Origin of the sequence: Allobosea sp. OAE752, assembly GCF_050433265.1 — a bacterium.
In the GTDB taxonomy this organism is placed as follows: domain Bacteria; phylum Pseudomonadota; class Alphaproteobacteria; order Rhizobiales; family Beijerinckiaceae; genus Allobosea; species Allobosea spartocytisi.
The window spans coordinates 844,423-900,963 of record NZ_JBNPXO010000001.1; the positions used below are offsets into that span (position 1 = coordinate 844,423).

The window sequence follows — 56,541 nt, forward strand, 5'->3', positions numbered from 1 at the left end:
CGCCGGCGCGAGCGGCATGGGCAGTTCTTCGATTTCCTCGGTGACGACCTCGAAGCGCTGCACCGTATGCGTGCCGAAGGAACTGATCATCGCCACATCCGTCGCGTCCCGGCCGCGCGCGATCACGATGCGGCCGATGCGCGGCTCATTGTGACGGGCGTCGAAAGTGTGCCAGCGACCGCCGAGGAAGACCTCGAACCAGGCGTTGAAATCCATCGGCGCCGGATTCGCCGGCACGCCGATATCGCCGAGATAGCCGTTGCAGTAGCGGGCTGGGATGTTCATGCAGCGGCACAGGGCGACCGCCAGATGGGCGAAGTCGCGGCAAACCCCGACCCGCTCCTCGAAAGCCTCGGCAGCGGTACGGGTGCTGCGCGCGAAATCGTAGCCGAAGGTCAGGTGGTTGTGGACGAAATCGGTGATCGCCTGCACCCGGGCCCAGCCTGGAGGAACCTGGCCGAACAGGCGCCAGGCCTGATCGCAGAGCCTGTCGGTCTCGCAGTAGCGGCTGCCCAGCAGATAGACGAGAGCCTCGTCCGGCAGCCGCGCCGGCGGCGTCTCCTGCACCGAGGGACTCTGACGGTCGGGCTCGCCGGAATCATGGATGACGCCCTCCGACTCGAGCCGGATGCCACCAGCCGGCGCAACCAGCCGCCGGCAGATGTTTCCGAAGGCGTCCCGATGCTGGCTGACAGCGATCTCGACGGACGGATCGCGCAAGGCCGTCGCCCGCATCTCATCGGGTCGCATCAGGTCATGGCGGCGGGAAGGATGGACATCGAGCAGCGTCATCAGTGGCATGTCGTGCTCGCAGACAAGTTCTATCCGATACCCGTAACGGATCTGCATATCGCTCTCCCGATTGAAGGGCGGCCTGTTGCGGGCCATGCACCGCTGCGGCTCTGCTGACTGAACCCTCTCTGATCAGACGCGGAGCGGGGGTGCCTGGTTCCGGCCCGGCCGGAAAAATACGGTCCCAAAAAAGGAAGATGCGGGCCTTTCGGCCCGCATCCCGCCGCCACGGCGGTTCGGCTGGGGGGATAGCAACCGCCGCGACCTGCGCCTGGGCTGCCTCTACATCATCCAGTAGGGCATCGTGCCGTAGTAATCATGGACACGCTTGCCGTAAGCCTTGTCCTCCCAGTCGGGCTCGCCCTCGCTGTCATACATCGGGGCGGCCTCGAGCTTTTCCTTGGTCAGAGGCACGACATAGCCGCCACGCTGGGGGTCGTAGTCGAGAACGCTCCACGGGATGGGGTGGTACTTCTCGCCGAGCCCCAGAAAGCCGCCGAACGACATGATGGCGTAGGCGACCTTGCCGGTCTGCTTGTCCAGCATGATGTCGTAGATCTCGCCCAGATGATCGCCCGACGTGTTGTAGACATCCGTCCCGGCGACGCGGGCTCCGGCGATCAGCGGATTCGAGCTGGCAGAAACATGGGTCATGGTCATTGTTCACTCCATCCGGTTAGGCCGCACCGCCTGCATTGAAGCGGGGCACGGCTCTCAAGCTCGTTGGGTCAACTCGTCTCCGGGATGAAGGTTCCGCCGATTCCGGGCTCTCCGCGATCGCCTTGGGCGGCCGGCTCGCGGGCACGGGGGCGTTCCTGAAACGGTCTTATTTTGCGCGCCTTTCTCGTGCCGTCTCCCGGTCGATGCCACCAGCGCCGGAACATTTTCGATGCCGGGCCGTTGGGGCTGCGAGCGACAAGCGAACTCGACAATGGGACTCGAGAGGAGGGACTCGAATGAAAAAGCTGATACTGATCGTCGCAATGGGCGCGGCCATTGGAGCGGGCGCCTGCACGCCCCGTGAGCAGAATGCCGGCACGGGCGCGCTGATCGGCGCCGGGGCCGGCGCCATCATCGGCGGCGCGGCGACAGGTCGTGCGGGCGGTGCTCTGGCGGGCGCGGCGATCGGCGGCGCGAGCGGCGCCATCATCGGCGGCGCCGCGACTCCGCAACGCTGCTACGGCCGTGACGAGTGGGGCCGGCGCGTGGTCTACGACTGCTGATTTCGGTCCATCCCGGGACGGATACCCGTCTCATGAGACAAGGCCCGCCGGTCATGGCGGGCCTTTTTTATGACCGATGGCACCGACAAGGCCGCAGCGAATTCAACGCGTCCTAAACCTGGCCATAGGGGCCGAAACGCCCGATGAAGCGGTGCCTTGGACCGGGATAGAGCAGGCGTACCGCCGTCACCGGCCGGTCCTGGTTCCAGGTCCGGCGCTCGACGAGCAGGCAGGGCTCGCCGACCGCGATCTCGAGCAGGACGGCCTCGTCGCCCTGCGCGCCAACGGCGCTGATCGCATGCTCGGCCTGCGACCAGAGGCTGTGCTTGAGCAGCCAGTCGCCCGGCGGCGTCTGCCCGAAATCCTCCTCCGCCAGCCCCGCCACGGAAGCCGCGTGGATGACGCGCTCCTCCAGCACATGCGGCTTGCCGCCGGCACGATGCAGCACCACGAGATGGGTGACCTTGTCCGAGCGCTTCAAGCCGAAACGCTCGGCGACTTCGGGGGCGGGCCGGCCATCGCTGCGCGAAAGAACGTCATGGGCATAGGCCTGTCCAAGCTGCTCCACCTCCTCCGGGATCGAGAGGATGTCGAGCATGGCGTGGCTGGCGGGCGGGCTCGCGACGACGGTGCCCGAGCGGCGCCGGCGGATGATCAAACCCTCGCGGGCGAGTTGCACGAGCGCGCGGTGCACCGTCATCCGCGAGGCGCCGAGCTGTTCCATCAGGGCGTGCTCCGGCGGCACGCCGGTGCCCGGCGGCCATTCGCCACTGACCACCAGATCGCGGATCGCGCGCCGGATCTGATCGTAGACCGGCCCGGTGCCGTCCAGCTTCACCGCATCGAGCCGGGTTTCCGTCATCCTGTCCCCTATGCGGCTGCGAGCAGGCGCCGCATCACGCCGGCAAAGCGCACGCGCACCGAATCGCGGGCGATGTGCCGCCCCTCGGCGACGACACTCCTGCCACCGACGACGACATCGCGCAAAGGCAGTGCGTTGGCCGCGAAGATCGCGCTGTCGACCGCCTCCGCGCCTGCCCGGCCGACAAGCGCCGGATGATCGGTGTCGAGCGTGATGAAATCGGCGCGGTGTCCGGGCGCGATCCGCCCGATGGCCCGGCCGCAGGCCTGAGCCCCTCCGGCGCAGGCCGCCTGCCAGAGCGCCAGGCCCGTCGAAGCCTCCTCCTCCGCGAACAGCGCACGGCGGCGATCGCGCAGGCGCTGCGAATATTCGAGCTGGCGCAATTCGGAGCCGGCATCGATCTGGATGTTGGAATCGCTGCCGACGCCATAGGCGCCACCGGCCTGCGCGTAGCGGATGCCGTCGAAAATGCCGTCGCCGAGGCTGGATTCGGTGATCGGGCACAGGCCGGCCACCGCGCCGCTCAAGGCAATGCCGTCACGCTCGGCATCGCTCAGATGCGTCGCATGGACCAGGCACCAGCGCTGGTCGAGCGGGACCGTGTCCGTCAGCAATTCGACCGGGCGCCTGCCGGTGATCTTCAAGCTGGCCTCGACCTCGGGCACCTGCTCGGCGACATGGATATGGACGGGATCGTTCGGGCGCAGCGACGACACCCAGCCGAGATCGTCGAGCGCGACCGCGCGCAGCGAATGCGGGGCGACGCCGAGCCGCGCGTCCGGCAGGTCGCGGATCGCCACGGCACTGCCTTCCAGCAGGCGCTGATAGGCGTCGCGGTCATTGACGAAGCGGCGCTGGCCATGGACCGCGGGCGCCTGCCCGAAATTGCCGAAGCGATAGAGCACCGGCAGCAGGGTCAGGCCGAGGCCGGTTTCCGCCGCGGCTGAGGCAATCGCCTGCCCCATCGCCGCGATATTCGCATAGGGGCGGCCGTCCTTGTCGTGGTGCAGGTAGTGGAATTCCGCGAGCGCGGTGAAGCCGCCCTCCAGCATCTCGACGAAGGCCTGCGCCGCGATGGCCTGCACATCCTCGGGGTCGAGCCGGTCGAGGAAGCGATACATCACCTCGCGCCAGGTCCAGAAGGAATCCTCCGGCGCGCCGCGCCGCTCGGACAGTCCGGCCATGCCGCGCTGGAAGGCGTGGCTGTGCAGGTTCGGCATGCCCGGCAGCGCGATGCCGCGGAAATTCCGGCCGCCCGGCTCCGGCGGCGCCCCGGCCTCGACAGCCGTGATCACGCCCTGCTCCAGTGTCAATTTCACTTGGCTGGCAAAGCCTTCAGGCAAAAGAGCCTCGGCCAGATGCAGGGTCTCGGTCACCGCTTCGCTCCATCGGTCATTTGCATATGCAATTACACACTTGCCATTTGCATATGCAATTAGATAGCATACTCGCAGCCAAAGGATAGCGGGAGGACGCGACGTGGCGAAGGCGCCGGGCGAAACGCTGGCTTGCGACAAGCTCTGGACGAATGTGCGGCTGGCGACGATGTCGCTCAAGGTCGGCACACCCTACGGCGCCATCGAGGATGGCGTGATCGCGGCCCGCGACGGGCGCATCGTCTACGCAGGTTCGCGCAGAGAAGCTCCCGCCTTCCAGGCCATTGAGACCATCGATTGCGCGGGCCGCTGGATCACGCCGGGCCTGATCGATTGCCACACCCACCTCGTCTACGGCGGCGACCGGGCGCATGAATTCGAGCTTCGCCTGCAAGGCGCGACCTATGAGGAGATCGCGCGGGCCGGCGGCGGCATCCTCTCCACCGTCAAGGCGACGCGCGAGGCGAGCGAGGACACGCTCCTCGCCTCTGCCGATAAGCGCCTCGCCTCGCTGATGGCCGAGGGCGTCACCACCGTCGAGATCAAGTCCGGCTACGGGCTGGAGCAGCAGGCGGAGCTGAAGCAGTTACGCGTCGCGCGCCGGATCGGCCGCGAGCGGCCGGTCACCGTGCGCACCACCTTCCTCGGGGCGCATGCCGTGCCGCCGGAATATAAGGGCCGCTCGGGCGACTATGCCGCGCTCGTCGCAGGTCCCATGCTCGATGCCGTCGCGGCGGAAGGGCTGGCCGACGCCGTCGACGCCTTCTGCGAGGGCATCGCCTTCTCGCCGGAAGAGACCAGGACCGTGTTCGAGGCCGCCAAGGCCAAGGGCCTCGCGATCAAGGTGCATGCCGAGCAGTTGTCCAACCTGCATGGCGCCAAGCTCGCCGCCGAGATGGGTGCGCTCTCCGCCGACCATCTCGAATATCTCGACGAGGACGGCGTGATCGCCATGGCCAAGGCCGGCACGGTCGCGGTCGTGCTGCCCGGCGCCTTCTATTTCCTGCGCGAGACGCAGAAGCCGCCGATCGAGCTGATGCGCAAGCATGGCGCGGCAATCGCGCTCGCGACCGATGCCAATCCCGGCTCTTCGCCGCTGACCTCGCCTTTGCTCGTGCTCAACATGGCCTGCACGCTCTTCCGGATGACGCCGGAGGAGGCGCTGGCCGGCCTCACCCGAAATGCCGCGACCGCGCTCGGACTTCAGGACGAAATCGGCACGCTCGAAGCCGGCAAACGCTGCGATCTCGCGATCTGGGACATCGAACGCCCGGCCGAGCTCGCCTATCGCATCGGCTTCAACCCGCTTCACACCCGCATCTGGAACGGACAATGACCACGGTTTCGCTGAACCCGGGCGCAGCCCGCCTCACCGACTGGCGCGCCGTCCTCGACGGCGCCACGGCCGGCCTCGCCGGCGACAGCGCCAGCTCCATCGCGTCGGGGCAGAAGATCGTCGAGGAGATCGTCGCCGCCGGCACGGTGACCTATGGCGTCAACACCGGCTTCGGCAAGCTCGCCAGCGTGCGCATCGCCGATGCCGACCTCGCCAAGCTGCAGAGCAACCTGATCCTCTCCCATGCGGTCGGCACCGGCCCTGCCCTGCCCGACGGCGTGGTGCGGTTGCTGCTGGCGATGAAGGCGGCAAGCCTGGCACGCGGCGCCTCCGGCGTGCGGCCGGTGGTGATCGCGGCGCTGACCGGCGCGCTCAAGGCCGACGCCATGCCCGTCATCCCGGCCAAGGGTTCGGTCGGCGCCTCAGGCGACCTCGCCCCGCTCGCCCATATGACCGCGGCCCTGATGGGCTTCGGCGAGATCCGCCTGAAGGGCGAGACCCTGCCGGCGGCCGAGGCGCTGAAGCGCATCGGCCAGGCCCCGCTCGCGCTCGGCGCCAAGGAGGGCCTCGCGCTGATCAACGGCACGCAGGTCTCGACCACGCTCGCCATGACCGGCCTTGCGGCCATCGCCCGCGTCTTCGACGCCGCGCTCGTCGCCGGCGCGCTCTCGGTCGATGCGCTGAAGGGCTCCGACACGCCCTTCGACCCGCGCATCCAGACCCTGCGCGGGCAGCCCGGCCAGATCCGCGTCGCCAGAATCCTGCTCGAGCTGATCGCCGGCAGCGCGATCCGCGAGAGCCATCGCCATGGCGACAGCAAGGTGCAGGACCCGTATTCGCTGCGCTGCCAGCCGCAGGTCATGGGCGCGGTGCACGGCCTGCTCGGCAGCGTCGCGGCGACGCTCGGCATCGAGGCCAATGCCGTCACCGACAACCCGCTGGTGCTGGGGCCGGGCGAGATCGTCTCGGGCGGCAATTTCCACGCCGAGCCCGTCGCCTTCGCCGCCGACATGCTGGCGATGGGCGTCTGCGAGATCGGCAACCTCTCCGAGCGGCGCATGGCGCTGCTGGTCGACCCCGTCATGAGCGGGCTGCCGCCCTTCCTCGCCCGCGATGCCGGCTTGAACTCCGGTTTCATGATCGCGCAGGTGACGGCCGCGGCGCTTGCCTCCGAGAACAAGCAGAAGGCCTACCCCGCTTCGGTCGACACCATCCCCACCTCCGCCAACCAGGAGGACCATGTCTCGATGGCGACGCATGGTGCCTTCCGCCTGCTCGACATGGCCCGCAACGCCGCCAGCATCATCGGCGTCGAATTGATGGCGGCGGCGGAAGCGATCGAGCATCATCGCCCGCTCAAGACCAGCGCGCGGCTGGAACCGGTGCTCGCCCTGCTCCGCGACAAGATCGCGCCGCTGACCGAGGACCGTTACCTCGCCCCCGATCTCGCGGCAGCGACCGAGCTCGTGCTCTCAGGCGCCATCGGCAAGGCCGCCGGCCTCGACAGCTTTGCGGAGTTCGAGGCGTGACCACCAACATCGTCACCGTCACGCGGGGTTCCTCCCCGCTCATCCTCTCGATGCCGCATCCCGGGACCGCCCTGCCGCCGGAAATCGCGGAGGCGCTGAACCCGCGCGGCCGGCTGGTCGAGGATACCGACTGGCATATGCGCCGGCTCTACGGCTTCGCCGCGCCCTTCCAGCCCACCATCGTCGAGGCGCAGCTCTCGCGCTTCGTCATCGACCTCAACCGCGACCCGGCCGGCGTCTCGCTCTATCCGGGTCAGGCGACGACCGAGCTCGTGCCGAGCACGACCTTCGACGGCGCGCCGATCTGGCAGAATGCGCCGGATGCGAACGAGATCGAGCGGCGCAAGGTGGCCTATTTCCAGCCCTATCATCAGGCGCTGGCTGCCGAGATCGCGCGGGTGAAGGCCGAGCACGGCTATTGCGTGCTCTGGGACTGCCACTCGATCAAATCGGAGATCCCGCGCCTGTTCGAAGGCACACTGCCGACGCTGAATCTCGGCACGAATTCCGGCGAAAGCTGCGCACCCGGTGTCGAGCGGGCGGCCGTCGCCGCCATGGCCGGCCAGCCCTTCACGCAAATCCTCAACGGCCGCTTCAAGGGCGGCTGGATCACCCGCCATTACGGACGCCCCTTCGCGGGCGTCCATGCGCTGCAGATGGAGATCGCGCTCTCGGCCTATCTCACCGAGGAAGCCGCGCCCTGGGCCTTCGACGCGACGAAGGCCGCGAGCCTGCAGATTGCCTTGTTCGCCATCATCGAAGCCGCCCTCGGCGCGGCCGCTGCCCTCGAACGGAGCCGCTCATGACCCGCCTCGACAACACCCGCACCATCCGCGCCGCGACCGGCACCGAGCTCACCGCCAAGAGCTGGCTGACCGAGTCGCCTTTGCGCATGTTGATGAACAATCTCGACCCGGACGTCGCCGAGAATCCGCATGAGCTGGTCGTCTATGGCGGCATCGGCCGGGCCGCCCGCTCCTGGGAGGATTTCGACCGCATCGTCGCGGCGCTGCGCCAGCTCGAAGCCGACGAGACCCTGCTCGTCCAGTCCGGCAAGCCGGTCGGCGTGTTCCGCACGCATAAGGACGCGCCGCGCGTGCTGATCGCCAATTCCAACCTCGTGCCACACTGGGCGAACTGGGACCATTTCAACGAGCTCGATAAGAAGGGGCTCGCGATGTACGGCCAGATGACGGCCGGCTCCTGGATCTATATCGGCACACAGGGCATCGTGCAGGGCACCTACGAGACCTTCGTCGAGGCCGGTCGCCAGCACTATGGCGGCAACCTCAAGGGCAAATGGGTGCTGACCGGCGGCCTCGGCGGCATGGGCGGCGCGCAGCCGCTCGCCGCGGTGATGGCCGGCGCCTCCTGCCTTGCCGTCGAGTGCAACCCGGACTCGATCGATTTCCGCCTGCGCACCCGCTATCTCGACGAGAAGGCCGAGACGCTCGACGAGGCGCTGGAGATGATCGCCCGCTGGACCAAGAACGGCGAGGCGAAGTCGGTCGGCCTGCTCGGCAACTGCGCCGAGATCCTGCCCGAGATGGTCCGCCGCGGCATCCGCCCGGACATGATCACCGACCAGACCTCGGCCCATGACCCGATCAATGGCTACCTGCCCAAGGGCTGGACCATGGGCCAGTGGAAGCAGGCGCGCGAAGCCAATCCGAAATCCGTCGAGAAAGCGGCGCGCGCCTCGATGCGCGAGCATGTCGAGGCGATGATCGCCTTCCAGGAGATGGGCTTGCCCGTCTTCGACTACGGCAACAACATCCGCCAGGTCGCCAAGGATGAGGGGCTGGAGAACGCCTTCGCCTTCCCGGGCTTCGTGCCGGCCTATATCCGCCCGCTGTTCTGCCGTGGCATCGGCCCGTTCCGCTGGGCCGCCCTCTCGGGCGATCCGGAAGATATCTACAAGACCGACGCCAAGGTGAAGGAGCTGCTGCCCGACAACAAGCACCTGCATAACTGGCTCGACATGGCGCGCGAGCGCATCGCGTTCCAGGGCGTGCCGGCGCGCATCTGCTGGGTCGGCCTCGGCGACCGCCACCGACTCGGCCTCGCCTTCAACGAGATGGTCAAGAACGGTGAACTGAAGGCGCCGGTTGTGATCGGCCGCGACCATCTCGATTCCGGCTCGGTCGCCTCGCCGAACCGCGAGACCGAGGCGATGAAGGACGGCTCGGACGCGGTTTCCGACTGGCCGCTGCTCAACGCCCTGCTCAACACGGCGTCCGGCGCGACCTGGGTCTCGCTGCACCATGGCGGCGGCGTTGGCATGGGCTTCTCGCAGCATGCGGGCGTGGTGATCTGCGCGGATGGCACCGACGACGCGGCCGCCCGCCTCTCGCGCGTGCTCTGGAACGACCCGGCCACCGGCGTGATGCGCCATGCCGATGCCGGCTACGACATCGCGCTGGACTGCGCCCGCGAGAAGGGGCTCAATCTGCCGGGTATCCTGGGCTGAGCCCACCCGTCATTGCGAGCGCAGCGAAGCAATCCAAGGGCGGCAGCGCTCTACGTCCCCCTGGATTGCTTCGTCGCTTCGCTCCTCGCAATGACGGCGGTTGCGACGCGCTCACCTGTCAAGGATCACCTCATGCGCATCATCCGCGCCACCAATTGCAAGGTCATGCCGTGGAAGAACGGCGGCGGGACCACGACCGAAATCGCGGTCGCGCCTGAAGGCGCCTCGCTCGGTGATTTCGACTGGCGGATATCGATGGCGCATGTGGGCGCAGATGGTCCGTTCTCGTCCTTTCCCGGTATCGACCGGACGCTCTCGGTGCTGACCGGCAACGGCATCCGGCTGGCCTTCGGCGACGGCGAGACGGTTTCGCTCGACCGCGCGACGGCGCCGTTCTTTTTCGCCGCCGACCGGGCGGTGGATGGCGTTCTGGTCGACGGGGCGATCGACGATCTCAACGTGATGAGCCGGCGCGGCCGCTGGCGGCACCGGGTCGAGCGCTTGTCGGGTGAAGGTTCGCTCCTCGCGAGCGAAGGCCTGCTGGTGCTGGTCGCCCGCAAGGGCGACTGGCTGGTGAACGGCATGAGCTTAGCAGCCGGCGACAGCGCGATCCTCGACGCGCCGGGGCATGTCGAACTTGAGGTGAGCGGCAGTGAGGCAGAACTCTACGCCGTGTGGCTGACCGCATCATAGATAAGCGCGGGATCCCCTCTCCCGGATGGGAGAGGGGTAGGGGTGAGGGACCGCCGCTCATTATCGGAAGGCAACGGCACCGCTGCGGCTTTATCCGCAAGGGCAGGCCCTCATCCCTGCCCTTCTCCCACACGGGAGAAGGGTTCCCCGCGCCCTACCTGAACCTACGCCGCCTGGCGCGGCTGCGGGCCGACATAGACCGATTGCGGGCGGATCAGACGGCCTCCGGCGATCTGCTCCTTGGCATGGGCGAGCCAGCCCGTCGTCCGCCCCAGCGCGAAGACGCAGGTGAAGGAATCCGGCGTGAAGCCGAGCGCCTCCAGCAGGAGCGCGGTGTAGAACTCGACATTGGTCTCCAGCGTGCGGTTGGGCTTGCGCTCGCGCAGGATGGCGAGCGCCGCCTGCTCGACCGCCTCGGCCAGCGCGAGGCGCCCGCTATCGGCGCCGAGCCGGCGGATCGCGCCCTTCAACGCGTCAGCGCGCGGATCGCGGACGCGGTAGATCCGGTGGCCGAAGCCCATCAGCCGGTCGCCGCGGTCGAGCGCGGATTCCAGCCAGGTGCGGGCATTGGCGGGCGTGCCGATCGCATCGAGCATCTCGATGACCGGGCCAGGCGCGCCGCCATGGAGCGGCCCCTTCAACGCCCCGATGCCGGCCAGCACCGCCGAGACCAGCCCGGCGCGTGTCGAGGCGACGACGCGGGAGGCGAAGGTCGAGGCGTTGAGGCCGTGATCGGCGACCGTGACGAGGTAGGTGTCGAGCGCGGCCGCCTGCTGCTTGGTCGGCGCCTTGCCGGTCAGCATGCGCAGTGTGTCTGCGGCCTGCGACAGCGCCGGATCGGGTGCGACCGGCGCGAGCCCTTGCCGCAGACGCAGCGAGGCGGCCGTGAACACGGCCGGCGCCGCCAGCAGCCGCAGGACCGTGCCGGCGTCCTCACCATCGGGGATCAGCGCCGTCATCGCCCGGATCATCTCTACCGGTCCGAGCGTCACTGGGACGGCTGCCTTCTGAACGACCGTCTCGAACAAGTCCTGACGCGCCGCGCCGAGCGCCGCCGGCAGATCCTTCATCGCAGGCAGGTCCGGCACGAAGCCGTCAAGCATCAGCGCGGCCATTTCCTCGAAGGAGGTATGGCCGGCGAGTTCATCGAGGCTGTGGCCGCGCATCACCAGCCGGCCCGCCGCTCCATCGACTTCCGAGAGCACGGTATGGGCGGCAACGACATCTTCAAGGCCATCGGACATGGCGGTTCCCCTCAACATCTGAGGCCTTGAAGATTGATAGCTTCACCAGTAGAATCAATCTTGAACAATATAATCAATGTATTTTTCGATGACCGACTGGCTGACGGCGCAACAGGTGATGCAGCGGCTCGGGCTGAAGCCGCAGACGCTCTATGCCTATGTCAGCCGCGGGCTGATCGAGGCGCGCGGCGATGCGGGCGACTCGCGCCGTCGGCTCTACCGAGCCGAGGATGTGGCGCGGTTGGAGCATCGCAAGGCGCGGGGGCGGAAACCGGCGGCCATCGCAGAGGATGCGATCGCCTTCGGCGAGCCGATCCTGGCCTCGGGCATCGCCACGATCCAGCGCGGCAAGCTCTGGTATCGCGGGCAGGATGCGGAAAAGCTGGCCGAGATGGCGAAGCTGGAGGATGTCGCGCGGCTGCTCTGGGATTGCGGCTCGCAGCGCTTTCCGCCGCTGTTCACGATCGTGCCGGAGGCGCCGGCCCGGCAGCGCATGTTCGCGGTGATCGCCGCCCGCGCCGCCAGCGACCCGGCCATGGCCGGCCGGACGAAGAAGGCGCTTTATCTCGAGGCTGCCTCCGTCATCGACTCGCTCGTCGACGCCATCGCCGGGCGGCCGGGACAGGGGCCGATCCATCACCGGCTGGCGCTGGCCTGGGGCTGCGACGAACGCGGCGCCGATCTGATCCGCCGCGCACTCGTGCTGCTGGCCGACCACGAGCTCAACGCCTCGACCTTCTCCGTCCGGGTCGCGGCCTCGACGCGCGCTTCGCTGGCCGCCTGCATCTTGGCGGGGCTCGCGACGCTGTCCGGGCCGCTGCATGGCGGGATGACGCCGCGCGTCCTCGGACTGATGCGCGAGATCGCAAGCGAAGGCGTGGAAATGGCGGTCTCGGCGCGGCTGGCGACCGGCATGCCCCTGCCCGGCTTCGGCCATCCTCTTTACCCCGATGGCGATGCGCGGGCGCGGGCGCTGCTCACGGCCTTCTCGCTACCACCGGCCTATGAGGAGACGCGCCGGGCCGTCACGGCGCTGACCGGCGAGGAGCCGAATATCGATTTCGTACTGACGGCGATTGCGAGCGAACTCGGACTCGCCCCGGATGTATCCTTCCAGATCTTCGCCGCCGCGCGCTGCGCCGGCTGGATCGCGCATGCGCTGGAACAGGGCGAGACCGGACGATTGATCCGGCCTCGCGCCCGCTATGTCGGGCCGGAGCCGGGCTAGGCCGGCTCGGCAACCTTCGCCTGCGCAGGCTTGCGCCCAAGCTCGCCCTCGCGCTCTTCGATATAGCCGCGCGTGATCGGCAGGCCGTCGAGCTTTTTCGCGAGCTGGAACTGGAACACCACCAGATCGTCGTGCCGGAAGCTCGCTTCGGAGGCGGCGAGATAGAACTCCCACATCCGGGCGAAGCGCTCGTCATACATCGCCACCGCCTCGTCGCGCCGGGCGAGGAAGTTCTCGCGCCACACCTTCAGCGTCTCGGCATAATGCAGGCGCAGCACCTCGACATCGGTGATGACGAGCCCTTCCTTCTCGACTGCGGCCGAAACCTCCGACATGGCGGGGATATAGCCGCCCGGAAAGATGTATTTGGCGATGAAGGGGTTGGTCGCGCCCGGCGGCGAGCTGCGGCCGATCGTGTGGATCAGCGCGACACCATCATCGGTCAGCAATTCGCGGACCTTGCGGAAATAGTCGCGGTAATAGCCGACGCCGACATGCTCGAACATGCCGACCGAAACGATGCGGTCGAAGCTCTCGGTCAGGTGACGATAGTCCTGCAAGCGGAACTCGACGGGCAGGCCGGATTCTGCGCCCCGATGCTTCGCGATGGCGAGCTGCTCCTCCGAGAGCGTGATGCCGGTGACGGAGGCGCCGGTTTCGCCGGCGATCGAGAGCGCCATGCCGCCCCAGCCGCAACCGATATCGAGCACGCGCTGGCCCGGCTGCAGATCGAGCTTGCCCATGATGTGGCGCTTCTTGGCAAGCTGCGCCTCGGCAAGCGTCATCTCCGGCCGCGCGAAATAGGCGCAGGAGTACTGCATGTCCGGATCGAGGAAGAGCTTGAAGAAATCGCTCTTCAGATCGTAGTGGTGCGCGACATTCCGCTTCGCCAGTGTCGGCGTATTGTGCTGGTGGAAGCGGCGCACTGCCGTCCGCAGGCCGTCGAGCGTCTTGCCCCAGCCTTGCGGGCGCGCCTTGTGCACCGCGGTCACCAGCGCATCGAGCAGATCGTAGAGCGAGCCCTGCTCGACGACGACGCGCCCGTCCATCACCGCCTCGCCCAAAGCGAGCTCGGGATTGAGCGCGAGCTTGAGTTCCGTAGGCGTGTCAACAATCCGCATCCGCAATCGCGGTGCGCAACCTCGCCCGACGGATTGCAACGTTCCATCGGGGAAAACCACATCGATCCGCGGCTCGATCGCCAGCCGCGACAGCATTCTTGCAACCAGTGAACGCATTGGCCCCACCATTGGCAGTGCCCCCTTGTTGTTCAAAAGATGGCAAGCGAAATTGTCGCCGTAACTCCATTTGCGCGCAAGGCTGCCCCTCGCCTGCGTCATGACAGCGCAGGCAAAGCACACACATCACGCAAGGAAAGCATAGCCACCTCAACCGCTGGTAGTGCTCTCGCTCAGGGATCGGCCGCGATGACCTCAGCCCGGATCTCCTCGACGAGTCGCTCCTTCAGCGCGACGAATTCCGGCGTCGTCTTGATGGTGTACGGCCTTGGATGCGGCAGATCGACCGCGATATCGGCCTTGATCCGCCCTGGCCGCGCGCTCATCACCACGACGCGCGAGCCGACGAAGATCGCCTCCTCGATGTCGTGGGTGACGAAGAGCACCGTCTTCCGCTCGCGCTCCCAGATGCCGAGCAGCATTTCCTGCATCAGGGCGCGGGTCTGGTTGTCGAGCGCGCCGAAGGGCTCGTCGAGCAGGAGGATTTTCGGATCGTTGGCGAGCGCGCGGGCAATCGCCGTGCGCTGCTGCATGCCGCCCGAGAGCTGCTTCGGGAAGTGGTCCACGAAACTAGAAAGCCCGACGCGCACCGCCCAGTCGCGCGCGATCTTCATGCGCTCCGCGACCGGCACGCCCTTCTCGCGCAGGCCGAAGGCGATGTTCTGCTGCACCGTCAGCCAGGGGAAGAGCGTGTAACTCTGGAAGACGAAGCCGCGATCGGCGCCCGGCCCCGCGACGGGCGCGCCATCGAGCAGGATGCGGCCCTCGCTCGCCGTCTCCAGCCCGCCGATGATGCGCAGCAAGGTCGACTTGCCGCAGCCGGAGGGGCCGAGGATGGTGATGAAGTCATTGTCGGCCACATTGAGCGAGGTGGGCATCAGCGCCCGCGTCGGCTCGCCTCCGCGCTGCGCGGGGAAGACCTTGCCGACCTTGTCGATGACGAGCTTGCTCACAGCTTGGCCCACGGAAACAGGCGCTGGTTGACCGCCTTGAACAGGAAATCCGAGATCAGGCCGATCAACCCGATGACGATGATGCCGAAGATGATCTGCCCGGTGTTGAGCAGTGCCTGGCTGTCGGTGATCATGTGGCCGATGCCGGAGGACGAGCCGATCAATTCGGCGACGATGACATAGGTCCAGGCCCAGCCGAGAACGAGGCGGAAGATCTCGGCGATCTGCGGCGCCGCGTTCGGCAGCAGCACGCGGCGCACCACCGAGCGGTCGCTGGCGCCGAGCGTATAGGCGGCATCGACCAGATCGCGCCGGACCCCGCCGACCGCCACCGCGATCATCAGGATGAGCTGGAAGACCGAGCCGAGGAAGATGACGAGGAGCTTCTGCGTTTCGCCGATGCCGGCCCAGAGGATGAGCAGCGGAATGAAGGCCGAGGCCGGCAGATAGCGCGCGAAGGAGACGAAGGGTTCGAGGAACGCCTCGATCGGCTTGTAGGCGCCCATCAGGATGCCGAGCGGCAGCGCCACCACCGCCGCGATGACGAAGCCACCGACGACGCGCCAGATCGTCATCATGATGTCGAAGCTGAAGCCGTAGCGCGTCATCAGGCTCCAGCCCTCGCCGACCATGGTCAGCGGATCGGCCAGGAAGAGCCGCTGGACATAGCCGCCGAAGGTCGCGACCGACCAGAGCGCGACGAAGAGCGCGAAGAAGGCGAGGCCGTAGCCGACGCGCGCGCCGCCTGAGACGGGTCTGAGCGGTTTCATGGGGTTTCGGTTCCGGTCATGGCGCGCGCCAGATCTTTCCAGGGTTCGATCGACCAGAAGCCGGCGGCCGCGCCGGAGGTCGAGGGCAGGATGAAAATGCCCGAACCGGCGAAGGTGCCGGGCTGCAGGCCATAGGCAATTGAACCGGCAGCCGCTCCCAGCGCCGCCTGCGCCGCACGCTTTCCGTTGAAGGCGACATAACGCGGGCGATGGGCGGCGATCCGCGCACGCAGCCCTTCTGCATCGAAATGGGCGCCGCGCAAGGCCGAATCCGGCCCCGATGTCAGCTTGGCGACATCGGTGAGGCCGATGCCGTAGCGCGGCAGCTCCCGGAAACGCTCCGGGGCGAGCCGTTCCGGAATCAGCCCGATCTCGTGGATGACGCTCCAGAACTTGTTGCCCGGCCCGGCATAGTAGGCACCGCGCGCCGCCGAGACGGCGCCGGCCTGCGTGCCGCAGAAGACGACGCGCAGATCGGGTTCGAGCACGTCGGGCAACACCGGCGGCATTCGTTGTTCAGGGCGTGATGTCTTCCGCGATAACCGCGCCGTCATTCCGGGCTTGCCCCGGAATCCATCCTAGAGCGCCGAGCCCTCCGATGGATTCCGGATCTGCGCTGCTGCGCAGCTTGTCCGGAATGACGGTCGTGGTTCCGCTTCATCCTTCACTTGCCTTCGACGAACTTCGTATCGACCAGCGTGGCCAGATCGGGCTTGGCCTTGATCAGGCCGATCTCCAACAGCAGATCTGCGGCCTTGGCGTTGAAGGCCTGCCAGTCGCCGGCGAAGAACTTCCGGTTCCCCTCGGCATCCGACCAGCGCAGATAGGCCGCCGATTTGCCGAACTGCTCGCCGGTCTGCTTCACATCCGCGCCCATGATCTCATAGGCCTTGGCCTGATCGCTCTTGATCATCGCCACGGCCTCGAAATAGCTCTTGGTCAGCGCAGCCGCAGCCTTCTCGTCGGCGAGGAAGGCCGGGGTGCAGCCGAAGGTGTCCATCACCATCGGATAGTCGAGGGTGGTGGCGATGATCTTGCCAGCATCGGGCTTGTCGCGCACGGCCGAGAGATAGGGCTCATAGGTCAGCGCCGCGTCGTTCTGGCCGGCGATGAAGGCCTGCGCCGCCGGACCCGGCTCCATGTTGACGACATTCACATCCTTCACGGAGAGGCCGTTCTCCTTGAGCATCCAGGCCAGGGCGAAATAGGGCGAGGTACCCGGCGCCGAGGCCGCGACCGTCTTGCCCTTCAGATCCTTGATCGAGGCCGTGGTGTTGCGCGTCACCATGCCGTCGGCGCCGTAGCTCTTGTCGAGCTGGAAGATCTGCTTCGTCTTGATGCCGGCGGCGTCCCAGACCAGCCAGGTCTCGACCGTGGTCGCGGCGCACTGGATGTCGCCGGAGGCGATGGCGAGGTGGCGGTCCTTCTGCGGGATCTTCTTGATGGTCACGTCGAGACCGTTCTTGGCGAAGATGCCGGCCTCCTTGGCGAGCACCAGCGGCGCGAAGCCGGTCCAGCCGGAAATGCCGATCGCGACCTTCGTCTGCGCCTGGGCCGCGCCCGCCGCCAGGAGAGTAGCGAGGCCGAAGCCGAGGCCGGCACTGACGCGCTTGAAGACTGCCATGGTGGAAACCCTTCCCCTGCTTTTTGACTGACCCGTCATCCACGACGCCAGAGCTCGCGGCCGGATGCAACCTTCGTTCCAAATCAGGTTAAATGCCTATGCAAAACCGTCAAGCCGCCGATCACAGCCGCTTGGGGAAGCCATGACATTCTCTCGTTTGACACAGGCTGCGCAATTTCCTCCCCTCACCGTCCGAGGCGCATCGCCTCTGTTCTCTTCCAGCCTTCGAGGTTTCCGGGATGAATGGCGCCGACCGCCTTTGCGACACGCTGCTGGTCAACGATGTCGATGTCTGTTTCGCCAATCCCGGCACCTCGGAGATGCATTTCGTGGCGGCGCTCGACCGCAAGCCGCAGATGCGCTGCGTGCTCGGCCTGTTCGAGGGCGTGGTGACCGGCGCCGCCGATGGCTATGCCCGCATGGCCGACAAGCCGGCCGCCACCTTGCTGCATTGCGGGCCGGGCATGGCGAACGCGCTCGCCAACATGCACAATGCCAGGCGCGCCCGCACGCCGATGATCAACGTCGTCGGCGATCACGCCACCTACCACCTCGTCCATGATGCGCCGCTGACCAGCGACATCGAATCGCTGGCGCATCCGATGTCGCATTTCGTGCGCCGCATCGCTTCGGCCGAGGATGTCGGCCCGGCGATCGAGGAAGCCTATGTCGCCTCGCTGACGCTGCCGGGCGTCACCACCGTCATCCTGCCGGCCGATTGCGCCTGGAACAGCGTCGAGCCCGCCGCGCTGAAGCCGGTTAAGCTGCCGGCGCTGAAGAGCGTCGATTCAGCGGTGATCCGCGAGGTCGCGGCCGGCCTGCGCCAGCATGGGGCACGCGCCGCGATCATGCTGACGGGCCTCGCTTTGCGCGAGAAGCCGATGGAAATGGCCGCACGCATCTGCGCCGCGACGGGCGCGCAGATATTCGCCCAGATGTCGAACGGGCGCATCCAGCGCGGCGCCGGCCGCGTCGCGATCCCCAAGATCCATTATCCCATCGACAAGGCGCTCGAGCAGCTCAAGGACGTCGACTATCTCGTGCTGGTCGGCGCGCAGACTCCCGTCGGCTTCTTCGCCTATCCGGGCAAGCCGGGCCGGCTCGTCCATGACGGTTGCGAAGTCACGGCGCTGGCGCAGCCCGGCGACGATCTGCCTGCCGCGATCACCGCTCTCGCCGAGGAGATGGGCGCGACGAAGACGGCGCCGGCCTTCATCGCGCCGCCGCGCAAGGAGCAGCCCGGCCTGCCGACCGGCCCGCTCGATGCCGACAAGGTCTGCAGCATCGTTTCGACGCTGTTGCCGGAGAACTGCATCATCTGCGACGAGTCGGTGTCCTCCGGCCGGATGTTCTATTTCGACTGCCACAGCGCGCCGCAGCACGACTATATCCAGCTCACCGGCGGGGCGATCGGCGAAGGCATTCCGCTCGCCGTCGGCGCGGCCGTGGCCTGCCCCGACCGCAAGGTCATCGGCATGCAGGCCGATGGCTCCGGCATGTACACGGTGCAGGGGCTATGGACGCAGGCCCGCGAGAATCTCGACATCGTCACCGTCGTCTTCGCCAACCGGACCTACCAGATCCTGCATGGCGAGATGCGCGCCGTCGGCGTCAATGATTTCGGCCGCAACGCCACGCAGATGCTCAATATCGACGAGCCGGCGCTGGATTGGGTGATGATGGCCAAGGGCATGGGCGTGGAAGCCGCCCGCGCCACCACGGCCGAGGAGTTCACCAGCCTGTTCAAGGCCGCGCTGGCCAAGAAGGGGCCGTTCCTGATCGAGGCGGCGATCTGAGAGGCCGTTCGAGAAACACGCCCTTCACCCCCAACAACAGGTCTCGGGGTGGAGGGCCATCTTTGCGCGAGCCGTGAGGAAAGGCTTCCCGTTTCGTCCGGTCACCATCAATCTGTCGCAGTGCCCCTGCCAGAGTTGCGGCTGATTTCGAGAAGGAGCGACCAGCATGAACCGGGACGAGATCCTCAAAGCGCCGTCGATGCCGGTCTTCAGCCCGAGCTACCCGCATCCGCCGAACCGCTTCATCAAGCGCGAATACCTCATCATCACCTATGAAACCGACCCGGAGGTGATCCGCGCGGCGCTGCCCGAGCCGCTTGAGCCCGCGCCCGGCAACCTCGTCTTCTACGAGTGGATGAAAATGCCGGATTCGTCCGGTTTCGGCGATTACGAGGAAAGCGGCACCGGCATCCGCGCGCTCTACAAGGACGAGCCCTGCAACTTCTCCGTCCAGATGTATCTCGACGACGAGCCGCCCATCACCGGCGGACGCGAGATCTGGGGCTTTCCCAAGAAATACGGCGTGCCGCGGCTCAAGGTCATGAAGGACACGCTGACCGGCACGCTGCACTATGATGGCGAGCGCGTGGCCATGGGCACGATGACCTACAAGCACCGCAGCCTCGAGGACCAGCTCGACAAGGTTCGCGACGGCATCGCCGGCCTGAACGTCAACCTGAAGCTGCTTCCCGATGTCGACGGCTCGCCGAAAATCGCGCAGCTCGTCGGCTATAACCTCACCGACATCACCGTGCATGGTGCCTGGGAGGGCGAGGCAAGGCTACACCTCATCCCTCACGTCAATTGCCGGGTCGCCGATTTTCCGGTGCGCCGGATCGTGAGCGCCCGCCACCAGGTCGTCGACTTCACCTTGCCCTATGGCCGGGTGCTGCACGACTACCTGGCGACGTGACGCCGGCGCTTGGTCCTCAGGCATCGGCTTTTCCCGAAAACCGCATGCCACTTTTCGGGCCGATGCTCTAGCGAGCGAACTCACCCAGGAACGCGTCGAGGCAGTCGCCGATCGCCTCGATGGCGTAGCCGCCCTCCTGCACGACCAGCGTCGGCAGGCCGAAGCCCTTCACCTGCCGACCAATCGTGCCGAAATCGCTCGCTTCCAGCTTCAGCACGCCGATCGGGTCGTCCTTGTGGGCGTCGTAGCCGAGCGCGACCACCAGCACCTCGGCGCCGAATTCGCGGATCGCCCTGCCGGCGCGGTCGACCGCCGCCTGCATCTCCGCCCCGCCCGCGCCATGCGCCAGCGGCAGGTTGAGGTTGAAGCCCTCGCCCGGGCCATTGCCGCGCTCGTCGTCATAGCCGGTGTAGAAGGGATAATAGTTCGCCGGGTCGGCATGGACCGAGATCGTCAGCACATCGTCGCGGCGATAGAAGATCTGCTGCGTGCCGTCGCCGTGATGGGCATCGACATCGAGGATCGCGACCTTGCCGAATGTCGAGCGCAGGCGCTGGGCGGCAATCGCCGTGTTGTTGACGTAGCAGAAGCCCGAGGCGCGATCGGCGCGGGCATGATGGCCGGACGGACGGCACAGCGAATAAACCGCGCGCTCGCCGGCAAGGATCGCGTCGGCGCCGGACACGGCGGTCTCGGATGAGCGCAAGGTCGAATGCCAGCAATGCTCGCCGATCGGCACCGAGAGATCGCCGAGATACCAGCCGAGCTGGCCGATGAAGCCGGTCGGGCGGCAGGGCGGGCGGACATCTTCGTCCGGACGCCCGCTCCAATAAGGGAAGGTGTTCGGCCAGACCTCCGGACCGCGCTCCGACGGAAGCTCCTGCCAGCGCCGCCAGGCACTCTGCAGGAAATCGACGAAGCCCTCGTCATGGATCTTCAGGATCGGCTCGACGCCATGCTCCGCCGGCCGCTCCGGCGTGATGCCATGCTTCGCCAGTGCGCCGAGCAGCTTTTCCGTCCGTTCCGGCAGGTCCTTGGGCGCGACGACCTTGCCGAAGCGCATATATTGCTGGGGATCATGGAGCGCCTGGTCGGGGTGGTAGAAGGCACGCATCGGCTGGCAAATCCTCTAGGCTGAGCCGCCTCGACAGCGGCGGTCACGCCGCCATCGTAGCAACCTGCCCGGGCATCGCCAGTCGTTCCGCGCCGGCCGCCCCTGCGTTGGGGACGAAACGCTCAAGCGCCCGCAGGCGAGATCAGTGCCGCGAATTCGCGCGCCAGCGTCGCGATGTCGTGGCGCTCCGGCCGGTACCAATCCGTCGAGCCGTTGAGGGCGCCGAGCAGGAAATTGCGCAGGACGTCCGGAGCGCGCTCCGCCGGCAGCGCACCAGCCTGCTGCAGTTCGGCGATCAGGCGCCGCCAGACCTCCTCATAGGCGCGGCGCACGGCGCGCACGCTGTCGGGTGCCGGCACAGCGCCGAAATTGAAGACCTTGATGCTGGCGGAGGTGTAATCGCCATGGCCATGCAGCGCCGCGAGATGCCCGCGGATCGCCGCCTCCAGCCGCACGCTGGGAGCCGCGCTTTCCGTCTCAGCCAATGCGGCGACGACACCCTCGTGCACAAAGCGGACGCCGTCATTCACCACCGCCTCGACGATCTCCTCCTTCGAGGCGAAGTGGTAGTAGAGGCTCGCCTTGCGGATGCCGACGGCCTCGGCGATCTCGCGCAAGGTCGTCTGGTGGTAGCCGCCATTGCGCAGCAGCCGCGCGGCGTGGTCGAGGATCTGGCGGCGCGAGCCGCCCTCGGCCCGGGTCGCGTCCTTGTCCGCCGCGACACTCACAGCCGCTTCGCGACCTCTTCGAGCATCACCTCGGTGGCGCCGCCGCCGATGGACTGGACGCGGGCGTCGCGGGTCATGCGCTCGATCGCGCTTTCGCGCATATAGCCCATCCCACCGTGGAACTGCAGGCAGTCATACATGACATCGTTGACCAGCTCGCCGCAGTAGGCCTTGACCATCGAGACTTCACGGGTGGCGTCGAAGCCCTGCGCATCCAGCCAGGCGGCGTGGTAGACGAGCTGGCGCCCGGCCTCGACCTTGCCGGCGAGCTCGGCGAGGCGCTGGCGGATCGCCTGCTTCTCCCAAAGCGGCGCGCCAAACGCTTTTCGCGTCTTCACATAGTCCAGCGTCAGGTCGATCGCAGCCTGCGACTCGCCGATCGCCATGGCGCCGATGACCGTGCGCTCGTTCTGGAAGTTGCTCATGATCGCGTAGAAGCCGCGCCCCTCCTGCCCGAGCAGGTTTTCGGCCGGCACGCGGCAATCGACGAAGGAGAGCTCGGCGGTATCCGAGGAGCGCCAGCCATGCTTGTCGAGCGCACGCGAGACCGTGAAGCCGGGCGTGCCTTTCTCGACGAGGAAGATGGAGACCGATTGCGAGGGCTTAGCCGCCGGGTCGGTCTTGGCTGCAACGCAGTAGAGATCGGCATGGACGCCGTTGGTGATGAACATCTTGGCGCCGTTGAGGATGTAATGGTCGCCCTCGCGCCGCGCGGTGGTGCGGATGCCCTTCACATCCGAGCCTGCATCGGGCTCGGTGACGGCGACCGCGACGATCTTCTCGCCGGCGATGATGGCCGGGAGGTACTTGTCCCTCTGCGCCTTGCTGCCGGCATTGGCGATGTGGACCGAGGCCATGTCGGTGTGGACCAGTGCGGTGATGGCGACGCCCGAGAAGGTCGAGCGCCCCAGCTCCTCCGCCAGCACCACCGTCGCGAGCGTGTCCATCTCCGAGCCGCCATACTCCGCCGGGTAGCGGATGCCGAAGAAGCCGAGCGCGCCCATCTTTCTGAGCACCTCGCGCGGGACGAAGCCGTCCTCCTCCCATTTCAGGGCGTGCGGCTTGATCTCGGCCTCGACGAAGCGGCGGACCTGATCGCGCAGCGCCTCGTGCTCCTCGGTGAAATAGGGCGAACGACGGGCGCCTTCGCCTGCAAGTTTCTCGACGGCCGACATGGCTTCCTCCCTGCTTGACCGCAGCGCCGCGATCTGACTACCTACCGGACGGTAGGTGAATGTCGCAGCGAGATCAAGCCGCGGCATTCACCTTGGATCGACGGCCCCGTCATTCCGGACAAGCCGCGACAGCGGCGCCGATCCGGAATCCATCGTAGCGCACAATGCCCTTCGATGGATTCCGGGCCTCCGCTTCGCTGCGCCCGGAATGACGGCGACCTTGGAGGAGTGCGTCCGTGCCTGAAACAGCATCGCAAACCGCGACACCCCCTCCCCCGCTCTCAGCCATGCTGGAGACGTTGCGCCAGCGGCACGGCCTCGTCGCGCAGGGCGGCGGCGAAAAGTTGCGCGCGCGGCATGAATCCCGCGGCAAGATCATGGTGCGCGAGCGCATCGACCTCTTGCTCGACCCGCAGACGCCCTTCCTCGAACTCTCGCCGCTCGCGGCCTACGGGCTCTATGGCAACGAGGTGCCGGGCGCCGGCATCGTCACCGGCATCGGCATCGTGCAGGGCCGCGCCTGCATGCTGATCGCCAATGACGCGACGGTGAAGGGCGGCTCCTTCTTCGCCGAGACGGTGCGGAAGCACCTCCGAGCACAGGAGATCGCCGGGGAGCATCGCCTGCCCTGCCTCTATCTCGTCGATTGCGGCGGCGCCTTCCTGCCGGAGCAGGACCGCGTTTTCCCGGATCGCGACCATTTCGGCGGCTCCTTCTACAACCAGTGCCGGATGTCGGCGGCGGGCATCCCGCAGATCTCGATCGTCTTCGGCGGCGCGACGGCAGGCGGCGCCTATATTCCGGCACTCTCCGACCAGGTGATCATGGTCAAGGGCACCGGCCGCATCCATCTCGGCGGCCCGCCGATCGTGAAGGCGGCGATCCACGAGGTCGTCGATGGCGAGACGCTGGGGGGAGCGGAGATGCACACGCTGGTCTCCGGCGTCAGCGACCACCTCGTCCAGACCGAGATGGAGGGGTTGGCGAAGCTGCGCGAGATCGTTGGGGCGCTGGGCGAGATCGGCAAGGTCACGCCGCCGCCGCAGGCTCCCGCTGCACCGAAGCTCGACGCGGCTGAACTCACCGACATCGTGCCGACCGATCTGCGCCGGCCCTATGACGTCCGCGAGGTGATCGCGCGCATGGTCGACGACAGCGCCTTCAGCGCCTTCAAGCCGGATTACGGCGCAACCCTCGTCACCGGCTTCGCCCATATCCACGGCTATCCAGTCGGCATCCTCGCCAATAATGGCGTGCTGTTCTCGGAAAGCGCGATCAAGGGCGCGCATTTCATAGAACTCTGCGACCAGCGCCAGATCCCGCTCCTGTTCCTGCAGAACATCACCGGCTTCATGGTCGGCACCGAGGCCGAGCGTGGCGGCATCGCCAAGCATTCGGCCAAGCTCGTCTATGCCGTCTCGAATGCGCGGGTGCCGAAATACACTGTGCTGATCGGCGGTTCATATGGCGCCGGCAATTACGGCATGTGCGGTCGCGGCTTCAGGCCCCGCTTCCTGTTCTCCTGGCCCAATGCCCGCATCGCAACGATGAGCCCGGAGGTCGCAGCAACCGTGGTGACGGAGCTGCGCCGGCAATCGCTCAAGGGGGCGGCCGACGAAGCGGCCATCGCCGATCTCGACAGGCGCACCCGCGCCCAGTTCGAGGAGCAAAGCGACCCCTATTACGCGACCGCCCGGCTCTGGGACGACGGCATCATCGAGCCCGCGCAGACGCGCGACGTGCTCGGCCTGTGCCTCGCGCTCTCGGCTGGCGAGACGCGCGATACCGGCCCGCGGCCGGTCTACCGGATGTGAGCGGCGCCATGTTCGACACAATCCTCATTGCCAATCGCGGCGAGATCGCCTGCCGGATCATCCGCACCTGCCGCAAGCTCGGCATCCGCACCGTCGCGGTCTATTCCGACGCCGACAGCGACGCACTGCATGTGCGGCTCGCCGACACGGCCGTCCCGATCGGCCCGGCCCCGGCGCGTGATTCCTATCTGCGCGCCGACCGCATTATCGATGCCGCTCTGAAAACCGGCGCGCAAGCGATCCATCCGGGCTATGGCTTCCTGTCCGAGCGGCTCGACCTGATTGCCGCCTGCGAGGCCAACGGCATCGCCTTCATCGGCCCCTCCGCCGGTGCCATCGCGGCGATGGGCGACAAGATCCGCTCCAAGCAGATCGCGCGCGACGCCGGCGTGCCGGGCGTGCCCGGCTATGACGGCGCCGAACAATCGCCCGAGACATTGAAGCGCGAGGCGCTGCGCATCGGCCTGCCCGTCATGGTCAAGGCCTCGGCCGGCGGCGGCGGCAAGGGCATCCGCAAGGTCGAGGCGGAGGCCGATCTCGACGCTGCCATCGCGACCGCGAGCCGCGAAGCGGAGTCCGCCTTCGGCGATGGGCGTTTGCTGATCGAGAAATTCGTGACACGGCCGCGCCATGTCGAGGTGCAGGTCGCCGGCGACAGGCGCGGCAACATCGTCCATCTCTTCGAGCGCGACTGCTCGGTGCAGCGCTCGAACCAGAAGCTGCTGGAAGAGGCGCCGGCCCCCAATCTCAAGCCGGAAGCCCGCGCGGCGCTGCACGGTCACGCCCTGAAGCTTGCCCGCGCTATTTCCTATGACAATCTCGGCACCGTGGAGTTTCTCGTCGATGCTGTGACGCAGGAGGTGTTCTTCCTCGAGATGAACACCCGGCTTCAGGTCGAGCATCCCGTGACCGAGGCGATCACAGGGCTCGATCTGGTCGAATGGCAGATCAGGATCGCCGCCGGCGAAACACTGCCGCGCCGGCAGGACGAGATCACCTGCACCGGCCGCGCCATCGAGGCGCGGCTGACAGCAGAGCGGGCCGAGGAAGGCTTCCGCCCCGACACCGGGACGATCGCGCTGTGGCGGGAGCCCGAGGGCGTGCGCATCGACAGCGGTGTCGAGACCGGCAGCACGGTCTCGCCCTTCTACGATTCGATGCTCGCCAAAATCATCGCCCATGGCCCGGATCGCGATGCGGCGCGGCGCCGCCTTGCCGACAGCCTCGACCATATGACGGTGCTCGGCCCGGCGACGATCCGCCCCTTCCTGGTCGATGCGCTGCGCCAGCCGGTCTTCGCGCGGGGCGAGGCGACGACCTTGTTCATTGGCGAGTCTTGGCCGGGCGGCTGGCGACCGGGCGCCGAAGACAGGCCGTCGCGCGACGCGCTGGCTGCCGCGATCTGGCTCGCCGGTTTCAAACCAACAATGGCAGGCCCCTGGGGAGCGCTGGCCGATTTCCGATTGCTCGGAACGGCCGGAAAGCCCGGCGCGAGCCATCTCGCACTGACCCATGGCGAGCACAGCAAGCGGATCAAGATCGAGAGCCTGGGCGACGTCTTCCGCGTCGTCACGCAAGATGGGGCCACGGAGGTCTCGGTCGCGGTCGGCGCCGATCCGACCCGATGGAGGGTGACGCTCGACGGCCAGCGCCTGACGGTCGATGCGGTCCGGGACGAGGCCGGCGTTTCCTTGCGCTGGGGGGCGTTCGAGGGGCGTATCGGCATCGCGCTCGCAGTCGCCGCGGAGGCGGCAGCGCGCGAGGCTTCCGGCGGCGCCGGCGACGCAGTGCGCGCGACCATGCCGGGAACCGTCGCCGCGATTCATGTCCGCGAGGGTGACAGCGTCGCGGCGGGACAGGTCGTCGCCGTGCTCGAATCGATGAAGCTCTTCATGGATCTCAAGAGCCCGGCGGCAGGGATCGTGGCGCGGGTCGCGGCCAAGCCGGGCATGACGGCGGCGGCGGGCGAGCTTTTGATCGCGCTTACGCCGGGCTGACGCCGCGAATGGAGGAGGGACGGCTCTCCCTCCTCCCGAAGCGCGGCTCAGTTGCAGCCGCAGCCATGGCCGAGCCCACCGAGCAGGCCGCCGACGATGCCGTTCTTGCTGACGATCGCCTTGACCGGCGCGACGATGCCGACCTTGTTGCCGCTGGCGATCGGGCTGCCGCTCAGCACGCTGACATTGTTCAGCGCATTGACCTGAATGCCGGAGACGGCCGCCGTCACAGGGGCCAGGACGCCACCCAGCAAGGAGCCACCGCCGCGGCCGCCGGCCATGGCGGGCGAGATGCCGAAAGCTGCAACCGTAGCGAGTACAAGCGCGTATTTCATATCACTCTCCCAGTTGTCGCTCCGGGGATCGAAGCGATGAAACACGTATAAGTTGCATTTTATCGGAGCGGCAACCTTATCCATTCATTAACCATACTTGCTAGCGTTAACATTGCACCACACAGCGATGTCGTGAATACAATAAATACTAATTTCTTTCACAAAGCCCACTTCATACGCCGATCATTACGTATAAATTCACTCATATACACTTTATTAAGCATAATCATCTATCTATACGTCGAAAATTGAGGGCGATATGAAAAATATTGCGCTGTTTTCGATGATAATCCTACACCTATCGGGCGCGGGAGCGGCCCTTAGCGCAGAGAACACTGTGCAAAGCGCGGAGAGTTCGGTCGCGATCGTCGGGCTGCGCGGCGGTTTCGACAGCAATCCCTCCGGCGTCGAAGGCGAGAAGGGCAGCCCCGTCGCCACCGTCTTTGCAACCTGGGATTATCTCAACGGCACGATCCAGGACGGCTACGGCCTCAACCTGGCGTTGGTGGAGACGCAGTACGACCCACGCAACCTCGCCGCGGCACGCAGCCACTCCCTGACCCTGAAGCACGGCATCACCCTCGGCGAAGCGACGGTGATCCAGTCCTCGCTGGCCGCCAGCGCGGAGCAGAGCTGGTCACGCCGCAAGAGCAGCCTCGCCTGGCGCGAGCGCATCGACCACGCACTCGGCCCCTTCCGCCTCTTCGCCAGCGGCGAGGCCCGCGTCACGGCGCTGAACGAGCGCAACGTGTTCAATCTCGGCGATTTCCTGCCCTCGGACGAGAACTTTACGACGCTGTCGGGGACGACCGGCATCGCCTGGAAAACCGGTCAGACCGAGATCGGCGTCTCGTTCAGCGCGGCGCAGGCCCGTTATGTCAACGGCATGGATTATATCGGCTTCCGTCGCGACCATAACCGGCTGCAGCCGAACCTGTTCTTCTCGACCATGATCGGCGAGGCGTCGCTGGAGGGTTCGGTGTCGCCGTTCCGCGCGAGCTTCCCGGACAAGGATTTCGAGACGGTCGACAGCCTGCTCTATACCGCCAAGCTCCGGCTGCCCTGGCAGCGCTTCACCCTCGAGCTCGGCTCCAGCCGCAGTGTCGAGGACACGACGCTGCCCTTCACGGTCATCGACCTGGTGACGGCGCATGAGGCGAAGCTGACCGCGAGGATCGACGAGCGCAATGCGGTGAGCCTGGTCGCCCGCCGCAAGACCGACGACTATGTCGGCCTCGATGCCCGCTCGGACCAGAAGGGCATCGGCCTCGAATATCAACGCGCACTGGGCGAGGGCCTGATCGCGACCGCCTCAGGCGGCTGGCGCCGGACGAAGGAGACGGGGCTGACCCCGGTCGATTCCTTCAACCTGCTGCTCGGACTGCAGAAGCAGATCGACCTGAGCCGGAGCACACCCCTCGCCAAGCCCGACCAGCCGACGAAGGCGGGAAGCTGACAGGCAATGGCGCCGCTTTTCCGCCGCCTTCCGATCAGCCCCTGTTCACCTCGACGCTGCTAGAACCGCCCACAGGACTTCGCCCACGCGTCTCGTGCGTGAAGCAGCGGAAAGGAAGCGCCATGTCGCGTCACAAGCTCGCCCTCTCGGTTTTGCTCGGTGCCGTGTTGCTCTCCGCCATTCCGGTCCGGGCACAGTATTACGAGCCCTACCGGCCGGCGCCGCCATCCTATGACGATGAGGATGAGGCGCCGGTCCGCCCCTATGGCTACGGCTATGGCCGGCGCTATTACCGCCCGGCCTACGGCAATCTCTGCGTCACCGGTCGCGGCGAATGCCCGACGCCGCCGCTGCCTTACGGGTCGAGCTGCGGCTGCTACATCCCCGGCTTCGGCAACAAGCGCGGCATCGTCCAGTAAACGGCGCCGCCGCCGTCAGGCCTTGCGGCGGCTCTCGCTGCCAAGGTAGCAGATGCCCTCGCCCGGCTTCGCCTTCGGGTTCGGGAAGATGATGAAGCCGTCGCGCGGCATGGTGACGACGGTGCCGTCGGCGCGGCGTGCGATCGGCGTGCCCTGGGCCACGCGGTCGCCCGTCTTCCAGGTGCCCTCCACGCGGTCGCCCTCGGCCTCGCAGATGACGAGATCGTCCATATGGACGACGGTGCGCCTCGCGGGGGCGGGCGCCGCCTCGTCGGTCAGCCCGAGATGGGCGAGCACGTTGCGGATCGCCCTGTAGCCGACCTCGACGGACGCCGGATCCTCGTGCCGGCCGCATTCCAGCGTCACGCCGTAGCCGCCCGCGAAACGCATGAACTCCGTCGTGCCGAAGCCTTCGGTCACGGCGAGGCGCGGCAGGTTCAATCGCTCGCGCGCTGCGATCAGCCGGACATAGATGTCGAGCCAGCCATGGATCATCAGATCGACGCCGAGGCTGGCGGCGAAAGCCATTTCGGCAGCCGCATGGCGGAAGGGTTCGAGCGCGCCGCGATTATCCTCCGGCCCGAAGAAGACGAAGGGCACGCCCTCGCCGCTGAAGGAATGCACGTCGAGCAGCATGTCGTGCTGGCGCAGGATGCCGGAGAGCCGGTTGCCGATCCGATCCTCGTTGTCGCCGGGCTGCGGCCGCTCGCGCAGGTCGCGGTTGAGGTTGCGATCTCCCTCGCGGGTGTTCTGGCGATAGGCCTTGGGATTGGCGACGGGCAGGAAGGTGACCTCGCCGCGCCGGATCGCGACACGGCCGGCGCGGCAATCCTCGATCACCCGGGCGATGGCGTTCGGCCCGCAGGTCTCGTTGCCATGGACGGCGCCGAGGACGAGGAGCTTCGGCCCCGCCTTCAGGCCATGGAAGCGGATGGTCTCGAGCGGCGGGTCGATGAGGTCTTGAGCGGTCATAGGTCTATCGTCAGGCTTTGCGAAGTTGTGAGTGCGGATCGAGGATGTCGCGCAGGCCGTCGCCTAGCAGGTTGAGGCCGAGCACGGTCAGAAAAATCGCGAGTCCCGGAAAGATCGAGATCCAGGGCGCCGTCGAGATCTGGTCGCGCGCGTCCGAGAGCATCGAGCCCCAGCTCGGGAAGGGCGGGCGGATGCCCAGGCCCAGGAAGGAGAGCGAGGCTTCCGCCAGCACCGCGCCGCCCATGCCGAGCGTGCCGATAACGATGATCGGCCCCGCCACGTTTGGCAGGATCTGCGTCAGCATGATCCGGAAGGTGCCGTAGCCCAATGAACGCGCCGCCTCGATATAACCGAGCGACTTGACCGAGAGGGTCGCGGCGCGGGTCAGCCGGCAGGTGAAGGACCAGTTGGTCAGGCCCAGCGCGATCAGCAGGCTGGTGAGGCCGGGGCTTAGGATCGCCATGATCGCCAGCGCAAAGACGAGCGAGGGGATGGCGAGCATCATATTGGTCAGACCATTGACGAAATCATCCCACCAGCCGCCCCAATAGCCAGCCGTCAGGCCGAAGGCGACGCCGATCATGGTGTTAATGAGCTGCGAGACGATGCCGACGGTCAGCGAGATGCGGGCGCCGTAGAGCACGCGGCTGTAGATATCCCGGCCCTGCGCATCGGTGCCGAACCAGAACTCCGACCCCGGCGGGATTTCGGCGTTCATCAGATTGGCGTCCATCACCGGGTCGGTATGGGCGAACCAGGGGGCGAGGACGCCGCCGACGACTACGGCTGCGAAGCAGGCGCCGCCGATCCAGAGATTGGCACGGAACTTCATGCGGGCCGCCTAGCTGTATTTGATGCGTGGATCGACGACCGCGCAGAGCACGTCGACGGCGATGTTCACGACGAGGAAGAACAGGACGATCGTCAGGATGCAGCCTTGCACCACCGGGATATCGCGCCAGGTGACGCTATCGACCAAAAGCGAGCCGAGGCCCGGCCAGGCGAAGAGCTTCTCGACCACCACCGCCTGCCCCAGGACGGAGCCGAACTGCAGGCCGAGCGTGGTCAGCACGATGACGAGCGCGTTGCGCGCGACATGCCAGCGCAGGACGCGATAGGAACCAGCCCCCTTGGCGCGGGCCGTGCGGACGAAATCGGCATGCATCACCTCCAGCACCGCAGCACGGGCGGTACGTGCCAGCAGGGCCAGCGGCGCGACGCCGAGCGCGATCGCCGGCAGCACGATGTAGCGCGGATTGCCGTCGCCATAGCCGAAGCTCGGGAACCAGCCGAGCGTCAGCGCGAAGGCGTACATCAGCAGCAGGCCGAGCCAGAACAGCGGCAACGACAACCCGGAAACGGCGAAGACCATCGAGAGCGTGTCGAGCCAGCTTCCGGGCTTGAGCGCCGCCAGGAAGCCGAGCGGCACGCCGATGAGGACGGCGAAGAGCATGGCCGCAAGCGCGAGCTGCAGGCTCGGCCAGAGCCGCTCGCCGATGACGCCGGTCACGGGCTGGCGGGTGCGGAAGGAATCGCCGAGATCGAAGACCGCGAGCCCCCCGACATATTTCGCGAAGCGCAGCGGCAGCGGGTCGTTGAGCCCGAACTGCTCGTTCATGCGCGCGATGGTCTCGGCGTCGATATTGCTGCGCCCGTCAGCCATCTGGCTGGTGGCGAAATTGCCGGGAATGACGCTGAACAGCACGAAGATCAGCGCCGCGACCGCCAGCAGGATGGGGATGGCCTGCAGCAGCCGGCGGAAGACATAGGGCAACATGAGGGACTCCTGACCGCCGCAGCACGAAACCGGCCGAACCACTCCAACCGAAGCCGGTCGATGATCAAACCCGGCCAGTGTGCTGCCGACCGCGAAAACCAGATCGTCGTTCCGGGCTTGACCCGGAATCCATCATCGAGCGCAGCGCCTAAGGATGGATTCCGGATCGGCGTCGCTTCGCGGCTCGTCCGGAATGACGGAGGTATTCCGCCACCCGGCCCATGGACCGGGTGGCGAGGCTCGCTTACTTCGCCGCCGGCGAGGAGGCGTCGACCCAGAGATCCTCATAGCGCTGGAGCGCGAGCTCCGTCGCATTGGGCTGGAGCCCGTGCAGCCAGGGCTGATAGGCCAGCACCGCCTTGTTGTAGTTGAAGAACCAGACCGGCGCCTCATCCTGCAGCATGGCGTTCGCCTTCTTCAGGATATCGAGCTGCTTGGCCGCGTCGGTCTCGGCGGAAGCCTCATCGATCAGCTTGTCATAGGCCGGGTTCTTGAAGGCGGTGTAGTTGCAGGAGGAGCGCGGCGTCGCCGAATAGAAGCATTTGAGCTGGGTCAGCGCGTCCGGGCCCGAGGTGTTCGACCAGATATAGGCCTGGAAGTCGCCCTTCGCGACCACGCCGCCGAGCGCCGAGGTCTCGACCGGCTTGACCTTCACCTTGATGCCGACCTTGGCGAGCATCGGGATCGTCGCCTCGACGATCGGAATGCCCCAGCTCTCGTTAGGCGTCGCGGTCCATTCGAACTCGAAGCCGTCGGGATAGCCGGCCTCGACGAGCAGCTTCTTGGCCTTTTCGGGATCGTAGGCGTAGGGCTTGGCATCCTTGTCGAAAGCCGGCACGGAGAGCGGCAGCCAGCTCACGGCGCGATAGGCCTTGTCGCGGACCAGTCGCTTGATGATGAGGTCGCTGTCGATCGCGTAGTTGATCGCCTGGCGCACCCGCTTGTCGGAGAAGGGCTTGAACTCGGGGTTCATGCCCATGTTGCGGGTGAAGACCTCGGCGACCTCGAGCAGCCCCTTGGACAGGTTGGCATCGGCCTTGTAAGCGACGTATTGCGACGAGCCGAGGATCGAGACGTCGATCTCCTTGTTGCGGAAGGCGACGTCACGCGCGGCCGCCTCGCCCATCGGCACGATCACCAGCTTGTCGGCATAGGGCCGGCCGGTCTTGTAGTACTTCTCCCACTTCTCGAAGGCCATGCGCGAGCCCGGAACGTGCTCGACGAATTTGAAGGGCCCGAGCCCGATCGGCTTGTTGAAGAAGTTCGGGTCCTGCGCCTCCTTGGCGGGCAGGATCGCGGTGTTGGCGCTGTAGAACAGGAAGCCCGGATCGGTCTTGTCCGTCAGCGTCATCTCCAGGGTGAAGTCGTCGATCTTCTTCAGCCCCGAGATTTCCTTGGCCTCGCCCTTCTGAACCGCGGTCGCGCCCTTGATGCGGGCGACATAGCGGGCGCCGGGGTAGTTCTTCGAGCCGTCCATGATCCGGTTATAGGACCAGATGATGTCGTCCGCCGTCATCTTGCGGCCGTTGTGGAAGAGCGCGTCGTCACGCAGCTTGAAGGTGTAGACCAGCCCGTCCGGCGAGACCGAGACGCTCTTGGCGAGCTCCAGCGCCGGCTTGCCCGCGCTCGCATCCCAGCGATAGAGCATGCCGTGCAGGGCATAGCCGTAGATCTCGTCCTGGATCTGGTTCGAGACATGGCTGTCATTGCTGACGAAGGAGGCTCCGTAAGGCGCCGTGAAGCGGATCGTTCCGCCATGGCGCGGCTCCTGGGCCTGCGCCGCAAAGGCGGCAAGCGTCAGCGCGGTCGCGAAGGCAAATCTCTTCAACACCGAAAATCCTCCCGTTTTTGTGTTTATGCGCTCCGGCTCAAACCGAAGTCGTTGCTTCCAGATGGAACCTTAACGGCTCTGCGCCGCTTGTCTGCCCAAAAATTCAGCCGTCCCTTCACTGCCCCGCGCGCTCATAGACAATGCGGCCCTCGAGGATGGTGAGGTCGCAGCGCGTGTCGCCGAGGATGTCGCCCGGGCTCGCCGTCAGCAGGTCGCGCGAGAACACCGCGACATCGGCGAGGTAGCCCGGCGCGAGGCGGCCCTTCACATTCTCCTGCTTCTGCGAGAAGGCGCCATATTCGGTATAGGCCTGCAGCGCCTCCTCGATCGAGACGCGCTGCGCAGCATCCATCACCGTGCCCTTCCAGGTCTGGCGGGTGAGCATGGTGTGGAAATTCGGGAAGGGGTTGGGATCGCAAACCGGCCCGTCGCTGCCGGTGGCGGGCTTCAGGCCGAGGTCGAACCAGGTGCGGAACGGGTAGCTCGGCAGCGCCCGCTCCGGCCCGAGCACCTTGATATAGGCGTCGCCGAAATCATGGATGAAGACCTGCTGCGGGCAGGGATAGATGCCGGCCTTGACCATGCGCTCATGCTGGGCCGGGGTCGAGAAGCCGCAATGCTCGATGCGGTGGCGGCGGTCCGGATCGGGATGGGCGGCAAGCGCCTTCTCATAGGCGGTGATGAGCTGCTCGATCGCGGCATCGCCAATGGCGTGGCAGGCGAGCTGGTAGCCCTTCACATGGGCGTCGAGCACCATGCGCTCCAGCTCGTCATCGCTCCACATCCAGACGCCGGTGGTCTTGTCCTCGCCGAGATAGGGCTCGCTCATCCAGGCGGTGCGCCCGCCGGCCGAGCCATCGAGGAAGAGCTTGACGGCGCCGACCATCAGCATCTCGTCGCCGGTGCCGGAGATCAGCCCGGCCGCGTGGCATTCAGGCACGATCGAGCGGCCGTCGTCGCCGAGCAGTGTCAACCAGGTCCGGACCGGCAAGCGCCCGTCGCGCTTGGCCCGGTGATAGGCCGCGATCTCGCCGAAACCGCCCTTCTGGCCGACGGCGGCATCCATGCAGCTGGTGATGCCGAGCGAGAGCAGATACTGCCCGCCGCGCTCGATCGCCGCGACCAGCTCCTCCTCGGTCGGCGCCGGGATCGCGGCCTGCACCGGGGCGCGGGCGTTCTCGGCCAGCAAGCCGGTGAGACGGCCGTTTTGCTGCTCGATCAGCCCGCCCTGCGGCGTCGGCGAGGTTTCGTCGATGCCGCCGAGCCTCAGCGCCTCTGAATTGCAGATCGCGATATGGCCGCAGGTGCGCACCAGCATGACCGGATTGTTCGGCGCGGCCCGGTCGAGCTCCTCGCGCCAGGGATGGCGTCCGGTGTCGAGCTTGGTCTGGTCGTAGCCGCGCGACAGGATCCATTCACCGGGCTTCGCCGTCGCGGCACGGGCCGCGATCGCACCGAGCAGGGCGTCCAGCGTCGGCGCGGCCTCGGGCTTGGAATTGACCCAGCCCATGGTCATGCCGAGCGAGATCAGGTGCAGATGGGAATCGTTGAGGCCCGGGGTCGCCAGCCGCCCTTTCAGGTCGATGACCTGCGTCTTTGGTCCCACCAGCGGCGCGATCTCGTCGTCGCGGCCCGTAGCCAGCACCCTGCCCTGCCAAATCGCCAGCGCCTCGACCACGCCCTCCTCGCGACCGCACCAGATCGGCCCGTTGCGCAATACAATATCGGCCTGAACAGCCATGATGTCCTCCTGTTGTCCCCCGGCTTTGCTGCCTTCGCGGCGCGCGCCGAGCATCAGATGTCGTCGAGCGGGAAGATCGGCCGGCATGCCGTGCGGGAGGGCCGCTCCTCGACATCGTGGATCGAGCGCGCGCTGGCGTCGCCTCCCGGCACTTCGCGGGTGATGGAAGCACCGAAGGTGCTCCTCTCATGCATGCCTTCGGCAATCAGCCCGCGCCGCGTCATCGGCCTTCCGCTCCCTGCTCAATTTTTTTGACAGTTTTGGCGAGTTGCCGCGTCATCGCCACTGATTTGCGCGCATGCGCGCCCTTGGGCGCAGCCGCTTGTTCCCCAGCGGTGAATATGCTGAACTCGATGGAATTATCTCGGGTGCCGATCGCAATATTTGGCGGCGGACACCCCCGAGCTCACCCGGCATTTCCCTGACGACGAGCCGGCCGCCGACCTGCGCTGCGGCAGGAAAAGGCTTGACAGCCTCGACGCCGGAAATCCGAACTAATTTCGCCTAAATATTTGAATATAATCATAAATTTATTTTTCGACTTTTGTGGAACCCATCTCCCTGATTCGACGTTCCCCCCTCTGAACCTTCACGGCGGAGAGGGAGTATGGACGAAGACAGAATCAAGCGGATCGCCCGCGCGATGTGCCGGGCGGCCCGGATCGACCCCGACAAGCCTGCCGGCAACAAGGGTCCTTTCACCATGTCGATGCAGGCGCCGGGGCATGAGAGCCCCCAGCCGGCCTGGATGCTGTTCCGACAGGAGGCGGCGCGCTTCGCGGCACGCAACCGCGATATCGCGCAGACGCTCTGACCCAACCATAGCGGCCACTCGCAGGCATGCGGCGGTGGTCATACGAAGGCCCGGCACTCCCGACGGAGGCCGGGCCTTCTCTTTTGGACGCGGCGCAGATGCGCCACACCGTTCACGGCGCAGGCCGTGCACCAACTGCAGGGCGGTCCGACCACCCCAATGCCAGGAGCGACCGCTCCAGCGCCTCATAGACGCGGGGCTCGCGCATCTGCGCGACGTTGAAGCGCATGAAATCGCCGGCCGTCTGCGCCACGCTGAAGACGTTGCCCGGCGCCAGCACCACGCCATCCGCCAGCGCCAGGCGCGACAGCTCGGCCGAATCCACCCCTTCCGGCAGCCGGCACCAGAGATAGAATCCGCCACGCGGCATGAGCCAGGGCCGGATGCCCAGCGCCTCGAGCCGGGGCGCCACAGCGCGCCTCGCCTGCGCGAGCCGGCGCCTGACCTCCTCCATATGCTTGCGGTAGCCGCCGCCGGCCAGGACATCGGCGATCAGGCCGCCGGCCAGCGGGCTCGGACCGCCGAAGCTCGTGGCGATCTGCAGATCGACGAGCCCTTCGACCCAGTCAGGGCGCGCCGCGATATAGCCGCAGCGGACCGAGGCCGAGAGCGTCTTGGAAAAGCTGCCGATCCGGATGACCCGGTCGAGACCGTCGAGGACGGCGAGGCGTGGTGACGGATCGGGCTCGAAATCGGCGAAGATCTCATCCTCGGCGATCGCCATGTCCTGCGCGGCCGCGATGCTGAGAACGCGATAGGCAGCCTGCGGCGACAGGCTCGCGCCCGTCGGATTATGGAGCGCCGCGTTGGTGATGTAGAGGCGCGGGCGTTCGGCCGCCACGATCGCCTCGAAAGCCTGGATATCGGGACCGGTCGGCGTGAAGGGAACGCTCAGGAGGCGCAGGCGATGCGCCCGCAGGAGCGCTCTGAAGTTGAAATAGCAGGGATCGTCGACCAGCACGGTGTCGCCCGGCTGGAGCAGGAAGCGGCAGACGAGATCGACGGCCTGCGTCCCCGAGCCGGTCAGCAGGAGCTGCTCCGGCGAGAGCTGCAGCCCCTCCTCCGCGAGGCGCCCGAGCAGCAGCCGGCGCAGGGGCAGCGATCCGCGCGTGCTGCCATACTCGGCGAGCATCTCGTCGCCACCCCGCGCCAAACTCCGCAGGCCGCGCCGCAGCGCCTCGTTCGGCATCCAGTCCGGCGGCAGCCAGCCACAGCCCGGCTTGAGCGTATCGGGCCCGGCATCGAGCGACTGGCGCGAGACCCAGAACGGATCGACCGCCCGCGGCGTCGCCGGCTGCGCCAGGCTGAGCGGCGGCAGGCCGTGGCCGGTGAGATAGAAGCCGGAGCCGGGACGGGCGCGGATCAGCCCTTCTGCGGCGAGCCGGTCATAGGCCTCGACCACGGTCGAAGGCGAAACCTTCATTGCCGCGGCGCAGCGGCGGATCGAGGGCAGCCGGTCGCCCGGCGCGAGTTGCCGCGCAGCAGCCCTGGCCTTGATCGCGGCCATGACCTCTTCCGTGCGCGTCTGCTGGCGATTGTCCATCCCGCTCTTCCCGTATGGGTTTTGATACCAATACAGTTTTCGCAAATCGTATTGAATCGTTTCTGTCACGGAGCCGGCGGATCGTCTAAGCCTGCTGCGAAAGCGAGGCAGGATGAGTTTTGCGGGCAAGGGCTGGGGCAGCGGGCTCCTGGGTGTGCTGATCTTCAGCGGTTCGCTGCCTGCGACGCGCGTCGCCGTGGCCGGTTTCTCGCCGCTGTTCCTGACCTCGGCGCGCGCCGTCATCGCCGCGCTGCTCGGCGGGATGTTCCTCTCCCTGCTCCGCCAGAAGCCGCCGGCGCGCAGCGATCTGCTCCCCCTCCTCATCGTCGCGCTCGGCGTCGTCGTCGGCTTTCCGCTGCTGACGGCGCTGGCGCTGCAGCACATCACGGCGGCACGGTCGATCGTCTTCATCGGGCTTCTGCCGCTCGCCACGGCGATCTTCGGCGTGCTGCGCGGCGGCGAGCGCCCCAAGCCGGCTTTCTGGCTGTTCTCGATCCTCGGCAGCGCGACCGTCGCGGGCTTCGCGCTGATCCATAGCGATGGCGGCTCGCTGGCGGGCGATCTGCTGATGATCGCCGCGGTCCTGCTCTGCGGGCTCGGCTATGCCGAGGGCGCGACGCTCTCGCGTCGTCTCGGCGGCTGGCAGGTGATCTCCTGGGCCCTGCTGTTGTCCCTGCCGGCGATGGCGCTCGTCGCGCTCCTCTATTGGCCGGCCTCATGGAACGGCATCGGCATGCCCGCCTGGCTCGGGCTCGGCTATGTCTCGGTGTTCAGCATGCTGATCGGCTTCGTGTTCTGGTATCGCGGACTGGCGCTGGGCGGCATTGCCGGCGTCGGCCAGCTCCAGCTGCTCCAGCCGTTTTTCGGGCTGCTGCTGGCCGGGCTTCTGCTGCACGAACCCGTCGCCTGGAGCATGGTCGCTGCGACCGGCATCGTCGTTCTCTCCGTGGCCGGGGCGAAGCGCTTCGCCTGAAAACCGAAGCACCGGCATGTCGCTTGCTTGGAGGCGATGCTACTCTGCCGCCCGCTAGGACGTGCAGAACCTCTCGCCCGGGAGACCGCCATGCCGACACGCCGTTCCTTCCTCGCAGGCGCCGCCGCGAGCTTGACCCTCTCCGCTCCCAATATCGGCCGAGGCGCCGACCGGAGCGTGATCAAATTCGTGCCGCAAGGCGATCTCGCCGTCGTCGACCCGATCTGGACCACCGCGACCGTCACCCGCAACCACGCCTTCCTGGTCTACGACACGCTCTTCGGGCAGGACGAAAGCTACAAGGCCCAGCCGCAGATGGCCGAGGGAGCGCTTGCCGAGGCCGACGGCAAGACATGGACCATCAAGCTGCGGGAAGGACTGACATTCCACGACGGCAGCGCGGTTCTGGCGCGCGACTGCGTGGCCAGCCTGAACCGCTGGGGCAAGCGCGACTCCTTCGGGCAGACGCTGATGGCGCTGACCGACGAACTCGCGGCGACGGACGATCGCACCCTGCGCTTCAGGCTGAAAAGGCCCTTTCCGTTGCTGCCCGACGCCCTGGCCAAGATGACTGCCTTCGTCCCGGCGATCATGCCGGAGCGGCTGGCCGTCACGGACGCCTTCACCCAGATCACCGAGGTGGTCGGCAGCGGCCCCTTCCGCTTCGTCGCATCGGAGCGGCAGTCGGGCCATCTCGCCGTCTACGAGAAATTCGCCGATTACCGGCCGCGCGGCGACGGCAGGCCCGGCCGGACGGCGGGCCCGAAGATCGTCCATGTCGACCGGGTCGAGTGGCACACGCTGGCCGACCCGGCGACGGCCGGAGCCGCGCTCCAGAGCGGCGAGATCGACTGGGTGGAACAGCCCCTGCCGGACCTCCTGCCCCTGCTCTCGGAGAATCCGCGGCTCGAGGTCGCGATCAAGGAGACCACGGGCGCGATCGCGATCATGCGGATGAACCATCTGCACCCGCCCTTCGACAATCCGGCGATCCGCCGCGCCATGCTGCTGGCGATCGACCAGAAGGAATTCATGGAAGCGGTCGGCGGCTCGGATACGAAGCTCTGGCGTACCGGCGTCGGGGTGTTTCCGCCGGACACGCCCTTCGCGAACGATGCGGGCATGGAGGTGCTGAACGGGCCGCGCGACATCGGCAAGGTCAAGCAGGCGCTGGCGGCGGCCGGCTACAACGGCGAGAAGGTCGTGCTGCTCGGCGTCTCCGATCTCGCCAACCTGAAGGCGGAATGCGAGGTCGCCGGCGAAATGCTCAAGCGCATCGGCATGAATGTCGACTACCAGGTGATGGACTGGGGCACGGTGGTGACCCGGCGCGCCAAGAAGGAACCACCGTCGCAGGGCGGCTGGAACTGCTTCTTCACCGGCTGGAACGGCATCGACATCCTCGACCCCGTCGGCCATGTCTCGCTGCGCGGCAATGGCGCTGCCGCCTGGCCGGGCTGGCCCACCGCGCCGAAGATCGAGGCGTTGCGCGACGCCTGGATCGATGCGCCGGACACCGAGACGAAGAAGCGTCTCGCCGCCGAGATCCAGTTGCAGGTCTTCGAGGACGTGCCCTATGCACCGCTCGGCCAGTATTTCCAGCCGACGGCGTTCAGCCGCAAGCTGGAAGGCGTTCTGGCGAGCTTCCCGACCTTCTGGAACGTCAGGCGAACCAGCTAGGCCAGAATCCCTGCGTCTTTCGCCCCTTGGCTCAGGGGATGACGCTCAGCATCATCATGGTCTGGAACATCATCGTGCCGATCTGGCTATGCGTGTCGCCGCGCATGGTGTGCACGTTGCGGAAAGCGGACTGCGGCAGGTAGAGCCAGCCGATGCGCTTGCCCCAAGGCGGCGGCGACTGGGTCACCATCCAGTTCACCGCGCCGGGCAAGCTCGGCGCGAGCTTGTGCGCATTTCTCATGAAGGCGCTGTCGAAATCGATCTGCTCGCGGATCAGCCCGCTCCCGCCGAGCATCTCGGCGAAGCGAGCGAGATGGTTGACGCCGGAGCTGAAGCTCGAGGTCCCGACCTGCTGGACCGAGCCGCGCGGCGTCGTCTGGCCGAGCGTGATCTGGATCGCGGCGAGAATGTCGTCGAGCGTCTCGACGCCGCGATCGGCGAAGAGATTGGTGCGGGGCTGGTTCGAGCGCGAGGCGTTCGTCATGAAGGGCACGATCAGCGGCATCGTCTTCATCGCGGCCATCTGCAGCCCCTGCCCGGCAACATAACGCTTCACCGTCGGCCAGCGGCCGGTGAAAGTCGGATAGCCGGCATCGTCGCTCGCCGAGATCGTGTCGGGATGGAAATAGATGTAGGCCCGCGAGAAATCGATCGTACCGGCCGGGATGCAGGCACCGACCCAGAAGATCGCGCCGTTCTTCTCGATCTTGAACAGGAATTCCGAGATCGTTCCCTCGGCACTGCCCTCGACCAGCGCCGCATCGCGGGCGACCGGCGCGAAAAGGAACGGCATCACGCTGCTCGGCACGATCGCGGGAATGCTGAAGGAACCCGGCACGGTCGGCAGCGTCTGCTGGAAGCGCAGGACCTTGAGGTCGATGAAGCCGGGCTGGTCTGGTTTCGGCGGGGTCGGGGCCGGCGGCCCGGCGGCTGCGAGGGCATCAAGCTTGCGCAGGCTGCGACCACCCGGATCGACGACGCCATCGGCCAGGTTAAGCTCGCCGCGCTCCACCCAGAACGTCTGGAAGGCCAGGATCGCCGCGGCGAGTGTCGGGTTGCAGCGCTTGAAGGCTCCTGCCGGGGGTGGCGGCGACACGCCCTTCATGCCGGCGCTGCCGGGATCGATGCCCCAGAGCAGCCGGATTATCTTCTGCTGGTCGACGGGCGCATTGGCGACTTGCGTCACGCCGTCGCGCACGCCCACCGGCCCCGACAGGATCGTCATGGCTCCCCTCCCCCAGCATCGCCGGGACAGTCACGCAAACCACCAGCACAAGTCCGGAACGGCCCACTGGCAGACCAGTCATCGGGCACCAAACCGGCCGGCGGAATCGTCATCCAATTTGATGAGGAGAGCGCCGATTTCGCGCGTCGCAGCGACCCGGTTCTCTGAGACAGCCCGGGTCTCGGCGGCGTGGGCGCTTCGGCCTGCCGATCCCCCAACTTGAGCCGCTTCGTCGGCGAAGCCCTCCCGGAAGAGGCTTTGCTGTTCGACCGCACCGTAGGCGGACTTGCTCGCAGAAGGAGAGATCGGGAAATATATCTACAGAAAACCACTACGCCGGAGGACCATTTTCTTATTTTTATGACGATATTGATCGCCTGAAATTCCCGAATACCATCGGCCCGGTCGATTTATCTCACGAACAACATGGAGACTAGGCCATGGCCGATGCGATCGTGCGTTCATCGCCGCTCGACGTTCAGGCGGAAGCTTTGCTGGAAGGGCTCATCGCCGAATATGACGGCCGCTACGGCGCCAACAGCCGGCCAGGCGGAGCACGGTCCGAGATCCTGCGCTATCCGCCGGAGGCCTTCGCTCCGCCGCTGGGCGAGTTCCTGCTTCTGCGCCGGGACGGCGAGACCATCGCCGGCGGCGCATTCATGAGCCATGATGACGAAACCGTCGAACTGAAGCGCATCTGGACGCGAGACGATCTGCGACGGCAGGGCTTGGCGCGTCGCATCGTGCAGGCGCTGGAAGAGGCGGCTGCGGATCTCGGCTACACGAGAGCCTATCTCACGACGGGCTTTCGCCAGCCCGAAGCGACGAAGCTCTATCTGTCGCTGGGTTACCGACCGCTCTTCGACGTGGCGGTCGACCCGGCACTGTATCGCTCCCTGCCGTTCGAGAAGCATATCGGCGCCAAGGCAGGTACGGCCGGGCAGACGCCCGTCCATCCGCCTGCGGCATCCCTGGAAGAGGCGACAGCCCGCGTCGCTGTGGTCAAGGCCCAGCAGGAGGCGCGCATCGCGGCCCGGTTGGCGGCGCATCGGGCTGTTGCGGCGTGATGCCGAGCCAGCGCCCGCAGTTTCTCTGGTACATCCCCAACGACGTGAAGTCCGGTCACCGCGGCGATACCGTCAGCCAGGACCACAACAGCCTCGATACATTGACTGGCCACGCCAAGGCCCTCGAAGACCATGGCTGGGCCGGCGCCCTCATCGGCACGGGCTGGGGCCGGCCCGATACCTTCACGCTCGCCACGGCATTGGCGGCGCGAACCGAGCGTTTCGAGCCGCTGGTCGCGATCCGCCCGGGTTACTGGCGCCCGGCCCAGTTCGCGACCGCTGCTGCGACGCTCGACCATCTGTCGAATGGCCGCCTGCGCGTGAACATCGTGTCCGGCCTCGACGATCTCGCAGCCTATGGCGACAGCGAAGGCGATCAGGCCGCGCGCTATGCCCGCACCAAGGAGTTCATGCGCCTGGTCCGTCGACTCTGGACCGAGGACAAAGTGAGCCATGCCGGAGAGCATTTCCAGCTCGCCAACTCCACCGTGATGCCGCGGATCACGCCGCGTGAAGGCCGTCCCCATCCGCCGCTCTATTTCGGTGGCGCGTCCGCTGCAGCCGAGCATGTGGCGGCAAGCGAGGCGGATGTTCAGCTCTTTTGGGGCGAGCCGCGCGAGGCGCTGGCGGAACGCATCGAGCGTCTCAGGCGTCTGAGCCGGACCCTCGACAGAGACCTGCCGCCTCTGCAGTTCGGGCTGCGCATCACCACGCTGATCCGGGATACATCCGAGCAGGCCTGGGCCGATGCCGAGGCAAGGGTCGCGGCCATGGCCGCGGGCCAAAGCGGCTCCTGGCAGGATCATCGCCGCGCCGTCGCCGTGGGCCAGCAACGGCTCTTCGATCTGCACCTGCGCGGCGAGGTGCTCGACGACAACCTCTATACCGCGCCGGGGCGCGTCGGCGGAGGCGGGGCCGGCACGACCTGGCTCGTCGGCTCGCCAATCGAGGTGGCCCGCTCGCTGAGCCAGTACCGCGATCTCGGCATCACCCATTTCATCCTGTCCGACACGCCCTACCTCAGCGAGATCGCGCGGCAGGGCCGCCAGTTGCTCCCGCTGCTAAGCGCTTCGGGGGCTGGAGGACTTTGAGAGGTCCAGTCGAAAAAACTGCTCGTCAGCCATCGTCCTTTGGCGGATTGGCCTCCGCGAGCCGCCATCTTTGGAATGCGGTTTCATTGACGGAAACGGTTCCGAAGGGAAAGATGACAGTATTGATCGCGCTTCGGTTCGGTCATTCGCGGGATTTGCTGGAGCAGCTTGCACCGCGTCAACAATGCTAAAAGCACCACGAGACGATCGTGGGCTCCGCAACGGAGTCTGACCCATGTCTGCCATCGCCGAACGATGCGGAATATCTCGTCGATCGCGCCGATGTCTGGCGTAAGAGCGTCTCGCCGCCACCACTGATCCATCGAACACCATAGACAGATTGCAGCGCCGGCTCCCCGGCGAAGGGGGATTCATGTTCCCAGCGACGCCGATACGGGCCTGCGACAAGACCGCTGAGCCCCTCCTCTTCCCCGCCATCGCCGAGCCCGCACCCGCCCTTTCCGGCTCTGCTCGTTGGCCGACGTCGCCTGGTCCGGCCAGGGCGCAATCTTCTCGGAGTCCATTATGACGGTCGTCTCGCTTGTGCCGAAGGCCCCCGGCCCGAAGGATCTTCCGAGGGTCATCGCCTCCTCCACCGCGCCGGCGCACCCGGCCCCAGCTGATCCCCAGCTTTTCCGCCAGGCGCTTCGCCAGCTCGCCGGCGGCGTCAGCGTCGTCACGACGGGCCGAGGCGCCGCGCGGACCGGCCTGGTGGCGACCTCCGTCTCCTCGCTGTCGGCCGAGCCGCCGACGTTGATGTTCGGGCTCAACCTGGCATCGTCCAGCTTTCCGGTGCTGCGGGCGCATGGCGCCTTTGCCGTGAATCTTCTCGCCGCCGACCAGAAGCCCATCGCCGACCGGTTTGCCGGCCGCGGCGGCGAGAAGGGGCTCGCCCGCTATGCCGAGGCAAGCTGGACGGAGGGCGCATCGGGTTCTGCCCTGCTCGACGGCGCGCTCGCCAATCTCGACTGCGAGATCGAGGAGCTAATCGAGCGGCATTCCCACGCCATCGTCATCGGCCGGATCCGCGAGATCAGGATCGGGAGCGAGTCGGCGGCGCTCCTCTACTGGCGCGGTGCCTATGAGCGCCTTGGCTGGCTGCCCGACGAGGCTGCGAGCGCACTCGGCCTGCGAGCCTATTGAGGAACGACGATGAGCTACCGCCTGAGCCTCCTCGACAAGAGCCCGATCCCGGAAGGCGAGAACGCCGCCATCGCGCTGCAACGCACGGTCGCGCTGGCACAGACGGCCGAACGGCTCGGATACACGCGCTTCTGGGTCGCCGAGCATCACGGCTTTCCCGGTCTGGCGAGCTCCGCTCCCGAAGTGCTGATCGCCTATCTCGCCGCGCGCACGCGCAGCATCCGGATCGGCTCCGGCGGTGTCCTCTTGCCGCATTACAGCCCCTACAAGGTCGCGGAGATCTTCAATGTCCTGGCGTCGCTCGCTCCGGGGCGGGTCGATCTCGGCATCGGGCGCGCGCCCGGCGGGTTGCCGGCGTCGACACGGGCGCTGCGCGTCCTCCACGCATCCGGTCCCGCCCACGACTTCAGCGCACAGTTGAGCGAGCTCGATACGTTCCTGAGCGTCCACAGCGCGGAGGAAGGGGCAGCGCGCGCTCTGCCGCAGCCGCCCGTTTCACCCGAACGCTTCCTGCTGGGCGGCAGCCCGGACAGCGCCAGGCTGGCCGGGGAGCGCGGCTGGAATTTCGTCTTCGCCGGCCAGCATAATGGCGACGAGAAGACGATAGAGGCGAGCTTCGAAGCCTATGCCGGCGCGGGCGGCAAAGGGCCGGTCCTGCTGGCCGTGACGGCTCTCGCCGCGCCATCGGCGGACGAGGCGCGCAGCCTCACCGATGCGCTGAAGATCGTGCGCGTGACGCTCGACGATGGCCACAGCGTCAATCTCGGCTCGGAAGAGCAGGCGGCGGAATATGCCCGGCAGGCCGGCGCCGTCGCCTACCACACCGAAATCCGCAAGCCGCAGATCGTTTCCGGCACGGCCGAGCAGGTTCGCCGCGAGCTGGAGCGGCTGCAGGCACGCTTCGGCGTCCGTGAATTCATCATCGATACACCGCCCGCCGCCGCCGAGAAGCGGCTCGCGTCCGTGATGCTGCTGGCCGGCGAAGCGCCGGCGCTCGCAGCCTGATCATTCGGAAAGGACGAGATCCATGGCCAAGAGCACCGTGACTCCCCGCCTGACCTTCGGCGTGATGCTGCAGGGCGCCGGCAGCCACATGAATGCGTGGCGTCATCCGAGCAATCCGCCGGATGCCAGCGTCAATCTGGACTTCTTCATCCGCAATGCCCGGAAAGCGGAGGAGAACGGCATCGCCTTCGCCTTCATCGCCGACGGGCTCTACATCAACGAGAAGTCGATCCCGCATTTCCTCAACCGCTTCGAGCCGCTGACGATTCTCTCGGCGCTGGCGGTCGCGACCCGGAAACTCGGCCTCGTCGGAACGGTCTCGACCTCCTATAGCGACCCGTTCACGATCGCCCGGCAATTCGCCTCGCTCGATCTGATCAGCGGTGGACGCGCGGGTTGGAACGCCGTGACATCCCCGTTGGAAGGATCGGGCCGCAATTACAGCCGGCCCCATCCCGAACATGCTTTGCGCTACGAGATCGCGCATGAATATCTCGATATCGCCAAGGGCCTGTGGGATTCCTGGGATGACGACGCCTTCCCGCGCGACCGCGAGACCGGCCGCTTCTTCGACCGCGAGAAGCTGCATACGCTCGGCTACAAGGGCCGCTTCTTCCAGGTCGAGGGGCCGCTGAACATCCAGCGCTCGCCGCAGGGGCAGCCCGTGCTGTTCCAGGCCGGCGCCTCCGAAGCAGGCATCGGACTGGCGGGCAAGCATGCAGATGCGGTCTTCGCCAACCATGTCCCGCTGGAGGAGGCCCAGGCGCTGTATCGCGCCATCAAGACCAGCGCGGTGGCGCAGGGCCGCAGCGCCGACGAGGTGAAGCTGTTTCCGGGCGCGGGTCCGATCGTCGGCCGCACCCCGGCCGAAGCCGAGGAGAAATATCGCGCGATCCGGGCGCTGATCTCGATCGAGGACGCGCTCGCCTATCTCGGCCGCTTCTTCGACCATCACGACTTCAGCGCCTATCCGCTCGATGCCCCCTTCCCGGATCTCGGCGATATCGGCAAGAACAGCTTCCGCTCGACCACGGACCGCATCAAGCGCAACGCGGTGCTCAAGCGACAGACGTTGCGCGAGGCGGCGCTGGAAGCCGCGACGCCGCGCACGGACCTGATCGGCTCGGCAGAGGAGGTTGCCGGCCGCCTCATCGAGCGCGTCGAGAAGCGGGCGGCCGACGGCTTCGTGCTCGGCTTCCCGGTCCTCGGAGAAGGTCTCGACGACTTCATCGCGCTTGTCATTCCCGTCCTGGAAGAGCGCGGCGTCTATGACCGCAGCCTGCCGGGCCAGACCTTGCGCGATCATCTCGGCCTGCCGCGTCGCGAGAGCCGCCATGCGCGCAATGCCCCCGCGCAAACCGTGCGCAGAGCGGGCTGAGATCGCCGCCACCGCTTGTGAGAAAGGCTCCGGAGATGGCCGATCAGTTCGTCTACACCACCCCGCTCGACCCGCGCGCGCAGCCGCTCGTCGAGCAGCTGACCTGGGAATACGCAACCCGCTACGGCAGCTATTTCGGCGACCCGCCCGGCGCCGAGATGAGCCGCTACCCCGCCGCGCTTTTCGCTCCGCCGGACGGTAATTTCGTGCTGCTCCTGCGGGATGGCCGGGCGGTCGCCGGCGGCGCCTTCAAGCGCTACGACTCCCATACCGCCGAGCTCAAGCGGGTCTGGACCGATGCCGCGCTGCGCCGCCAGGGATTGGCCCGCCGCATCGTCGAAGAGCTGGAACAGCAGGCGGTCCGCCAAGGCTACGACAAAATCTATCTGACCACCGGCTTCCGCCAACCCGAGGCCAAGGCGCTTTATCTGGGCGCCGGCTATACGGCCCTGTTCGACCTGACCGTCGACCCCGAGACCTATGGCATCCTGCCATTCGAGAAGGCACTTTCGGTCACGCCGTCGAGACGGGCCCCGCCATCGGAAAGCCACCGATCGCTCGACGCGGCCTGACGGCCGCACCAACACACCGCCTTCAGCCCGAAAGATCCGACATGACCCTCGCCAGCGACTTCGCGGGCCTGCCCTCGCACGCCCATCAGCCAGCGCCCGGGCGCGACTTCAGCCGCTACCGGATCGTGCCGGCCCGCTATCCCGGGCGGATCATCGGCACGGTCTTCGCAGGCGTCGTGATCTTCGCGATCCTGAATTCGGTGCTGTCGAATCCGCGCTGGGGCTGGGACGTCTTCGCCGAGTGGTTCTTTGCCGAGCCCGTGCTGGTCGGCCTCGGACGCACACTCCTGCTGACGCTGCTCGGCACGGTGTTCGGCTTCCTGCTCGGGACGCTGCTGGCGCTGGCGCGGGTCTCGGGCTCGCCGTTGCTGGCGTCCCTGTCCTGGGGCTATGTCTGGCTCTTCCGCTCGATCCCGCTGATCGTGCTGCTGCTGATCCTGAACAATCTCGGCTATCTCTACAGCACGATCTGGCTGGGCATCCCCTTCACCGATATCAGCTTCGGCTCCTGGCAGACGACGCAGCTCATCACGCCGTTCCTCGCCGCCGTGCTGGGGCTCACGCTCAACGCCGCCGCCTTCTCATCCGAGATCGTGCGCGGCGGCATCCTGTCCGTCGATCAGGGCCAGCACGAGGCCGCCGCCGCGCTCGGCCTGCCGAGACGCCGCCAGATCTCGCGCATCGTGCTGCCGCAGGCGATGCGCTCGATCCTGCCGACCGCCTTCAACGAGATCATCAGCCTCGCGAAGGGCACCAGCCAGGTCTACATCCTCGCCCTGCCGGAGCTGTTCTACACCATCCAGGTCATCTACCGGCGCAATCTCGAGGTGATCCCGCTGCTGATGGTGGCGACGGTCTGGTACCTCGTCATCCTCAGCGTCCTCTCCTTCTTCCAGCGCCATATCGAGCGCCACTACGCCCGCGGCGCGCTGCGCAACCCACCGCCATCGGCGATCGATGGCGCCCTGCGCTGGCTCGGCCGCGGCCGAGACAACACGAGCACCGCCTTCGCCGCGCCGGCACCGGTCGCCAGCCGGCAGGACGCGGCCTCGCTCGCGACGCTGTCGCCGCGTCGCGGCGGCGAGATCCGCATCAGCCACGTCTCGAAGAGCTTCGGCCCGCTCAAGGTGCTCGACGATGTCGGCCTCGCGCTGAAGCCGGGCAGCGTCACCGCCATCATCGGCCAGTCCGGCTCGGGCAAATCGACGCTGCTGCGCGCGATCAACCATCTGGAGCGGGTCGACGAAGGCTTCATCGCCATCGACGGCGAATTGATCGGCTACCGGCAGGACGGCGAGACGCTCTACGAACTGAAGGAGAAGGACATCCTGAAGCGCCGCATCGACGTCGGCATGGTCTTCCAGAACTTCAACCTCTTCCCCCATCTCACCGCGATCGAGAACATCGCCGAGGCGCCGGTGACGGTGCGTGGCCTCTCCCGCGAACAGGCGCTGGCCGAGGCGCGGGAGCTGCTTGCCCGCGTCGGCCTCGCCGACAAGGTCGATGCCTATCCGCGCCAGCTCTCCGGCGGCCAGCAGCAGCGCGTCGCCATCGCCCGCGCGCTCGCCTTGAAACCCAAGGTCCTGCTCTTCGACGAGCCGACCTCGGCGCTGGACCCCGAGCTCGTCGGCGAGGTGCTCGACGTCATCAAGGAACTCGCCCGCTCCGGCACGACGCTCGTCATCGTCACCCATGAGATCGGCTTCGCCCGCGAGGTCGCCGATCAGGTCGTCTTCATGGAGGCCGGCCGCATCCTCGAGACCGGCGCGCCGGCCAAGGTGCTGGGCGAGCCCGACCATCCCCGCACCCGCGAATTCCTCGCCAAGGTGCTCTGACGCTCAAAGTTTTCGGACAAGGAACACGATCATGCTGACCAGACGCGCTTCGCTCGCCCTTTTCGCCGGTGCGGCTTCTTCCGCGCTCATCCCCGCCGGGGCCTTCGCCCAGCAGGCAATCGACCTCTCGCCCGAACAGCCGGGCCGTCCCCGCGCCCAGCGCGACGAGGAGGCGATCAGGCTCATCGCCGGGGATGCCAAATTCGCCAAGGACGGCGTCTTCACCGTCGGCAACAATACCGGGCGCTTTCCCTTCAGCGGTTTCGCGACCGACAACAGGACGGTCATCGGCGCGGAGGCGGAGATCGCGCAGCTTGTTGCCGACGCCCTCGGCCGCAAGCTCGAGATCGTCACCACGGCCTGGGCCGACTGGCCGCTCGGCGTGGTCTCGGGCAAGTTCGACGCGGTCATCTCCAACGTCACGGTCACCGAGCAGCGCAAGGAGAAGTTCGACTTCTCGACCTACCGCAAGGACCTGCTCGGCTTCTATGTGAAGAAGGGCAACGAGATCGTCATCCGCGAGCCGCGTGACGTGGCGGGGCTGAAGGTCATCGTCTCCTCCGGCACCAACCAGGAGCAGATCCTGCTTCGCTGGAACGAGGCCAACACCAAGGCCGGGCTGAAGCCGGTCGATATCCAGTATTACGACGACGACGTCGTTCTCTATCTCGCGCTCGAATCCGGCCGCGCCGATGCCTATCTCGGCCCCAATGCCCTGCTGAGCTTCAAGGCCGCGCAGGAAGGCAAGACGCGGCTCGCCGGGAATTTCAGCGGCGGCTGGCCAGAACTGGCCGAGATCGCCGTCACGACGCGCAAGGGCGCGGGCCTCGCCGACGCGATCACCCGCGCGCTCAACACCCAGATCGGGAACGGCAACTACGCCAAGGTGCTCGCCCGCTGGAACCTGACGGCCGAGGCGATCGCTCAATCGCGCACCAATCCGCCCGGCCTGCCGAAGGCTTGAGCCGCGGCCAGCACCCCATCGATCTTTCAGGACTGGAGTTCATCATGATTCCGCGACGGACACTCCTGTCGCTTCTCGTCGGCGCGCTCAGCACCACGAGCCTGCCCGCCTTCGCCCAGCAGGCGCCCTTCGATCTCGGCCCGGAGCAGCCCGGTCGTATCCGTGCCGAGAAGGACCCGGCGGCCGTCGCGCGCATCCCGAACAACTATGCCTTCGCCGAGCCCGGTGTGCTCACCATCGGGATCAGCCCCGGCGGGCCCCCGCTCGCGACCTATGCCACCGATGCGAAGACGGTGATCGGAGCCGATCCCGACTTCGCGCTGCTCATCGCCGGCAGCCTCGGCCTGAAGCTGAATCTCGTCCCCGTGGCCTGGGCCGATTGGCCGCTCGGCCTCGCCTCCGGGAAATACGACGCGGTCATCTCCAATGTCGGCGTCACCGAGCAGCGCAAGGAGAAGTTCGACTTCTCGACCTACCGGCAAGGGCTGCACGGCTTCTTCGTCAAGGCCGACAGCAGGATCGCCGGCATCAGGGAGCCGAAAGACGCCGCCGGTCTCACCATCGCCGTCGGCGGCGGCACCAATCAGGAGCGCATCCTCGTCGAGTGGAGCAAGCAGAACGTCGCGGCCGGCCTGAAGCCGATCGAACTCCAGCTTTTCGATGACGAGGCAGCGCGCCTCGTCTCCCTGCGCTCCGGCAGGTCGGACGTCATCGTCCAGCCCCACGCGCAACTCGTCTTCATCGCCGCGCGCGACAAGGACATCAGGCGCATCGGCACCTTGAGCGCCGGCTGGCCGCTGAAATCCGATGTCGCGATCGCAACCCGCAAGGGCAGCGGGCTCGTCGACGCGCTGACGCTCGCGACCAACAACCTGATCGCGAACGGCAAGTACGGGCAGGCACTCGCCCGCTGGGGGCTGGAGGAGGAAGCCCTGCCGCGTTCCGAGACCAACCCGCCCGGCCTGCCGAAATACTGAAAAGCCATGACGCAGCTCTCGATCCGCAACATCGCCTTCCTGACGCCCGGCAACTACGACGACGCCGATCCACGCACCGGCCTGGAGGAGACGCTCTCGCTGTTCGAATATGGCGAGGCGCTCGGTTTCGAGAGCGCCTGGGTGCGCCAGCGCCATCTCGAACCGGGTGTCTCCTCGGCGGCGGCCTTTCTCGCCGCCGCGACCCAGCGCACCCGGCGCATCGGCCTCGGCAGCGCCGTCATCCAGATGGGCTACGAGAACCCGTTCCGGCTGGCGGAGGATCTGTCACTGGTCGATGTGCTCTCCGGCGGGCGGCTGAACATCGGCCTGAGCGCCGGGGCGCCGCCCTTCGGCAAGCTGCTGGGAGAACGCCTCTTCGACGGCGACCCGGCGGCCATCGACTTCTCCCATGCCCGCGTCGCGCGCCTGGCGGCCAATATCGCGGGCGACTGGCTGGGCGAGCCGCAGGCGCGCATCACCTCGGCAGCCGGCGAGCATCGCCCCCGGCTGCGGCCGCACGCGCAAGGCTTGCGCCAGCGGCTCTGGTATGGCGGCGGCTCGCTGCGCTCCGCCCGCTGGGCGTCCGAGAACGGCTTTCATCTCCTCCTCGGCAATATCAACACCGGCGAGGAGACCGACGATTTCTTCGAGACACAGCGGCGCCATGTCGAGACCTTCCGCACGCATTGGCGCGGACCGGCCGAGCCGCGCATCGCCATCGGCCGGGTGATCGTGCCGCTCGACGGCGCCGATGCCGGGACGCGGCAGCGCTATCGTGACTATGCCGCCAGCCGCCAGGCGCGCACGCTGGTGCCGCAGGGCGAGCGGCGGACGCTGATCGCGCCGGACATCGTCGGGCCGGCCGCGGACATCGTCGAAAGACTGGAAGCCGATCCGGTGCTGCGACTGGTCGACACGCTGCGGCTGGAACTACCGTACAATTTCAGCCTCGCCGACCATCGCCAGATCCTGACGGATTTCGTCGAGCTGGTCGCACCGCGACTTGGTTGGCGCGGGCAACGAGCATCCGCAGCCGAGAGCGCGCCCGCGGGAGGCGCCCACCTATCAGACGCCGCCATCGCGTATCATCGCTCGGCGTGAGAGCTGAAAAACCCTTCCCGTGCGACAGCCTCACCGTCTTTCCGGAGGGGCTGGCATTTCGAAGCGCAGGGTCGGTCGGGGCCATCTGTTGGCCTCGAATGTCGTCTGCGAACGCCAAACACGAAAAGACCGACCGGTTGGGTCGGTTCGTGAACGTCAGCGAAGAGGAAAATGGTGCCGCTTGAGGGATTCGAACCCCCGACCCCCTCATTACGAATGAGGTGCTCTACCAGCTGAGCTAAAGCGGCAACGGGTGGCGCTGTACCAGCAGGGGGGCTGCTTGGCAAGCCGCAAGCGGTGCCATGCACAGCACCGAAGCCCCGGCGATTCTCCGGCGCGATCCCGCCTCCCTTCAATCCTTGCGCAGCTTCTCCGTCTCCGGCTTCTCCTGGCCGAGCGCGACGATGCCGCGGCGGATGGCGCGGGTACGGGTGAAGTGCTTGTGCAAGGTCTCGCCGTCGCCATAGCGGATGGCGCGGGTGAGCAAAGCGAGGTCTTCGTTGAAGCGGCCGAGCATCTCCAGCACCGCTTCCTTGTTGTGCAGGAAGACGTCGCGCCACATCGTCGGGTCGGAGGCGGCGATGCGGGTGAAATCGCGGAAGCCGCCAGCCGAGAACTTGATGACTTCCGACTGCGTCACCGCCTCCAGATCCTCGGCCGTGCCGACGATGTTGTAGGCGATGAGATGCGGCAGGTGGCTGGTGACGGCGAGCACGAGGTCATGATGCTGCGCGCTCATCACCTCGACCAGCGCACCCATCCCCTCCCAGAACTGGCGGGTTTTCGCGATGGCAGCCGCATCGGTACCTTCCGGCGGCGTCAGGATGCACCAGCGATTGAGGAAGAGGCTCGGGAAGCCGGCATCGGGGCCGGAATTCTCGGTGCCCGCCACCGGGTGGGCCGGCACGAAGGACACGCCCTCGGGCAGATGCGGCAGGACGGCGTCGACGACCGAGCCCTTGACCGAGCCGACATCGGAGACGATCGCGCCCGCTTTGAGCGAAGGCGCGATTTCGGCCGCCACCGAACCGCAGGCGCCGACCGGCACGCAGAGGATGATGTGATCGGCGCCATCAGCCGCCTCGGCCGCCGTATCAGCGACGGCATGGCCGAGATCGAGCTCGCGCGCCCGCTGGCGCACGGCCACGTCCTGGTCGGCCAGCACGATCGTGCCGGCGAGGTTCAGCTCCTTCGCCGCCCGCGCGATCGAGGAGCCGATCAGCCCGATGCCGATGATAGCGAGGCGGGTGAAGACCGGTGTGGCGCGGCGCGGCGCGAAGCTCTCCGCCATCGGCGTCAGGCCTTGCCCGCGAGGAAGTCTGCGAGCGCGGCGACGACGAGGCGGTTCGCCTCCTCGGAGCCGATGGTCATGCGCAGCGCGTCCGGCAAGCCATAGCCGCCGACGGCGCGCAGGATGAGACCGCGCCGGGTCAGGAAGGCGTCGGCCTCCTTGGCGGTCTTGCCCGGCGTCTTCGGGAAATGGATCAGGATGAAGTTGCCGACCGAGGGCGTGACCGCGAGGCCGAGCTTCTCGATCTCGGCGGTCGCCCAGGCGAGCCATTTGTCGTTGTGCTCGATCGCGGCCGCGACATGGGCCTCGTCGGCGACGGCGGCGGCACCGGCCTCGATGGCGGCTCCGTTGACGTTGAAGGGGCCGCGGATGCGCTCCAGCGCGTCGATGACATGGGCAGGCCCGTAGAGCCAGCCGATGCGCAGATTGGCGAGGCCGTAGATCTTCGAGAAGGTCCGCGTCATCACGACGTTCTCGCTCTCGGCGACAAGCTCGAGGCCCGACGCATAGTCGTTGCGCCGGACATATTCGGCATAGGCCGCGTCGAGCACCAGCAGGACATGCGGCGGCAGGCCGGCCTGCAGGCGCTTCACCTGATCGAAGGGCAGATAGGTGCCGGTCGGATTGTTGGGATTGGCGAGGAAGACGATCTTCGTCTTCGGCGTCACCGCCGCGAGGATGGCGTCGACATCGGCCGTATAATTCTTCTCGGACACGACGACCGGCTTGCCGCCGGCGGCAAGGATCGCGATGCGATAGACCAGGAAGCCGTACTGGCTGTAGATGCCCTCATCGCCCTCGCCCAGATAGGCCTTGGTGACGAGTTCGAGCAGTTCGTCGGAGCCATTGCCGCAGATGATCCGCTGGGGATCGAGGCCGTAGCGGCCGGCGATCGCCTGCTTGAGCCGGCTCGACGAGCCATCGGGGTAGAGCTCCAGCTTGGCGGCGACGCCCTCGAAGGCCGCGATCGCCTTCGGGCTCGGACCCAGCGGGGTCTCGTTGGAGGAGAGCTTGTGCAGCTTCACGCCGGCGGGCGCGGCGGATTTGCCGGGAACATAAGCCTCGATCTCGAGGACGCCGGGACGGGGCACGGGGCGGGAGGCGGTCATCTATCGGTCTTTCGGTTCGATCCTTCCCCGTCATTCCGGGCGACCGGAGGGAGACCCGGAATCCATCGGAGGGCGATGCACTCTACGATGGATCCCGGGTCTGCGCTGCGCTTGCCCGGGATGACGACGGCGGATCAGAGGCGATACGTGAGAGCGTTCACGAACGGGCGGATTTGACGGCGAAACGGGCGGCGTGGCTGCCGACCTCCGAGAAGTCGCTGAGACCAGCGGGTGCGAGCGCAGCCCGGATCGCCGCCTGATCGACCTCGCCGGAGGCGGCGACCAGCAGCGACAGATGCGAGCCGTCGGCAGCCGAGGCCGAGACCTCGGCCAGATGCTCTGCAAGACCGTGGCGCAGCGCCTCCGACCAGCGCTCGACACGGGCGGCATAGAGCACGATCTCGCGCACCGCGGCGTCCGCCAGCGGCTTGGCGATGCAGTAGACCGGCGTGCCGGCCGGATGGTCCGGGCGCTCGACGAAGGGCAGACGCGCGATGATCTTCGGCGCATCCGGCCCGATCAGGTCGCGCCACCAGATGCCGGCGCTGGCGCACTGATCCATGCGGAAGATGCCGAGATCGCCGGCGGATTCGGCGACGGCGCGGATCACGGCGCGGGCGTCCTCATGCGGGACGAAAGGCACCGTGAAGCCGAAATGGAAGCGGGCGGAATCACGCATCGCCGGGTCGCCGCCCGAAACATCGGCATGGACCGAATAAGGCGCCTGCACATAGGTGAAGGTGGCGATGATGATGCGCCAGACGCTCTCGACGGTGTCGAGCGGCAGGAGGCCCTTATGGCTGAGCGCGAGCCGCTTCATGATGTCGGCCTCGCGGCCGGGGCGGAAGGCGGAACCGGAGGCCTGCGTCTTCTTGATCGAGATCAGCGTCTCGATGATCTGCGAACGCTCCATCAGCAGCGCATGCATCGTGCTGTCGATGCGGTCGATTTCGCTGCGCAGATCGGCAAGGGTGGTCGGGGCGGCTTCGGTCATGGCAACGCGCTTTCCGGCAAGGCCACGCTCCTTAGCGCTCCCGCCGCGCCTTGGCAAAGCCGGCTGCGCAGTCCCGCGTTGACAGAGGCGTCTCGACACGGCATCGCTAGAGTTCGATTTTCCGAACGCTTGGACCGGCAAGACAAATAACACTGCCGAAACGGACGATATGAGCGATCTCTCCCCCAGCCTCGCCGACCCGCTGAAGGAAGCCAACGAGCCTTCGAGCCCGGTCGCGCGCTTCGGGCCTGAAGCGCCGCTATTGATGGATTGCGGCGTCGTGCTCGACCATTGGCAGATCGCCTACCAGACCTATGGCGAGCTCAACGCCGAGAAATCCAACGCGGTGTTGGTCTGCCACGCCCTGACCGGC

At 67.0% G+C, this 56,541-nt stretch carries 53 protein-coding genes and 1 tRNA gene (2 of these 54 cut by a window edge); 28 read left to right on the forward strand and 26 right to left on the reverse strand.

The genetic code is table 11. The features are described from left to right. Both GGC47_RS03930 and GGC47_RS03935 read right to left on the reverse strand, forming a co-directional pair. A protein-coding gene (locus GGC47_RS03930) for a transglutaminase-like domain-containing protein (protein WP_051987836.1) crosses the window boundary here: on the reverse strand, positions 1-849 show its 5' portion. The gene continues 39 nt to the left of window position 1, outside the view; the window shows 849 of its 888 coding nt (coding positions 1-849); the start codon lies at positions 847-849; its stop codon lies beyond the left edge, outside the window. A 225-nt stretch (positions 850-1,074) separates the two neighbouring features. Next, on the reverse strand, positions 1,075-1,452 hold the full coding sequence (locus GGC47_RS03935) for a PRC-barrel domain-containing protein (protein ID WP_081925263.1): 378 nt from the start codon (positions 1,450-1,452) through the stop codon (positions 1,075-1,077). A 296-nt stretch (positions 1,453-1,748) separates the two neighbouring features. On the opposite strand from GGC47_RS03935, the gene GGC47_RS03940 reads away from it, so the two are divergent. Then, positions 1,749-2,015 (forward strand): glycine zipper domain-containing protein, encoded by a 267-nt coding sequence (locus tag GGC47_RS03940; protein WP_038360784.1) that lies wholly within the window; start codon positions 1,749-1,751, stop codon positions 2,013-2,015. 112 nt (positions 2,016-2,127) lie between these two features. On the opposite strand, the gene GGC47_RS03945 is transcribed toward GGC47_RS03940, so the two are convergent. Continuing rightward, positions 2,128-2,877: a UTRA domain-containing protein gene (locus tag GGC47_RS03945; RefSeq protein WP_142020047.1), complete on the reverse strand. Its 750-nt coding sequence runs from the start codon at positions 2,875-2,877 to the stop codon at positions 2,128-2,130. An 8-nt stretch (positions 2,878-2,885) separates the two neighbouring features. Beyond that, the gene (locus tag GGC47_RS03950; RefSeq protein WP_142020045.1) at positions 2,886-4,253 is read right to left on the reverse strand and encodes a formimidoylglutamate deiminase; all 1,368 of its coding nucleotides are present in this window, start codon (positions 4,251-4,253) and stop codon (positions 2,886-2,888) included. A 127-nt stretch (positions 4,254-4,380) separates the two neighbouring features. On the opposite strand from GGC47_RS03950, the gene hutI reads away from it, so the two are divergent. The 5 genes from hutI (at position 4,381) to GGC47_RS03975 (ending at position 10,281) form a co-directional block, all read left to right on the forward strand. Further along, positions 4,381-5,589: an imidazolonepropionase gene (gene hutI, locus GGC47_RS03955; protein ID WP_142020536.1), complete on the forward strand. Its 1,209-nt coding sequence runs from the start codon at positions 4,381-4,383 to the stop codon at positions 5,587-5,589. Continuing rightward, positions 5,586-7,118, forward strand: a complete 1,533-nt coding sequence (gene hutH / locus GGC47_RS03960; protein ID WP_112762983.1) for a histidine ammonia-lyase — start codon at positions 5,586-5,588, stop codon at positions 7,116-7,118. Before hutI ends, hutH begins: the two co-directional genes overlap by 4 nt. Further along, on the forward strand, positions 7,115-7,924 hold the full coding sequence (gene hutG, locus GGC47_RS03965; RefSeq protein ID WP_210245550.1) for an N-formylglutamate deformylase: 810 nt from the start codon (positions 7,115-7,117) through the stop codon (positions 7,922-7,924). The genes hutH and hutG overlap by 4 nt, the downstream gene beginning before the upstream one ends. After that, positions 7,921-9,588 carry a urocanate hydratase gene (gene hutU / locus GGC47_RS03970; RefSeq protein ID WP_142020041.1) on the forward strand — a complete coding sequence of 556 codons (1,668 nt, stop codon included), beginning with the start codon at positions 7,921-7,923 and terminating at the stop codon, positions 9,586-9,588. Before hutG ends, hutU begins: the two co-directional genes overlap by 4 nt. Positions 9,589-9,720: 132 nt before the next feature. Further along, entirely contained in the window at positions 9,721-10,281 is a 561-nt protein-coding gene (locus GGC47_RS03975; RefSeq protein WP_142020039.1) for a HutD/Ves family protein, read from the forward strand. Between the two features lie 164 nt (positions 10,282-10,445). Here GGC47_RS03975 and GGC47_RS03980 read toward each other — a convergent pair whose 3' ends face one another. Further along, complete coding sequence (locus GGC47_RS03980) at positions 10,446-11,525, reverse strand: citrate synthase/methylcitrate synthase (protein ID WP_142020037.1); 1,080 nt, start codon at positions 11,523-11,525, stop codon at positions 10,446-10,448. An 88-nt stretch (positions 11,526-11,613) separates the two neighbouring features. Here GGC47_RS03980 and GGC47_RS03985 point away from each other — a divergent pair, with 88 nt between their 5' ends. Next, complete coding sequence (locus GGC47_RS03985; RefSeq protein WP_142020035.1) at positions 11,614-12,753, forward strand: citrate synthase family protein; 1,140 nt, start codon at positions 11,614-11,616, stop codon at positions 12,751-12,753. Here the strand turns inward: GGC47_RS03985 and GGC47_RS03990 are convergent. The 5 genes from GGC47_RS03990 to GGC47_RS04010 all read right to left on the reverse strand — a co-directional run bounded on the left by GGC47_RS03990 (position 12,750) and on the right by GGC47_RS04010 (position 17,338). Continuing rightward, positions 12,750-13,991, reverse strand: coding sequence for a class I SAM-dependent methyltransferase (locus tag GGC47_RS03990; RefSeq protein ID WP_465247588.1), 1,242 nt, complete (start codon positions 13,989-13,991; stop codon positions 12,750-12,752). The genes GGC47_RS03985 and GGC47_RS03990 overlap by 4 nt on opposite strands. A 173-nt stretch (positions 13,992-14,164) precedes the next feature. Then, positions 14,165-14,944 (reverse strand): ABC transporter ATP-binding protein, encoded by a 780-nt coding sequence (locus GGC47_RS03995; RefSeq protein ID WP_185747771.1) that lies wholly within the window; start codon positions 14,942-14,944, stop codon positions 14,165-14,167. Continuing rightward, positions 14,941-15,714 carry an ABC transporter permease gene (locus GGC47_RS04000; RefSeq protein WP_038360769.1) on the reverse strand — a complete coding sequence of 258 codons (774 nt, stop codon included), beginning with the start codon at positions 15,712-15,714 and terminating at the stop codon, positions 14,941-14,943. The genes GGC47_RS03995 and GGC47_RS04000 overlap by 4 nt, the downstream gene beginning before the upstream one ends. Further along, positions 15,711-16,223: a mismatch-specific DNA-glycosylase gene (locus GGC47_RS04005; protein ID WP_142020029.1), complete on the reverse strand. Its 513-nt coding sequence runs from the start codon at positions 16,221-16,223 to the stop codon at positions 15,711-15,713. Before GGC47_RS04005 ends, GGC47_RS04000 begins: the two co-directional genes overlap by 4 nt. A 155-nt stretch (positions 16,224-16,378) precedes the next feature. Further along, positions 16,379-17,338, reverse strand: a complete 960-nt coding sequence (locus GGC47_RS04010; protein WP_210245549.1) for an ABC transporter substrate-binding protein — start codon at positions 17,336-17,338, stop codon at positions 16,379-16,381. 239 nt (positions 17,339-17,577) lie between these two features. On the opposite strand from GGC47_RS04010, the gene GGC47_RS04015 reads away from it, so the two are divergent. Both GGC47_RS04015 and GGC47_RS04020 read left to right on the forward strand, forming a co-directional pair. After that, on the forward strand, positions 17,578-19,134 hold the full coding sequence (locus GGC47_RS04015; protein WP_142020025.1) for an acetolactate synthase large subunit: 1,557 nt from the start codon (positions 17,578-17,580) through the stop codon (positions 19,132-19,134). Positions 19,135-19,300: 166 nt separating this feature from the next. Then, positions 19,301-20,047, forward strand: a complete 747-nt coding sequence (locus tag GGC47_RS04020) for an acetoacetate decarboxylase (RefSeq protein ID WP_142020023.1) — start codon at positions 19,301-19,303, stop codon at positions 20,045-20,047. A gap of 67 nt (positions 20,048-20,114) precedes the next feature. Here the strand turns inward: GGC47_RS04020 and GGC47_RS04025 are convergent, their stop codons facing one another. The 3 genes from GGC47_RS04025 to GGC47_RS04035 all read right to left on the reverse strand — a co-directional run bounded on the left by GGC47_RS04025 (position 20,115) and on the right by GGC47_RS04035 (position 23,064). Next, positions 20,115-21,161, reverse strand: coding sequence for a histone deacetylase family protein (locus GGC47_RS04025; protein ID WP_142020021.1), 1,047 nt, complete (start codon positions 21,159-21,161; stop codon positions 20,115-20,117). 122 nt (positions 21,162-21,283) lie between these two features. After that, positions 21,284-21,889 carry a TetR/AcrR family transcriptional regulator gene (locus GGC47_RS04030; RefSeq protein ID WP_142020019.1) on the reverse strand — a complete coding sequence of 202 codons (606 nt, stop codon included), beginning with the start codon at positions 21,887-21,889 and terminating at the stop codon, positions 21,284-21,286. Continuing rightward, positions 21,886-23,064, reverse strand: a complete 1,179-nt coding sequence (locus tag GGC47_RS04035) for an acyl-CoA dehydrogenase family protein (protein WP_142020017.1) — start codon at positions 23,062-23,064, stop codon at positions 21,886-21,888. Before GGC47_RS04035 ends, GGC47_RS04030 begins: the two co-directional genes overlap by 4 nt. Positions 23,065-23,351: 287 nt before the next feature. On the opposite strand from GGC47_RS04035, the gene GGC47_RS04040 reads away from it, so the two are divergent. Together GGC47_RS04040 and GGC47_RS04045 are read left to right on the forward strand one after the other, a co-directional pair. Continuing rightward, entirely contained in the window at positions 23,352-24,878 is a 1,527-nt protein-coding gene (locus tag GGC47_RS04040) for an acyl-CoA carboxylase subunit beta (RefSeq protein WP_142020534.1), read from the forward strand. Positions 24,879-24,886: 8 nt separating this feature from the next. Then, entirely contained in the window at positions 24,887-26,875 is a 1,989-nt protein-coding gene (locus GGC47_RS04045; protein ID WP_142020015.1) for an ATP-binding protein, read from the forward strand. A gap of 47 nt (positions 26,876-26,922) precedes the next feature. On the opposite strand, the gene GGC47_RS04050 is transcribed toward GGC47_RS04045, so the two are convergent. Then, positions 26,923-27,210 carry a hypothetical protein gene (locus tag GGC47_RS04050; RefSeq protein WP_038360749.1) on the reverse strand — a complete coding sequence of 96 codons (288 nt, stop codon included), beginning with the start codon at positions 27,208-27,210 and terminating at the stop codon, positions 26,923-26,925. 337 nt (positions 27,211-27,547) lie between these two features. On the opposite strand from GGC47_RS04050, the gene GGC47_RS04055 reads away from it, so the two are divergent. Both GGC47_RS04055 and GGC47_RS04060 read left to right on the forward strand, forming a co-directional pair. Further along, positions 27,548-28,666, forward strand: coding sequence for a porin family protein (locus GGC47_RS04055; RefSeq protein WP_142020013.1), 1,119 nt, complete (start codon positions 27,548-27,550; stop codon positions 28,664-28,666). A gap of 122 nt (positions 28,667-28,788) precedes the next feature. Beyond that, positions 28,789-29,085, forward strand: coding sequence for a hypothetical protein (locus GGC47_RS04060; RefSeq protein ID WP_051987658.1), 297 nt, complete (start codon positions 28,789-28,791; stop codon positions 29,083-29,085). A 15-nt stretch (positions 29,086-29,100) separates the two neighbouring features. Here GGC47_RS04060 and GGC47_RS04065 read toward each other — a convergent pair whose 3' ends face one another. The 6 genes from GGC47_RS04065 to GGC47_RS04090 form a co-directional block, all read right to left on the reverse strand. Then, entirely contained in the window at positions 29,101-30,057 is a 957-nt protein-coding gene (locus GGC47_RS04065; protein WP_142020011.1) for a succinylglutamate desuccinylase/aspartoacylase family protein, read from the reverse strand. A 10-nt stretch (positions 30,058-30,067) separates the two neighbouring features. After that, positions 30,068-30,889, reverse strand: a complete 822-nt coding sequence (locus tag GGC47_RS04070) for an ABC transporter permease (RefSeq protein ID WP_038360741.1) — start codon at positions 30,887-30,889, stop codon at positions 30,068-30,070. A 9-nt stretch (positions 30,890-30,898) separates the two neighbouring features. Beyond that, a complete protein-coding gene (locus GGC47_RS04075) occupies positions 30,899-31,834 on the reverse strand; it encodes an ABC transporter permease (protein WP_142020009.1) in 936 nt (311 codons plus the stop codon). Positions 31,835-32,078: 244 nt separating this feature from the next. Further along, complete coding sequence (locus GGC47_RS04080) at positions 32,079-33,662, reverse strand: ABC transporter substrate-binding protein (protein ID WP_429067096.1); 1,584 nt, start codon at positions 33,660-33,662, stop codon at positions 32,079-32,081. 118 nt (positions 33,663-33,780) lie between these two features. Next, positions 33,781-35,406 carry an amidohydrolase gene (locus GGC47_RS04085; RefSeq protein WP_142020005.1) on the reverse strand — a complete coding sequence of 542 codons (1,626 nt, stop codon included), beginning with the start codon at positions 35,404-35,406 and terminating at the stop codon, positions 33,781-33,783. Between the two features lie 53 nt (positions 35,407-35,459). Next, positions 35,460-35,630, reverse strand: coding sequence for a hypothetical protein (locus tag GGC47_RS04090; RefSeq protein WP_185747770.1), 171 nt, complete (start codon positions 35,628-35,630; stop codon positions 35,460-35,462). A 383-nt stretch (positions 35,631-36,013) separates the two neighbouring features. Here GGC47_RS04090 and GGC47_RS04095 point away from each other — a divergent pair, with 383 nt between their 5' ends. Further along, entirely contained in the window at positions 36,014-36,220 is a 207-nt protein-coding gene (locus GGC47_RS04095; RefSeq protein ID WP_038360733.1) for a hypothetical protein, read from the forward strand. 112 nt (positions 36,221-36,332) lie between these two features. Here GGC47_RS04095 and GGC47_RS04100 read toward each other — a convergent pair whose 3' ends face one another. Next, the gene (locus tag GGC47_RS04100) at positions 36,333-37,763 is read right to left on the reverse strand and encodes an aminotransferase-like domain-containing protein (RefSeq protein WP_429066972.1); all 1,431 of its coding nucleotides are present in this window, start codon (positions 37,761-37,763) and stop codon (positions 36,333-36,335) included. A 112-nt stretch (positions 37,764-37,875) separates the two neighbouring features. Here GGC47_RS04100 and GGC47_RS04105 point away from each other — a divergent pair, with 112 nt between their 5' ends. Further along, positions 37,876-38,736, forward strand: coding sequence for a DMT family transporter (locus tag GGC47_RS04105; protein WP_113254176.1), 861 nt, complete (start codon positions 37,876-37,878; stop codon positions 38,734-38,736). Positions 38,737-38,826: 90 nt separating this feature from the next. Next, positions 38,827-40,416, forward strand: a complete 1,590-nt coding sequence (locus tag GGC47_RS04110) for an ABC transporter substrate-binding protein (RefSeq protein WP_142020001.1) — start codon at positions 38,827-38,829, stop codon at positions 40,414-40,416. 31 nt (positions 40,417-40,447) lie between these two features. On the opposite strand, the gene GGC47_RS04115 is transcribed toward GGC47_RS04110, so the two are convergent. Beyond that, positions 40,448-41,641 carry a hypothetical protein gene (locus tag GGC47_RS04115; protein WP_142019999.1) on the reverse strand — a complete coding sequence of 398 codons (1,194 nt, stop codon included), beginning with the start codon at positions 41,639-41,641 and terminating at the stop codon, positions 40,448-40,450. 219 nt (positions 41,642-41,860) lie between these two features. Here GGC47_RS04115 and GGC47_RS04120 point away from each other — a divergent pair, with 219 nt between their 5' ends. The 11 genes from GGC47_RS04120 (at position 41,861) to GGC47_RS04170 (ending at position 52,774) form a co-directional block, all read left to right on the forward strand. Continuing rightward, positions 41,861-42,022: a hypothetical protein gene (locus tag GGC47_RS04120; protein WP_185747769.1), complete on the forward strand. Its 162-nt coding sequence runs from the start codon at positions 41,861-41,863 to the stop codon at positions 42,020-42,022. A gap of 59 nt (positions 42,023-42,081) precedes the next feature. Then, entirely contained in the window at positions 42,082-42,708 is a 627-nt protein-coding gene (locus GGC47_RS04125) for a GNAT family N-acetyltransferase (RefSeq protein WP_038360718.1), read from the forward strand. Continuing rightward, positions 42,708-43,799 carry an LLM class flavin-dependent oxidoreductase gene (locus tag GGC47_RS04130; RefSeq protein ID WP_142019997.1) on the forward strand — a complete coding sequence of 364 codons (1,092 nt, stop codon included), beginning with the start codon at positions 42,708-42,710 and terminating at the stop codon, positions 43,797-43,799. The genes GGC47_RS04125 and GGC47_RS04130 overlap by 1 nt, the downstream gene beginning before the upstream one ends. A 525-nt stretch (positions 43,800-44,324) precedes the next feature. Further along, positions 44,325-44,942 carry a flavin reductase family protein gene (locus GGC47_RS04135; protein WP_142019995.1) on the forward strand — a complete coding sequence of 206 codons (618 nt, stop codon included), beginning with the start codon at positions 44,325-44,327 and terminating at the stop codon, positions 44,940-44,942. 9 nt (positions 44,943-44,951) lie between these two features. Then, on the forward strand, positions 44,952-45,947 hold the full coding sequence (locus tag GGC47_RS04140) for an LLM class flavin-dependent oxidoreductase (RefSeq protein WP_142019993.1): 996 nt from the start codon (positions 44,952-44,954) through the stop codon (positions 45,945-45,947). A 22-nt stretch (positions 45,948-45,969) separates the two neighbouring features. Next, complete coding sequence (locus GGC47_RS04145) at positions 45,970-47,325, forward strand: LLM class flavin-dependent oxidoreductase (protein WP_142019991.1); 1,356 nt, start codon at positions 45,970-45,972, stop codon at positions 47,323-47,325. Positions 47,326-47,360: 35 nt separating this feature from the next. Continuing rightward, positions 47,361-47,897 carry a GNAT family N-acetyltransferase gene (locus GGC47_RS04150; protein ID WP_038360707.1) on the forward strand — a complete coding sequence of 179 codons (537 nt, stop codon included), beginning with the start codon at positions 47,361-47,363 and terminating at the stop codon, positions 47,895-47,897. 41 nt (positions 47,898-47,938) lie between these two features. Then, positions 47,939-49,732, forward strand: coding sequence for an amino acid ABC transporter permease/ATP-binding protein (locus GGC47_RS04155; protein ID WP_133562428.1), 1,794 nt, complete (start codon positions 47,939-47,941; stop codon positions 49,730-49,732). A 31-nt stretch (positions 49,733-49,763) separates the two neighbouring features. Further along, positions 49,764-50,696, forward strand: coding sequence for an ABC transporter substrate-binding protein (locus GGC47_RS04160; RefSeq protein WP_142019989.1), 933 nt, complete (start codon positions 49,764-49,766; stop codon positions 50,694-50,696). A gap of 44 nt (positions 50,697-50,740) precedes the next feature. After that, a complete protein-coding gene (locus GGC47_RS04165; RefSeq protein WP_142019985.1) occupies positions 50,741-51,673 on the forward strand; it encodes an ABC transporter substrate-binding protein in 933 nt (310 codons plus the stop codon). Between the two features lie 6 nt (positions 51,674-51,679). Then, positions 51,680-52,774 carry an LLM class flavin-dependent oxidoreductase gene (locus tag GGC47_RS04170; protein ID WP_142019983.1) on the forward strand — a complete coding sequence of 365 codons (1,095 nt, stop codon included), beginning with the start codon at positions 51,680-51,682 and terminating at the stop codon, positions 52,772-52,774. A gap of 172 nt (positions 52,775-52,946) precedes the next feature. On the opposite strand, the gene GGC47_RS04175 is transcribed toward GGC47_RS04170, so the two are convergent. From GGC47_RS04175 to GGC47_RS04190, 4 genes are all read right to left on the reverse strand, one after another. Beyond that, positions 52,947-53,022: transfer RNA gene (locus tag GGC47_RS04175), tRNA-Thr, on the reverse strand. Positions 53,023-53,126: 104 nt separating this feature from the next. Next, positions 53,127-54,065 carry a prephenate/arogenate dehydrogenase family protein gene (locus GGC47_RS04180; RefSeq protein WP_142019975.1) on the reverse strand — a complete coding sequence of 313 codons (939 nt, stop codon included), beginning with the start codon at positions 54,063-54,065 and terminating at the stop codon, positions 53,127-53,129. Between the two features lie 5 nt (positions 54,066-54,070). Further along, complete coding sequence (hisC, locus tag GGC47_RS04185) at positions 54,071-55,174, reverse strand: histidinol-phosphate transaminase (protein ID WP_142019972.1); 1,104 nt, start codon at positions 55,172-55,174, stop codon at positions 54,071-54,073. Positions 55,175-55,331: 157 nt separating this feature from the next. After that, positions 55,332-56,168 carry a chorismate mutase gene (locus tag GGC47_RS04190; protein ID WP_429066985.1) on the reverse strand — a complete coding sequence of 279 codons (837 nt, stop codon included), beginning with the start codon at positions 56,166-56,168 and terminating at the stop codon, positions 55,332-55,334. Positions 56,169-56,337: 169 nt separating this feature from the next. Here GGC47_RS04190 and metX point away from each other — a divergent pair, with 169 nt between their 5' ends. Beyond that, a protein-coding gene (metX, locus tag GGC47_RS04195; protein ID WP_142019970.1) for a homoserine O-acetyltransferase MetX crosses the window boundary here: on the forward strand, positions 56,338-56,541 show its beginning. 966 nt of this gene lie beyond the right edge of the window; 204 of the gene's 1,170 nt are visible here — the first part of the coding sequence; its start codon is at positions 56,338-56,340; its stop codon lies beyond the right edge, outside the window.

Coding starts and splice junctions, on each gene's coding strand:
- GGC47_RS03935 (WP_081925263.1), bottom strand. CDS start 1,452: ATGACCATGACCCATGTTTCTGCCAGCTCGAATCCGCTGATCGCCGGA.
- GGC47_RS03940 (WP_038360784.1), top strand. CDS start 1,749: ATGAAAAAGCTGATACTGATCGTCGCAATGGGCGCGGCCATTGGAGCG.
- GGC47_RS03945 (WP_142020047.1), bottom strand. CDS start 2,877: ATGACGGAAACCCGGCTCGATGCGGTGAAGCTGGACGGCACCGGGCCG.
- hutH (WP_112762983.1), top strand. CDS start 5,586: ATGACCACGGTTTCGCTGAACCCGGGCGCAGCCCGCCTCACCGACTGG.
- hutU (WP_142020041.1), top strand. CDS start 7,921: ATGACCCGCCTCGACAACACCCGCACCATCCGCGCCGCGACCGGCACC.
- GGC47_RS03975 (WP_142020039.1), top strand. CDS start 9,721: ATGCGCATCATCCGCGCCACCAATTGCAAGGTCATGCCGTGGAAGAAC.
- GGC47_RS03980 (WP_142020037.1), bottom strand. CDS start 11,525: ATGTCCGATGGCCTTGAAGATGTCGTTGCCGCCCATACCGTGCTCTCG.
- GGC47_RS03985 (WP_142020035.1), top strand. CDS start 11,614: ATGACCGACTGGCTGACGGCGCAACAGGTGATGCAGCGGCTCGGGCTG.
- GGC47_RS03990 (WP_465247588.1), bottom strand. CDS start 13,991: ATGCGTTCACTGGTTGCAAGAATGCTGTCGCGGCTGGCGATCGAGCCG.
- GGC47_RS04000 (WP_038360769.1), bottom strand. CDS start 15,714: ATGAAACCGCTCAGACCCGTCTCAGGCGGCGCGCGCGTCGGCTACGGC.
- GGC47_RS04005 (WP_142020029.1), bottom strand. CDS start 16,223: ATGCCGCCGGTGTTGCCCGACGTGCTCGAACCCGATCTGCGCGTCGTC.
- GGC47_RS04010 (WP_210245549.1), bottom strand. CDS start 17,338: ATGGCAGTCTTCAAGCGCGTCAGTGCCGGCCTCGGCTTCGGCCTCGCT.
- GGC47_RS04015 (WP_142020025.1), top strand. CDS start 17,578: ATGAATGGCGCCGACCGCCTTTGCGACACGCTGCTGGTCAACGATGTC.
- GGC47_RS04020 (WP_142020023.1), top strand. CDS start 19,301: ATGAACCGGGACGAGATCCTCAAAGCGCCGTCGATGCCGGTCTTCAGC.
- GGC47_RS04025 (WP_142020021.1), bottom strand. CDS start 21,161: ATGCGTGCCTTCTACCACCCCGACCAGGCGCTCCATGATCCCCAGCAA.
- GGC47_RS04035 (WP_142020017.1), bottom strand. CDS start 23,064: ATGTCGGCCGTCGAGAAACTTGCAGGCGAAGGCGCCCGTCGTTCGCCC.
- GGC47_RS04040 (WP_142020534.1), top strand. CDS start 23,352: ATGCTGGAGACGTTGCGCCAGCGGCACGGCCTCGTCGCGCAGGGCGGC.
- GGC47_RS04045 (WP_142020015.1), top strand. CDS start 24,887: ATGTTCGACACAATCCTCATTGCCAATCGCGGCGAGATCGCCTGCCGG.
- GGC47_RS04050 (WP_038360749.1), bottom strand. CDS start 27,210: ATGAAATACGCGCTTGTACTCGCTACGGTTGCAGCTTTCGGCATCTCG.
- GGC47_RS04060 (WP_051987658.1), top strand. CDS start 28,789: ATGTCGCGTCACAAGCTCGCCCTCTCGGTTTTGCTCGGTGCCGTGTTG.
- GGC47_RS04065 (WP_142020011.1), bottom strand. CDS start 30,057: ATGACCGCTCAAGACCTCATCGACCCGCCGCTCGAGACCATCCGCTTC.
- GGC47_RS04070 (WP_038360741.1), bottom strand. CDS start 30,889: ATGAAGTTCCGTGCCAATCTCTGGATCGGCGGCGCCTGCTTCGCAGCC.
- GGC47_RS04075 (WP_142020009.1), bottom strand. CDS start 31,834: ATGTTGCCCTATGTCTTCCGCCGGCTGCTGCAGGCCATCCCCATCCTG.
- GGC47_RS04085 (WP_142020005.1), bottom strand. CDS start 35,406: ATGGCTGTTCAGGCCGATATTGTATTGCGCAACGGGCCGATCTGGTGC.
- GGC47_RS04090 (WP_185747770.1), bottom strand. CDS start 35,630: ATGACGCGGCGCGGGCTGATTGCCGAAGGCATGCATGAGAGGAGCACC.
- GGC47_RS04095 (WP_038360733.1), top strand. CDS start 36,014: ATGGACGAAGACAGAATCAAGCGGATCGCCCGCGCGATGTGCCGGGCG.
- GGC47_RS04100 (WP_429066972.1), bottom strand. CDS start 37,763: ATGGACAATCGCCAGCAGACGCGCACGGAAGAGGTCATGGCCGCGATC.
- GGC47_RS04105 (WP_113254176.1), top strand. CDS start 37,876: ATGAGTTTTGCGGGCAAGGGCTGGGGCAGCGGGCTCCTGGGTGTGCTG.
- GGC47_RS04110 (WP_142020001.1), top strand. CDS start 38,827: ATGCCGACACGCCGTTCCTTCCTCGCAGGCGCCGCCGCGAGCTTGACC.
- GGC47_RS04115 (WP_142019999.1), bottom strand. CDS start 41,641: ATGACGATCCTGTCGGGGCCGGTGGGCGTGCGCGACGGCGTGACGCAA.
- GGC47_RS04125 (WP_038360718.1), top strand. CDS start 42,082: ATGGCCGATGCGATCGTGCGTTCATCGCCGCTCGACGTTCAGGCGGAA.
- GGC47_RS04130 (WP_142019997.1), top strand. CDS start 42,708: ATGCCGAGCCAGCGCCCGCAGTTTCTCTGGTACATCCCCAACGACGTG.
- GGC47_RS04135 (WP_142019995.1), top strand. CDS start 44,325: ATGACGGTCGTCTCGCTTGTGCCGAAGGCCCCCGGCCCGAAGGATCTT.
- GGC47_RS04140 (WP_142019993.1), top strand. CDS start 44,952: ATGAGCTACCGCCTGAGCCTCCTCGACAAGAGCCCGATCCCGGAAGGC.
- GGC47_RS04145 (WP_142019991.1), top strand. CDS start 45,970: ATGGCCAAGAGCACCGTGACTCCCCGCCTGACCTTCGGCGTGATGCTG.
- GGC47_RS04150 (WP_038360707.1), top strand. CDS start 47,361: ATGGCCGATCAGTTCGTCTACACCACCCCGCTCGACCCGCGCGCGCAG.
- GGC47_RS04155 (WP_133562428.1), top strand. CDS start 47,939: ATGACCCTCGCCAGCGACTTCGCGGGCCTGCCCTCGCACGCCCATCAG.
- GGC47_RS04160 (WP_142019989.1), top strand. CDS start 49,764: ATGCTGACCAGACGCGCTTCGCTCGCCCTTTTCGCCGGTGCGGCTTCT.
- GGC47_RS04165 (WP_142019985.1), top strand. CDS start 50,741: ATGATTCCGCGACGGACACTCCTGTCGCTTCTCGTCGGCGCGCTCAGC.
- GGC47_RS04170 (WP_142019983.1), top strand. CDS start 51,680: ATGACGCAGCTCTCGATCCGCAACATCGCCTTCCTGACGCCCGGCAAC.
- GGC47_RS04180 (WP_142019975.1), bottom strand. CDS start 54,065: ATGGCGGAGAGCTTCGCGCCGCGCCGCGCCACACCGGTCTTCACCCGC.
- hisC (WP_142019972.1), bottom strand. CDS start 55,174: ATGACCGCCTCCCGCCCCGTGCCCCGTCCCGGCGTCCTCGAGATCGAG.
- GGC47_RS04190 (WP_429066985.1), bottom strand. CDS start 56,168: ATGACCGAAGCCGCCCCGACCACCCTTGCCGATCTGCGCAGCGAAATC.